We start from the raw sequence: 51,130 nt of genomic DNA on the forward strand, positions 1-51,130 counted from the left end.
GACTTGGGGGGGTGACCCGTCGCACAAATAATGTCCGAGTCCGGTAATGGTTCCGTGACCGTGTCACTTTTTTAAGAAACATTTGACGCAACCTGCTGGGAGCGGGCCGCCAGCCAGTCGCGGCCAGCATGGGCGAACACCGCGCAGAGCACGATGGCGCCGCCGATCATGCTGGCCATCGGTGGGATCTCGGCCAGGAACAGGAAGGCAAACAGGATCGCGAACGGCACTTCCGCCGAGCCGAGCAGGCCGGATTCAGGCGCTGGGATAAGCCGCGCGCCCTCCGTCCACAGGATGGAAGCCAATGCGAAGGAAGCGCCGAACGTGACAAGCAGAACGGCGTCCCTTGCAGAGACAGCCAGGGGATCGCTGACAAACCAGCCGAGTATGAACAACAGGAAGGCCGAAACCGCGCCGGCCCACACCACGGGCGTGTCGCGGAAGGCGCGCACCATGATCATGTAGAGCGCGCTGCCAATCGTCATCAGCAGCGCCAGCCCGTCGCCGAACAGCTTTCCGGTGCCGAATCCCGACCAGACCATCATAGCCACGCCGCATAACGAGACGGCGGCCGCGACCATCGTCTGCAGGCGGAAAGGTTCGCGCATCAGCACCCAGGCCAGCACGGCGGCAATGAAAGGCGACGTCGCATAGATGACCGCGACATTGGCGACGAAAGTGAACTTGAAGGCGGAAATGAAGGCAATGCTGGCCAGCGCGCCCTCCACCGCCAGCAGCCAGCCGCGCCAGCCAAGCCGCAGTGTTTCACGGTTGCCCGAGCGGTGACGGCGCCACAGCACATAGAGGCTGATCAGGATCGAGCCGACAAAGCCGCGCCAGCAGGTGATCGTCAGCGGATCGGCATGGATCGACTTGGTCAGCACACCGGTCAGGCCGAACACGGCAGCCGATGACGACACCAATATTATGCCAAGCGTGCGCTCGGTGGTCTCGGTCGTAGCCGCCATGTCAGTCATGCCGCCAGCCTATCCCGTCATGTCCTGCCATCGTCATGTCAGCAGTGGAGGCCATCCACATCACAACCGCTTGCGGAAATGCTCGCCGCCCACGATCAGCAGGCCGGCGGCGACGATAAGGGCGGCGCCCAGGAAAACCTCGCGGCGCGGCACGTCGCCCCAGATCGCGAAGCCGAGCGCGAACGCCCACAACAGCGAGCTGTATTCGAGTGGGGCGAGGATCGATGCCGGCGTACGTTTCATGCCTTCGAAGAGAAGATATTGCGCCAGGCCGCCGAGCGCGCCGACGCTGGCGAGAAGCAGCAGCTGGGGCAGGTCCGGCGCATGCCACCACAACAGCGCCGGCGCCGCCGAAAACACCAGGAAATAGAAATTGTTGAGAAGGAGCTGGACCATCGAGCGCTCGGCAAGCGCGGTCTTGCGCAGGAGTACGATGGCGATGGCCCATAGGAGAGCCGCCGCCAGCACCAGCAGCACCGGAACGGACAGACCGAGATGGGTGGGGTCGCAAGCGACGAAGACGCCGGCAAAGCCGATCAATACCGCCAGCCAACGCAGCAACGGCACCGTTTCGCCGAGCAAGAACACCGAAAGCACGGTGACGATGATCGGGGCCGCGTAATAGACGGTGGTCAGTTCGGCGAGCTGCAGGCTGCGCGCGGCATTATAATAACAGAGCCAGGCGGCGAGCGTGAAGGCACTGCGCACCAGCATCGGCCGTACGATCGGCGAGCGCACCGTGTCGGCAAACAGCGCCCGCCCGCCGATCACCGCGCAAGCGCCGAGAACGGTGATGCTGCGGAAGAACATGATCTGCCAGACCGTCAGGCCGGTAACCAGCAGCTTGATCGAGGCGTCCTGCGTCGAAAACAGCAAGTAAGCGGCGCCGGTCAAAAGGATTCCGGCGAGAACCCTTTCGCGTGTTTCGAGAATAGCGATATCGGCCATGCGGCGTCGGACTGCTTGCGTGAAGGCGGTTCCTGCCCCTGTCGGCTCCGCTGCCACCAGCTATACGGGAGAAAGCCTGCGCGGCGCTATTCCAGCGCCAGGCTTGCGTTGGGGCAGGGCCAACGCGCTCACTGCGTGGCTTGATAGAGTTCCGAGGCCGCATCCTTCAGCGCCCGCCGGCCGTCCGGGCGCAAGTACATCATGTGCCCACCTTCGACAACATCGAGGCGAATGGGCTTGCTGTCGGCAAGTGAGGGCAGCTGGCTTACCAGATAGCGTGAGGCCAGATAGGGTGTGACCAGGTCGGTATAGCCGTTGACGATCACGACGCCCAGCGACGGGTTGAGCGCCCGCGCCCGCTGCAGATCGTTCATCACACCGGCATAACCCTGCCGCGAGGTGCCGTAATCCCAATTGCGGGTGATCTCCCCGTTGAGCAGCCGATAGCTGACGTCGGTGTGGAAATTCAGCTCGTCGCGGACATAGCCGACGAAAGCCGAAGTCAGCGCCGGCACGCTGCGGTCGAGCACCGGATCGGGGCCTGCAATGCGAGCGCTCTCCGGTGCGATATCGGCCGTGCCGATCATGGCGTCATAGGGACTGAGCACTTTACGTCTGGCGCGGGCAAACTCCCTTGCGAACAACTCGGTCGGGATGCGCGCAAAATTCCGCTGCACGAGATCGAGCGGCAGCCCGGTCATTTCCGCCACACGCTCGCTCGCAACTCGCCCGCCTTCTTCCAGTCCGTTCGCAATCGCAGTGAGATAGTCGCCCAATGCATATCGCTCGACCTCGGCGAGCTTGGCCCGCAGCGCCTCGCCGGTAACGCCGTCGGCACTCAGCCGTGCCGCCGCCAGCGAAGGCAGCTCGAGCGCCCAATGCAGCGGCTCGAACTGGTCGGGCAGCACCAGCATGAATTCCAGCGCCGGCGAGATCAGCACGACGCCGCTCGGGCCGACACCGATGTCTTCCTGCAGGGTCCGTGCCAGCAGCGCCGCCCGGAATCCGCCATAACTTTCCCCGGCAAGGAAGAGCGGCGATCCCGTGCGACCGTTCTGCGCGAGATACAGCCGGATGAAAGCGCCCATCGAACTGGCATCCTGATTGACGCCCCAGAAATCATGCGTGTCCTGGCCCGGTGCCTCACGGCTGTAGCCGGTTCCGACCGGATCGACGAAGACGAGGTCGGTCATGTCGAGCCAACTGTCCGGATTGTCGATCAGCCTTTGCGGCGGGGGCAGGAATTCGCCATCGGCGCCGGTTGCGATTATGCGCGGGCCGAGCGCGCCGATATGCAGATAAGCGGAAGCTGCTCCCGGGCCGCCATTGAACACGAAGGTGATGGGGCGTCTTGGCTCCTTCACCGGGCTCGCTGGCGGCTGCAGCACATAGGCGACATAGAACACCTCCGCCGTGACTTCGCCCTTGCCGGAAAGCAGCGACAGCGTGCCGGCCTTTGCCTGATAGTCGAGCTTGCGTCCGGCCAGCGTGATCGAATGATTAGTAATCTGCGGTGACGGCAGCAGCGACAGCACTCCGCCTGTTGGCACCGGCCGCTCCGCTGTTTCGGCAAGCACAGGCTGCGCAATCGCGGCAACCATCAAAGCGATGAGGGGGATCAGTTTCAGCTTGAGCGGCATGGTGCCTCCGCGAGAACGACTGCCGCATAGGTATGGCTGGGGTGGTCGAAGTCAAAGGAAACGTCGAACTCAGTGGTTCGGCATAGCTGCCGCCGCGTCCGTTCGCGCTCCCTTTGCAAGGCAGGACAGAGGGGGCGCCGTCCCTTCGTCAAGTCGGGGACTTGTACATACCTCGCAAGACAGACAATGCTATCAAGGCGAAAAGACCCTCGAAAGGAATGAAAATGGACGCCACCGCGCTCAAGGCCATGCAGGCACCGCTCAAGGAGGTCTACCGCGACGATGCTTCGCGTGCGCTGATCACGCTGAAGGCCCGGGGCAGCCTCGACGACCAGTCGATCGCTTGCAAGGTGGAAACGGGCAGGGCGCTGGCGATCGCCGGCCTGCATCCGGCAACGGGCGGCTCAGGGCTTGAGCTGTGCTCCGGCGACATGCTGCTCGAAGCCCTGGTGGCCTGCGCCGGGGTAACGCTGAAGGCGGTGGCGACGGCGCTCGAGTTCAAGCTCGGCACCGCCTGGGTGGAAGCCGAAGGCGATCTTGATTTTCGCGGCACGCTGGGTGTCGCCAAGGACGCACCGGTCGGTTTTCGTGCCATCCGGCTCAATTTCAATCTCGACACGGATGAAACGCAGGAGCGTATCGACTCACTGCTGAAACTGACCGAGCGCTATTGCGTGGTATTCCAGACCATCAATCAGAAGCCGGAACTGACGGTGACGGCCCGGCGCTGATGATCTCCCCCTCGAGGGGGGAGATGGCGCCAAGGGCGACAGAGGGTGCCGGTGCGTCCTGACGCGACTTCCTCGTGAATAAAGGAGGCCGGCGCTTCGTGCGCGGCGAGCCTCCTCTGCCTGCCGGCCATCTCCACCTCAAGGCGGAGATTAAGCCTTACTGGGCTGACGGCTGTTCGGCATCGCCCTCGTCGGTGAAGGGCGAGGCGCTCGGCACGCATTGTATGGACCAGCCGGTCGGTGTCGGCTGCTTCTGATACTCGGTGATGGCGGCGGTGCACTGTTCACGCTTGTCGAAGGTGCTGGGCAGCACGACCATGCCACCCTGCGGGCCGGCGATTACCAGATACCAGACCAACGCTGCGGTCGAAGCCATGGGAATTTCCTTGTTCTGCCCAGCTCGGGCGCTTGTGGTGGGAGTCGCTACGATCCTACCAACTCCGCGGAAATGACGAAAGCATGACCGCGGCGCGGCCTTTCCACCTTAAATCACAGCCGCGTGATGATCTGGCGGATTTCTGAACCAGCGTCTTGCGGCCCTAGCTTATTCCGGTTGCTTGTAAGCGACGAAGCGGTTGTGCTTGGCCTGGAAGATCAGCCCGGTCTCCTTCAACTCGGGGCTGGCCAGCGGTACGATGCGCTTGGCGATCTCTGAAGGGTGCGGCAGCGTCTCGGGATCCTCGCCGGGTACGGCCTGGGCCCGCATCGCGGTGCGGGTGGCGCCCGGATCGGCGGCATTGACGCGCAGCGGCAGGCTTTGCGTCTCATGGGCCCACGAGCGCATCATGGTTTCGACCGCGGCCTTGGACGCCGCGTAGGGCGCCCAGAAGGCGCGCGCCGAATGCGCGGCATTGGAAGACAGAATGATGGCCCTGCCGGCATCCGAGAGCCGCAGCAGAGGGTCGACCGAGCGGATCAGCCGCCAAGTCGAGGTCACGTTGATGGTCATCACCTTTTCGAAGGTCTTGGCCTCGACATGGCCGATCGGCGAGATGACACCGAGCACGCCTGCATTGGCGACGAGGATGTCGAGCTTGCCCCAGCGCTCGTGGATGGCGCCGCCCAGCCGGTCGATGCCGGCCATGTCGGCGAGATCAAGCGGCACCAGTGTTGCCTGGCCGCCGCCTGCCTTGATCTGATCGTCGAGCTCTTCCAGTCCGCCAACGGTGCGCGCAACCGCAATCACATGGGCACCGGCGGCCGCCAGTTCCCTGGCGATAAAATAGCCTATGCCGCGCGAGGCGCCGGTGACGACCGCGACGCGGCCGGTAAGGTCGAGGGTCATGCGATGGATTCCGGAAGTCTGGCTGGGCTGATGATGGTCCGGCAATCCTACGACCCGCTCGTCGCCAGCAGCGACAGGGTGCGCACATTGTCGTGGCCTTCGAAGTCGAGCAGGCGGGTCGGATACTGGCCGGTGAAGCAGGCGTCGCAGAATTGCGGCTGCTCATTGTCGCGGCCGGCCTCGCCGACGGCGCGGTAGAGGCCGTCGATCGACAGGAAGCCGAGCGAATCGACGCGGATGAATTCAGCCATTTCCTGCACGGACATGCGCGAAGCCAGAAGCTTCGACTTCTCCGGCGTGTCGACACCGTAGAAGCAGGAGGCGCTGGTCGGCGGCGAGGCGATGCGCATATGCACCTCCTTGGCGCCGGCGTCACGAACCATCTGCACGATCTTTTGGCTGGTGGTGCCGCGCACGATCGAATCGTCGACCAGAACCACGCGTTTGCCCTCGATCATGCGGCGGTTGGCATTATGCTTCAGCTTGACGCCCATGTGGCGGATCGAATCGCCGGGCTGGATGAAGGTGCGGCCGACATAATGATTGCGGATGATGCCGAGTTCGAAGGGTATGCCCGCCGCCTGGCTGAAGCCGATTGCCGCCGGTGTGCCGGAATCCGGCACCGGCACGACAATGTCGGCCTCGACCGGATTTTCCTGCGCCAGTTCGGCGCCGATGCGCTTGCGCACCTCGTAAACGTTGCGGCCTTCGACCGAAGAGTCCGGCCGGGCGAAATAGACGTATTCGAAGATGCAGAAGCGGGTCTTCTGCGGCTCGAACGGAAACAGGCTTTCAATGCCCTTGGAGGTGATGACGACCATCTCGCCGGGTTTCAGGTCGCGCACGAAACGCGCGCCGATAATGTCGAGAGCGCAGGTTTCGGAGGCAAGGATCCAGGCGCCGTCGAGATCGCCCAGCACCAGCGGGCGGATACCGAGTGGATCGCGGCAGCCGATCATCTTCTTGGCTGTCATCGCCACTAGCGAAAAAGCGCCCTCGACCTGCCGTACCGCATCGATGAAGCGCGAGTTGAGATCCCGTTCCTTGCTGGTCGCCACCAGATGCAGGAGCGTCTCGGTGTCGGAAGTGGAAGAGAAGATCGCGCCTTGCTTCTGCAGTGCGCGCTGCACTGTCATGGCGTTGGTCAAATTGCCGTTGTGGGCAACGGCAAAGCCGCCATCGGCGAGTTCGGCGAAGAAGGGCTGGATGTTGCGCATGCCGGCGCCGCCGGTCGTGGCGTAGCGTGTGTGACCAATGGCCCGGTTGCCTTGCAGGCTGTCGATAACGCGTTGCTTGGTGAATGTGTCGCCGATCAGGCCGACATGGCGTTCGACATGGAACTGTGTGCCGTCATAGGAAACGATACCGGCCGCCTCCTGGCCGCGATGCTGCAGCGCATGCAGGCCCAGCGTGACGATGGCCGCCGCGTCTTGCCGGCCGAATATGCCGAACACGCCGCATTCGTCATGGAAATGGTCGTCGGCCTCGGCGGAAAGCACGTCGTCTGCGTCTGCCATCTTAAGCTCCGCTAAAATCGCCATATAAGGCGCTCGCGCGTCGAAAGCAACGCACTGCCTGCAGTCCTTCACATGGTCGCGCGTTCTGGCGCCCCGTTCGGGGTGTCAGTTCGCCGGCGCTGCCGGCGCCGGCTTGGCCGTGTTGTCCGCCGGGCCGGCGTCACTGTCGTCAGGAGCCGGCGCATTGGCGTCGTCACCTGTTGTCGGCGCATCCGCCGCTGGCGCATCCGCCGCCGGTGCATCGGGTGCAGCCGGGGTGTCGGCGCCTGTTTTCGGGCTGAACTTCTTGAGGATTGCGTTTTCGGTGTCGGCTGGCAGCAGGTTCTCGATCTTGGCGCCTATCGATTCCAGCAAGGGCCGCGATTTGGCATCCGTGACCCAGGCTGGAGCCTTGGCGCCGGCCAGCCAGTTGAAGAACAAAAGTGCCACCGCCACCACCAGGATGCCGCGCGCGGCGCCATAGAGGAAGCCAAGTGTCCGGTCGAGCGCGCCGATCCGGGAATCGATGATCCAGTCGGCGAGCTTCATGGTGATGACCGAGACGACGATCAGCGCGATGATGAAGACGACGCCGGCGGAGGCCGCCATGGCGATCTTCTCGTTTTCGATGTAGGGCTTCAGGTAGGGCAGAACCGGTTTGTAGAAGAAGAAAGCCGCCGCCGCTGCCGCCGCCCACGAGACGACCGAAAGGACCTCGCGCGAGAAGCCGCGAACCATGGCGAGCATCGCCGAGACCAGGGTGAAGCCGACGAGAATTCCGTCAAGCAGCGTAATCGGCATGTCTTTCGCCCCACTCCGATCTCTTTTTCACGGCTCGACGAGCCGCGTCACTCTTCATCGTCGGCGCGGCCGCGCCGTGAGCCGGCTATGCGCGCCACGAGGTCGGCAAGCTCGGTGGGTTGGAAAGCGCCGGCCCCGATCCCTCCAGCAAGCTCCTCGCTGCCCAAGGGCAGAACCGCGCTACCAAAACCCAGCTTTTCGGCTTCCTTGAGGCGCTGCTGCGCATGCGCAACCGGCCTCACCGCGCCCGAAAGGCTGATTTCGCCGAAATAGACGCAATCGGCGGGAAGGGCAAGACCGGTGAGCGAGGAAACCAGTGCGGCGGCGACCGCGAGATCGGCCGCCGGCTCGCTGATGCGGTAGCCACCGGCGACGTTGAGATAGACGTCGTGCTGGCCGAAGCGAACGCCGCAATGCGCCTCCAGCACCGCCAGCACCATTGACAGCCGTGCCCCATCCCAGCCGACCACCGCCCGGCGCGGCGTGCCGAGCGAGGACGGCGCGACCAGCGCCTGGATCTCGACCAGAACGGGCCTTGTGCCTTCCATGCCGGCGAAAACGGCCGCACCGGGCGATTTCGCATGCCGCTCGCCAAGGAACAGCTCCGATGGGTTGGAGACTTCGCGCAAGCCCTTGTCCGACATTTCGAAGACGCCGATCTCGTCGGTCGGTCCGAAGCGGTTCTTCACCGTGCGCAGGATGCGGTAGTGGTGGCCGCCTTCGCCCTCGAAATAGAGCACGCCGTCGACCATGTGCTCGACCACGCGCGGGCCCGCGATCTGGCCTTCCTTGGTGACATGGCCGACGAGAACGATCGCGGCACCTGTGGATTTGGCGTAACGGATCATCGCCTGGGCGGCGGCGCGCACCTGGGTAACGGTGCCTGGCGCCGAATCGGCAAGGTCGGTCCAAAGCGTCTGGATCGAATCGAGAATGACCAGGTCCGGGCGCTTGCCGTCCGCGATGGTGGCGAGGATATCCTCGACATTGGTTTCCGCCGCCAGCTCGACTGGCGTGGACGCGACGCCGAGGCGCTGCGCGCGTAGCCTGATCTGCGCGACGGCTTCTTCGCCCGAGACATAGACGATGCGGTGGCCTCTCGAGGCAAGAGCGGCGGCGGCCTGGGTGAGCAGCGTCGACTTGCCGATGCCGGGATCACCGCCGACCAGCAGCGCCGAGCCGCGCACGAAACCGCCACCGGTGGCGCGGTCGAGTTCGCCGATGCCCGAGACGATGCGCGGCGCATCCTCGATATCGCCGGAAAGCGTCGTCAGCACCACCGCGCGGCCCTTGCGGGCATTGCGTGTGTTGGCCGGCCCCGAGCCGATACCGCCGGACGTGCCTTCCTCGACCAGCGTGTTCCACTCGCCGCAGGCATCGCATTTGCCGGCCCAGCGCTGATGCACCGATCCGCAATTCTGGCAGATGAACTGGACGCGCGATTTGGCCATCAGCGTTGCGCCACGGGCCAATCGCTGGCTGACGACGTTCCTGCGCACCCCCCTTGCGGGGGAGATGTCCGGCAGGACAGAGGGGGGTGTGACGGAGCGCGGACGTAAGCCAAGAAGCTACTCGAACCTCTCCGCAATATGATGCTCCTCGGCGAGATCGGAGAAGCGGGTGAATTCACCGTGGAAGGCCAGCGTGACCGTGCCCGTCGGTCCGTGACGCTGCTTGGCGACGATGACCTCGGCCTTGCCGCGCATCTCGTTCATCTCGTTTTCCCACTTGACGTATTCCTCGGTGCCAAGCTTCGGCTCGCGGTTCTTGAGATAGTATTCTTCGCGGTACACGAAGATCACGACGTCGGCGTCCTGCTCGATCGAACCGGATTCGCGTAAGTCCGAGAGCTGCGGGCGCTTGTCGTCGCGGCTTTCGACCTGACGCGACAGCTGTGAGAGCGCGATGATCGGCACGGTCAGCTCTTTTGCCAACGCCTTCAGGCCCGTGGTGATCTCGGTGATTTCCTGGACGCGGTTCTGCGATGCCTTGGCGCTGGATCCTTGCATCAGCTGGATGTAGTCGATGACGATGAGGTCGAGGCCGCGCTGGCGCTTCAGGCGGCGCGCGCGGGCAGACAATTGCGCGATCGAGATACCGCCGGTCTGGTCGATGAAAAGGGGAATCTTCTGCATGGTCTGCGAACAGGCGACCAGTTTTTCGAAATCCATCTCGCTGATTTCGCCGCGGCGGATCTTCGAGGAAGAGATTTCCGTCTGTTCGGAAATGATACGGGTTGCGAGCTGTTCGGACGACATTTCGAGCGAGAAGAACCCGACGACGCCGCCATTGGCCGCCTTGAAGGAGCCGTCGGCCTGTTGTGCAGGCACATAGGCCTCGGCGACGTTGAAGGCGATGTTGGTGGCGAGCGATGTCTTGCCCATGCCCGGACGGCCGGCAAGGACGATCAGGTCGGACGGTTGCAGGCCGCCCATGCGGCGGTCGAGATCGCGCATGCCGGTGGCGAGGCCCGACAGACCGCCGTCGCGCATATAGGCGGCATTCGCCATGTCGACGGCGGTCTTGACCGCGTCGGTGAAACTCTCGAAGCCGCCATCATAGCGTCCGGTTTCGGCCAGTTCGAACAGCCGGCGTTCGGCGTCCTCGATCTGCTCGGAAGGCGACATGTCGACCGGCGCGTCATAAGCGATGTTGACCATGTCCTCGCCGACGGTGATCAACGCGCGGCGCGTCGCCAGATCATAGATGGCGCGGCCATAGTCGGTGGCGTTGACGACGGTGACGGCTTCCACCGCCAGCCGCACGACATATTGCGCCACCGTCATGTCGCCGACCTTCTCGTCGGCCGGCAGAAAGGTCTTCAAGGTAATCGGCGTCGCCACCTTGCCCATGCGGATGAGCTCGGCCGCGATCTCGAAGATCCTGCGGTGCAGGGGCTCGTAGAAATGGCCTGGTTTCAGGAAGTCGGAGACACGGTAGAAGGCATCGTTGTTGACAAGAATCGCGCCAAGCAGCGCCTGCTCGGCCTCGATGTTGTTCGGCGCCTCGCGATAAAGCGGTTGCTCCGCCACACCGAATTTTCGCGCTGCCTCTGCCATGATGCCCCCGATTTCGATCCCGGCCTTTCGATATCAGAACGAGGCGAAACCGTGCTGACCTTTCTGCATCACCGCACGACCAAACAGCTTTGATGCCCGTTGTTCACAGAGACGGCAAACCGTCCACAGGACAGTGTTCCTGTGTCCCGATTCTGGTTGACTCGGCAAGCCGCGATTCTTATGCAAAGCCATGGAACAAAGCAAGAACAATCAGCCGCTTATCTGCTGCCGCGTTCGAGTGCGTCGCCCCAGTCCAGTCGCCTGGCCAGCCTGAACTCTTCACCATCCCGTTTGGTGAAGAGTTTCTCACATGCGCTTCCGTCCGGTTCGCAAAGTTTCAACGACACCTTGCCGGAGCCGGATTTCGGCGGCGCGATGACCCGCGCGGCGTGCGTGGCGGCCGCCTGGCGCGAGGCGGCGACATAGATGAACTTCTCGTCTTCCCACGGCACCTCGGCGTCCTTGGCCAGCCGGTGCAGGCGGGAGCGGGCGACGCGGCGGGAAAAGTGGCACCAGTCGGGCGGGCTGAGCGGGCAGGGTGCCTGGTGCGGACAAGGCGCCAGCAGATGCGCGCCGGCCGCGATCAATTGCGTGCGCACCTTCAGAATTCGCTGCCAGCCCGCCGGCGTGCCCGGTTCGACGATCAGCAATGTGTCTTTCGTGAGCTGCCATAGCCGGTCGACCATTTTGGGCAGGGATGCCGGCACGATCTCGTCCAGAACATAGGCGCATGTGACGAGGTCTGCCGACTCAACGTCTGCAAGGTCGATCGTGACGTCACCGGCCTGCCAGACGGTTCGGGCGGCAATCGCATCGGCGGCGAGCATCTCGCCGGCCTTGCGCACCGCGGCACTTGCTTCCAGCAGCACGGCTTGTTCGAGATCAGGCCAGAGTTCGTTTGTGGCCCAAAGCACCGTACCAGGGCCAGCGCCAACATCGAGCAAGGTTTTTGGCATGAAATCCGGCCGGGCCTCATTCAATGCGTCAAGACTGGCGCGAACCGCGGCGTAGGTCGCCGGAAGCCGCGTCGCCAAGTAGGCGTTGACCGCCATAACTTGCGCCACGTGCAGACGGCCATCGCGCAGTTCGGCCCGGTAGCGGTCCGACAGCGTTTTCGCCGCCTGCTTCAATTCCGGCAGCGGAACCCTTTCCAGGATACGATCGACACCTTGTCGAAGAGCAGCTGGCAGTTCCATCCTATGCCCCTCGCGGTGCGAGCAGGATGATGGAAGCGCCGGCGATGCAGAGCGCGGCACCGGCAAAATCCCAGCGGTCGGGCCGTACGTCTTCCACCAGCCATAGCCAGGCCAACGAGGCAACGATGTAGATCCCGCCATAAGCGGCATAGGCACGGCCCGCGGCATTGGTGTCGACCATCGCCAGAAGCCAGGCGAACAGAAGCAGCGACACGAAACCTGGCGCCAGCCACAGCGGCGACCGTTCCAGCCGCCACCAGGCCCATACCGAAAAACAGCCGGCGATCTCGGCCAGTGCTGCGGCGGCATAGATGAGATAGGTCATGAAAAAGGCCTCGCGACGATTCACGAGGCCTTTTTCAGGGCAGGGGCTGGGAATGGCAAGCGCCGATAGCGAGCGGCGTGCCGATGGTGTGTCTACTCCGCCACCTTGCGGCGGCGGGCTGGCTTGGCGGGCTTCTCGACGGGAGCCGCTTCGCGGTGCCCCATGTCGCGCATTTCCAGCGCCTTTTCGCATTTGGCCATGTAGTCACGGGTCATCGGCAGCGTGTCGTTCTTCTTGGCGATCTGGAACTGGAATATAACCAGGTCTTGCCAGCGGAACGCGGCTTCCGAAGCGGCGAGATAAAATTCCCACATACGGCAGAAACGTTCGTCATAGATCGCCCTGGCCTTGTCGCGGTTGGCGGCGAAGCGCTGGCCCCAGTGCTTCAGCGTATCGGCATAGTGGAGCCGCAGGATCTCGACGTCCGTGACCACGAGGCCGGACTTCTCGATCGCTGGGAGCACTTCCGACATTGCCGGTATGTAGCCGCCCGGGAAAATGTACTTGCGGATGAAGGCGCTGGTCGCCCACGGCACGCCGGAGCGGCCGATCGTGTGCAGAAGCATCACGCCGTCGGGCTTCAGCAACGTTGCCGCCTTGTCGAAAAATGTCCGGAAGTGGTTGACGCCGACATGCTCGAACATGCCGACCGAAACGATGCGGTCGAAGCGTTCATTGATCTCGCGGTAGTCCTTCAGCTCGAAATGGACGTGGTTCTCCAGCCCCTGCGCGTGCGCCCGGTCGGTGGCGACGCCGTGCTGCTCGGTCGACAGCGTGACGCCCTGCACGTCGACGTCGAATGCTTTGGCGAGATAGAGGCCGAGCCCGCCCCAGCCGGAACCGATGTCGAGCACGGTCTGGCCGGCCTTCAGCCTGAGTTTGGCGGCGATATGCCGTTTCTTGGCCGCCTGGGCCTCGTCCAGCGTCATGTCCGGCTGCTCGAAATAGGCGCAGGAGTACTGCATGTCCTCGTCGAGGAAGAGCCGGTAGAGCTCGCCCGAAAGATCGTAGTGGCGCTGCACGTTGCGTCGCGAGCGCGAGGTGGTGTTGATCTGCTGCAGCCGGCGGAAGGCATGGCGCAGGCCCTCGATGGCTTTCGACCAGGTCGCGTCGATGCCGCCGCTGCCCATGTTCTGGAAGGCAATGCGCATCAATCCAAGTACACCGCCCTCGAGAATGTCGAGCTCGCCGTCCATGTAGGATTCAGGCACCGCCAGCATCGGATCGAAAGTGATGGCGCGTTCGGCGTGCCTGGTCTTGATGTGCATGTGCACCGGCTCGCCGCTGCCGTCGCCGAAAATGAACGTCGAGCCTTTGGGCCCGGTTACCTTGAGATTGCCCGAGCGCACCAGGCGGTCGAGAATGCGCTTCAACAGAATATTCATGATCCGATGTCCCCTCACGGTCAGACAGGCTGTCCTATTCTGCATCAATATGTAGGGTTTCGAAAAGTTCCTTTTGGCACAAAAATGCCCGGGCGAGAGGCCCGGGCATTAGTCCAGAATTGACTGGAAAGCGGCAGGGTGGTCTGAGTGCCGGTCCGGCGCCCAGACCGTCCCGTCAGGCGTTGTCTTCGCCGCCGTCGAACTCGGCGTTCGGATCGAAGAAGTTTTCCGGCCGCGCATTGTCGTTGATGTCGTCGCCATAGATGGCTTCGGCGGTGGTCAGCGTCTCGCCCTTGGCCTGGCGCTCGGCCTCGTCGGCCGTGCGGGCGATGTTGAGCGTGATCGTGACTTCTACTTCCGGATGCAGCGCGATCGCCACATTGGTGAGACCGATTGTCTTGATCGGCTGGTTGAGCTGGATCTGGTTGCGGTTGACCGTGAAGCCCTCCGCCGTCAGCAGATCGGCGATGTCGCGCGTCGACACCGAACCGTAGAGCTGACCGGTTTCGCCAGCCGAACGGACCGCGATGAAGCTCTTGCCGTCGAGCTTTTCAGCAACCTGGCTGGCCTCCGACTTGCGCTCGAGATTGCGGGCTTCGAGCTGGGCGCGCTGGCCTTCGAACTTCTTCTTGTTGGCTTCGTTGGCGCGCAGCGCCTTGCCCTGCGGCAACAGGAAATTACGGGCAAAACCGTCCTTGACCTTGACGGTATCGCCCATCTGGCCGAGGCGGGAAACGCGTTCGAGAAGAATGACTTCCATGGTTTTGTTCCTTTGGTTGGACGCCAATCGCCGGGATCGACGCCGAATGTCTGTGGAACAGGTCAGGAAGCTCTGGGCACGACGTGGCGCCCGGTGTCGCTGTCCTGCCTGTTCAGGCAGTTAGGATCTCTTTCGAAATCCAACTCGGGATTTTTGGTTCGGTACCGGTCGCGCCCGTCGCGATCGGCAGGAAAAGCGGGCGATAAAACCGCCCGCCTGGGTAGTGATTAACGGACCACGTAGGGCAGCAGGCCGAGGAAGCGGGCGCGCTTGATCGCCTTGGCGAGCTCGCGCTGCTTCTTCTGGCTGACGGCGGTGATGCGCGACGGCACGATCTTGCCGCGCTCGGAAATGTAGCGCTGCAGGAGACGCACGTCCTTGTAGTCGATCTTGGGCGCGTTGGCGCCGGAGAACGGGCAGGTCTTGCGGCGACGATGGAACGGGCGCCGGGTCGGGATCTGGTTGATGTCGACCATTATTCTGCACCCCCTTCAAAGCCTTCGCGCGGACGGCGCGGACCACGATCGCCACCGCCATCGCGGTCACCACCGAAGCTGCGCGGCGGACGATCGCCACGATCGCGGTCGCCGAACGAACGTGGGCCACGATCGCCACGGTCGCGGTCGCCGAAGCTGCCGCGCTCGGAGCGCTCTTCGCGCTTCTGCATCATGGCCGAAGGACCTTCCTCATGCGCCTCGACCTTGATGGTCAGGAAACGCAGGACGTCCTCGGACAGGCCCATCTGGCGCTCCATCTCGTTGAGTGCAGCCGGCGGGCAGTTCAGATCCATGAGCGTGTAGTATGCCTTTCGGTTCTTATTGACCCGGTAGGTGAGGGACTTCAGTCCCCAGTTCTCGACCCGGCCGACGGACCCGCCATTCGCTGCGATGACGCCCTTGTACTGTTCGACAAGCGCATCGACCTGCTGCTGCGAGAGGTCTTGCCGGGCAAGAAACACATGTTCGTAAAGAGCCATTATGTTTTCGTGCCTTTCTTCGTTTCTCTCCCGGTTCCCGGCGGCAAAAGCCTCTGCAACTTCTCTGACCCGTGAACCCAAGAAGGAACGGGGAAGAAAGGAGCATGACGAGACGGTCGAGAGCGGAGACACGGGAGGCGGAAGCGCTTCTGGCTTCCCACGAAGGCTGATAAACCTCCGGCCCTCCGTTCAGCCCCCAGCTGGGACCGGCAGATTGGCGGCGTCTATACAGCAATCCACTGATAAGGCAAGGGCAAGCGGCGTCCCCGATGTCGCAGGGTACAGGAAAATCAAGCGGCGGCGCCGGTACGGCCTGCCGATTTTTACGACAACCAGCTCTTAACCACAATGTCAGGTTGTGCGGAGTTGAGCCTCGCCATCAACGGTGGATTCATCATGGGAGGCGCAAAAAGCCCGGACAACCCGCGCATAACAAGCGGCAAGCATTTCCCGGGGGTAAGGATGCTTCTCAACAGATTCTGGCGCTCGAGGAGCGGCAATTTCACGCTATTGCTCGGTCTGGGCCTGCCGGCCATCTTGTCAGCCGTGGCCTTCGCGGTCGACGTGTCCACCATCATGCGTGCAAAAAGCAACCTGCAGAATGCGCTCGACGCGGCAAATCTTGCCTCCTCGCATCTGGGCGATCTGGACCTTACCCGCACCGACGCCTTCAACCGTTATTTCCAGGCCAACATTGCCGGACATGGCGAACTCACCAACGCGCAGGCGACGCTGACCGTCGACAGGGGCGTCAATTTCATCAAGACAAAGGCCGTCGCCTCGGCGGACGTCAATCTGAACTTCGCCTTCCTGTTTGGCCGGAACAAGCACATCGTGGTCGAAGCATCGGCCGTCGAATCGAACAACCAGCTCGAGGTCGTTCTGGTGCTGGACAATACCGGCTCGATGGCCGGCGCCAAAATTGCTGCCCTGAAGACAGCGACGGACAATCTGCTCAGATATCTGGAAACGGCACAATCGCCGACGCGCAAGGTCCGCGCGGCGCTGGTTCCGTTCGTCACGGCCGTCAATGTCAATGGCGATGGCTTCGACTCGTCTTGGATCGACATGGACGGCAAGTCATCCACCAATGGGATCAATTTTCCCGTCGTCAATGGCAAGCGTCCCAATCATATGGCGCTGTTCAGACAGCTGATGAAGGATCCGGCCTCGGCCGCCAGGTTGACAGGATGGAAGGACGACAAAGGAATCGACACGGGTTGGAAAGGCTGCGTCGAGGCGCGGCCCGGCCCCCTTAACATCTCCGATACGTCGCCCGACCCGTCTTACGCCGACACTCTGTTCGTGCCGTACTTCGCGCCGGACAGTCCAGGGAACGGCACAAAGCCTTCCGGCAGCTATTCAAACGACGCCAATTACTACAACAACTCTTTTGTCGACGATGTCCCCGACCAGGCCAAGCTTGCTCAGAATGGAGGATTGAACATTCTTGGAATAGATCTGAGCGGCTTGCTTGGAAGCGACGTCAGCCCTTCGAAGAAGGATCTCGAAACAATCGCCAAGTATGTCGCACCGCAGAACACCGCCATCGCCACCGCTGGCACAAACGATCCGAATGCCCTGCAATTGACGGTGGGGCCAAACCGGTCCTGTCCCTCACCGATCGTTCCGTTGACGGAAGATTTTACGAAGCTCCGCAAGGAGGCCGCCAAGATGCTTGCCTGGGCCGGGTCGGGCACCAATGTTGCCGAGGGCCTCGCTTGGGGCCAGCGGGTGTTGTCGCCGTCGGCCCCATACACTGAGGGAACGCCGTGGAAGACGCCTGGGGTAAGCAAAATCGTGATGCTGCTCACCGACGGTGAGAACGTGGTCTATGGCGCCAGCAAAGAGACGACCAAGTCGGATTATACCTCCTATGGTTATCTCGCGGGTTCAGGCTATGGCGCTGCCGGTCGGCTTGGATCGGACAATCAGACGACCGCCGCGCGCAATGTGGACGGATGGACCAAGAGCGTCTGCACGCAGTTGAAAAATCAGGGCGCTGAGATCTACACCATGGTGCTGCAGTCCGACACCGCGGCCAACCGCACGCTTTACAGCGCCTGCGCCTCGGATCCTAGCGACTACTACGCAGTCAACGATCCGAACAAACTGCCAAACGTATTCGAGCAGATCGCCAACAAGTTCTCGAAGCTGCAACTGACCAATTGAACACTCGATCCAACTGCTGAACGGATGGCGCCGGCTCAACTCGTATGGGCGATAACCTTGTCGACCGTCTCGGGGAAGAAGTCCGGCGCCGCGTGGCGCTTGCCGAACATCATATCGTACTGGATCAGCTGGAAATCGCGGATCGCGGGGTCGATCTCCTTCTGACGCGACCAATCGGGCGTGGCTTGGCCGGCCGGTGTCAGCAGCAGGTTGCGGTCGACGACGCGGTAGCGCTCCCGCATCTCGCCCAGGAAGCCGGTGTAGTAGGGATGGGTGACGCCCGCTGCCGTCAGGATATGATAGGGCAGGAATGCCGGGCTCACGGTGCCGAGGTCCTTGATTGGACCGGAGCGGTTCGACCAGACGACCAGCGGTGTCTCGTGATGTTCAAGGGCTGCTTCCGGCGTCGGCTCGTTGCGTGGCGCGACGTTGTCCTTGAGGAACCCGGTCTCGACATAGACCGGCCCCAACGGCGGCAGATGGTCGCCGAAAAAGGCCAGGATCGTTGGCCGCTCGCGCTTCTTGGCCCATTCGATCAGCCGGTCAAGGCCGCGGTCAGCATCGGCCGAACCCTCCGCATAGCTCAGCAGCGAATCGCGCGCCCACTGGCTGATCGGGGCCTGTACCGAGTGAGTCGGGTTATTATAGCGGTTCGGCTCATAGGGGCCGTGGTTCTGCAGGCTGACGGCGAAGAAGAACACCGGATCGTCGCTGGCGTCGGCTTCGCGGATGATCTCGTCCGTCATTGCCGCATCCGATGCCAGCGGTCCGCGCTTTTCCATGGGCGGCAGCGCCTCTTCCGACTTGAAATCGTTGAAACCGAAATCGGCATACACCGCGCCACGGTTCCAGAACCAGTTGGTGCCTGGATGGATGGCACGCGCCCTGTAGCCTTCACTCTTCAGGAAGGTCGCCATCGAAGGCGTCGGCGTGCGCACATATTGCTGGTAGGGGATGCTGCCGGCCGGCAGGAAAGCGTTGGAAAAGCCGGTCAGTGCCTCGAATTCGATGTTGGCGGTCATGCCGCCGAATTCAGGTGAGAACATGGAGCCCGAACGCAATGCCCGCACTGTGGGGATCGGATCCGGCGTGATAGCGACGCCAGGCAGCTTGGTTGGATCCCAGAAGGATTCGCTCATGACGACGATGATGTCGGGCTTGTCGTCGGGCACCGATGCTGTCGTCCGCGGCCGATCGATCGCCGCAATCGCCTTGTCGGAATAGCCGGAGGGTGCCGAGACATGGGCCATCGGCACGTTGAGCGCGAAGGCGAGCGCAAAGCCGTTGGAGGCGTAGTTTTCCTTTTGGTCCCACATGATCGGGATGATCTGCAGCCGATCCCGGGTCCACGAGAAGGTGGCGTAGTCCATGATCGAGACGAAGAAGGCGAGCAGAGGCACCGCCAGCGTCAGCCGGGCAAGGCGGCCTTTGCGGCTGAGGGCCGGAACCTTACGGTGCCACAGCCGCCAGCCGTGGACGAGCAGCGACAGCCCGACGACGATGCCCACGACCATGGCCAGCGCGGTCATCGGCCGTTCGCGCACCAGGAGCGGCAGCAGGGCGAAAATCTGGCGAGCGTAGAGGAAATCCGTCGGATAAAGCGGATCGCCAAGATAGTGCGATTTCTGATGGCCGACAAAGGCCAGCCCCAGGGTCAACGGCGCGACAATCATCAGGCTCTGGTGACTGCGGCCGAGCAAGGCGTCGAGGCCGATCAGGATCAGGGCGAACACGACGATGGTCGTCCAGCCCGGTTTGAGTGGCTGAAGAAAGAAGGAAACAGTGCCGGCAACATCGCCACGCACGATCAGCTCGATGGCGAACACGAGGACGGCGGAGATCAGCACGCTGACCAATCCGTAACGGACGACCGGCCATCTCCGGCCCGGCAAATAACCGGTGGACGGATCGTCTTCCAGGAACTGCGGCGCGGCCTCGCCGGCGCGTTTCGATTTCTTGGCCACCTTAACTTCCCCACCCAGCGACGAACGCGTCACTCGATTGTCATAAAACTGTCACGCCAAGCTAGCGCCTGTATCGGAAATAAGAAGAGCCAGCAAACGAATCGTGAGCAGTTTTCATCAGGAGTGATCGCCAAAAGCCCTTTTAGAACAGGCACTCGGCAGAAGGTTCTGATCTGAGGCCTGTTTGAAGCGGGCTTGACTTGACCGGCCGCCTTGCGCCACAGGCAAGGAAAATTCGTGTTATCAGGCAAGCAGAACAAGTCTTCGGGAGCCCTCGCATGGCCGTTGCATTCACCTTTCCGGGACAAGGCAGCCAGGCTGTCGGCATGGGCAAGGATATCGCTGATGCCTTTCCCGAGGCGCGCAGGACCTTCCAGGAGGTCGATGACGCGCTTGGCGAAAACCTGTCGAAGCTGATCTGGGAAGGTCCGGAAGAGACCTTGACGCTGACCGCCAACGCGCAGCCGGCTTTGATGGCGGTATCGCTGGCTGCGATCAGGGCGCTGGAATCACGCGGTTTCTCGTTGAAGGACAAGGTCACCAATGTCGCCGGCCATTCGCTGGGCGAATATTCGGCGCTTGCCGCCGCCGGCTTCGTTTCCGTCGCCGATGCCGCCCGGCTGCTGCGTATCCGCGGCAATGCCATGCAGGCGGCAGTGCCAGCCGGCGAGGGCGCCATGGCAGCGATCATTGGGCTGGAGCAGGCCGATGTCGAAGCCGCCTGCACCGAGGCCGCGCAAGGGTCCGGCAAGGTCTGCCAGATCGCCAATGACAATGGCGGCGGCCAGTTGGTGATTTCCGGCGCCAAGGCGGCGGTCGAACTGGCGGCGAAACTTTGCACCGAAAAGGGCGCCAAGCGGGCGCTGATGCTGCAGGTCTCGGCTCCCTTCCATTCGGCGCTGATGGCGCCGGCGGCAGAGATCATGCGAGAAGCGCTGGCCGGCGTGACGAAGAATGCACCTTTGGTTCCTGTCGTTTCCAATGTGTCGGTGACAGCGTCGAGCGATCCGGACGAGATCGCGCGGCGCCTCGTCGAGCAGGTGACCGGGCGCGTTCGCTGGCGTGAGACGGTGGAGTGGTTTGGCGCCAACGGCGTCGCCACGCTCTACGAGATTGGTGCCGGCAGGGTGCTTTCGGGCCTGGCGCGGCGTATCAACCGCGACATCGCCACCGCATCGGTCGGTTCCGCGGCTGAAGTCGAGGCAGCATTGGCCGCGCTTGCATAAAGCGCCATTTGGTCCCATCCCTATAGGGGCTGTGCTCTTCTCAACCTGGAGACAAAAATGTTCGAATTGACCGGCCGCAAGGCGCTCGTCACCGGTGCTTCGGGGGGGATCGGCGAGGCGATCGCCAGGGTGCTTCACGCACAAGGCGCCATCGTCGGGCTGCATGGCACGCGCGTCGAGAAGCTGGAGGCGTTGGCCGCCGAACTCGGTGACCGGGTCAAGCTGTTTCCGGCCAACCTGTCGAACCGCGACGAGGTCAAGGCGCTTGGCCAGAAAGCGGAAGCCGACCTCGAAGGCGTCGATATCCTGGTCAACAATGCCGGCATCACCAAGGATGGGCTGTTCGTGCGCATGTCGGACGCCGACTGGGACACGGTGCTCGAAGTCAACCTGACGGCCGTGTTCAGGCTTACCCGCGAACTCACCCACCCGATGATGCGCCGCCGCCACGGCCGCATCATCAACATCACTTCTGTCGTCGGCGTCACCGGCAATCCCGGTCAGACCAATTACTGTGCCTCCAAGGCCGGCATGATCGGCTTTTCCAAATCACTGGCGCAGGAGATCGCCACCCGCAACATCACCGTCAACTGCGTCGCTCCGGGCTTCATCGAATCAGCGATGACAGACAAGCTCAACGACAAGCAGAAGGAAGCGATCATGGCGGCGATCCCGACGCGCCGTATGGGCAACAGCGCCGAAGTGGCCTCCGCTGTCGCCTATCTCGCTTCCAATGAAGCCGCTTACGTCACCGGCCAGACCATTCACGTGAATGGCGGCATGGCGATGATCTGACGAATGCGCCCAGAATCGCGCAGCGGTTTTGGGCAATGACATCCCAGGCCAGCACGCTGTGAAAACAGACCATTTCGGCTTGGACCTTGGCCATTTTTCGTGTAATGCGGCCCGCAACCCGGCGGTTCGGGCAAAAACCGGTCCGTAGCCGTTGCGTTTCCGGCAGGACCATCTTTCAACTTGATTAGCGGCATTCTGCCCGCTAACGAAGACAGACAAACAAAAGACGAGGATGCCCAAATGAGTGACACCGCAGAGCGCGTCAAGAAGATCGTCATCGAGCACCTTGGCGTCGATGCCGACAAAGTGACGGAGCAGGCGAGCTTCATCGATGATCTGGGCGCGGACAGCCTCGATACGGTTGAACTCGTCATGGCGTTCGAAGAAGAATTCGGCGTCGAGATTCCCGACGACGCGGCCGAGACCATTCTGACCGTTGGCGACGCGGTCAAGTATATCGACAAGGCTTCGGCCTGACGCATTCCGCAGTCATCACCGGGGAGGACCTGCGATGAGGCGTGTCGTCGTCACGGGCCTTGGATTGTTGTCGCCTTTCGGCATGGGCTTCGAGCACAGCTGGAAGGAACTTCTGACCGGCCGCAGCGCCGCCAGGCGCATCACCGAGTTCGAGGTGGAAGATCTTGCCTGCAAGATCGCTCACGTCATTCCGCGTGGTGACGGCAGCAATGCCACCTTCAATCCCGAGGCCGTGCTCGAGCCGAAGGAACTGCGCAAGATCGGCGACTTCATCCTGTACGGGATTGCCGCCGCCGACGAGGCGCTGAAGGATTCCGGCTGGCAACCGAAAACCCATGCCGAACAGTGCGCCACCGGCGTCCTGATCGGCTCGGGCATCGGCGGCATCGAGGGTATCGCCGAGAATGCGATAATCCTCAAGGAGCGCGGTCCGCGCCGCATCAGCCCGTTCTTCATCCCGGGTCAGATCATCAATCTCGTCTCCGGCCAGGTTTCGATCCGGCACGGGCTGAAAGGCCCGAACCATTCCGTCGTCACGGCCTGTTCGACCGGTGCGCACGCCATTGGCGATGCGGCTCGGCTGATCATGTGGGGCGATGCCGACATCATGGTCGCGGGCGGCGCCGAAGCGCCGGTGACGCGGCTGTCGATCGCCGGTTTCGCCGCATGCCGGGCGCTGTCGACCGAGCGCAATGATGTCCCGCAGACGGCGTCGCGCCCGTACGACCGCGACCGAGACGGCTTCGTCATGGGCGAGGGCGCCGGTGTTGTCGTGCTGGAAGAGCTTGAGCACGCCAAGGCCCGCGGCGCCAAGATCTACGCTGAGGTGACCGGCTACGGTCTCACCGGCGATGCCTATCATATCACCGCGCCGGCCGAGGACGGCGATGGCGCTTTCCGGTGCATGACCGCGGCATTGAACAGGGCCAAGCTTACGCCCGCCGATGTCGACTACATCAACGCGCATGGCACGTCGACCATGGCCGATACGATCGAACTCGGCGCTGTCGAGCGGCTGGCCGGCAATGCCGCCTCAAAGATTTCGATGTCGTCGACCAAGTCTTCGATCGGCCATCTCCTGGGGGCGGCGGGTGCCGCTGAAGCGATCTTTTCGATCCTCGCTATCAGGGACAATATCGCGCCGGCGACCATCAATCTCGACAACCCCGAGCGCGAAACGGCGATCGACCTGGTGCCCAACAAGCCTCGCTCCCGCCAGATCGACGTAGCATTGTCCAACTCCTTCGGCTTCGGCGGCACCAACGCTTCGCTTGTGTTCCAGCGCTACAATGGCTGACCGTCCGGCTGCCGGACGCCGCTTTGGCGTGCCGTCAATTTTGCCATATTCGCCTCTACTCTGCCGCAGGGGATTCGTTGAGAGATCAAACGGTAGGGCGAAATGAACACAAATCCGGCGGGCAACGGGGAATTGGGGCAGCGGCCCGCTAACACCGGGCCGATCGTACCGAAGACGGCCAGCGAGGCCTTGCGGCCGGAAGCTGGAACGCCGCCGCCGAGGCGCTCGCGCGCTTCGCGCAGCCAGGTCGTCGTGTTCATGAACTTCGTCATCTCTTTGGTGATGTTGATAGTTCTGGCGGCAGGCGCGGCGCTCTACTTCGGCAAGCAGGAATTCACCGAACCCGGCCCCTCGGCCAATGGCGACACCTTCCTCGTCAAGCCGAACACTGGCGTCCAGGACATCGCCGACCAGCTTGAGCGCCGCGGCCTGATCACTGACGCCCGCGTATTCCGTCTTGGGGTGCGCGCCTTTGGTAATGATTCCGCACTCAAGGCCGGCGAATATGCGATCAAGCCCCGGGCATCGATGCGCGACATCATGGAACTGCTGAAGAGCGGCAAGTCGGTGATGTATTCGCTGACCATTCCGGAGGGGCTGACGGTCGAGCAGGCACTGGAGCGCATCGCCGACGAACCCGCCTTGAGCGGCGTCATGCCCGCGGCCATGCCGCCGGAGGGCAGCCTTGCCACCGACACGCTGCGCTTCACGCGTGGCGCGACGCGCCAGCAGATGATCGACAAGCTGCTGGCCGATCAGAAGAAACTGGTCGATGAGGTATGGCAGCGGCGTGCGCCGGACCTGCCGCTGGCCAATGTCCAGGAATTCGTCACGCTGGCTTCGATCGTGGAGAAGGAAACCGGCAGGGGTGACGAGCGTTCGCGCGTTGCCGCCGTCTTCCTGAACCGGCTGGCCAAGGGCATGCGCCTGCAATCCGATCCGACCATCATCTATGGCCTGTTTGGCGGTAAGGGAAAGCCCGCCGACCGCCCGATCTACCAGTCCGACATCCAGAAGCTGACGCCCTACAACACTTATGCGATCAGCGGCCTGCCGCCGACACCGATCGCCAATCCGGGCCGTGCGGCACTTGAGGCCGTCGCCAATCCATCGAAGACCGACGATCTCTATTTCGTCGCCGACGGCACAGGCGGTCACGTTTTTGCCGCGACGCTTGATGAGCACAATGAGAACGTTGCCCGCTATCGCGCGTTGCAGAAGAAGCAGGCCGATGAGGCGGCCAAGGCCGCCTCGGCCGCTGGTACCAGCGGCAACAATGCGGACAAGCCTGCTGGCAGCAGCGGCAAGCCTGCCGACGGCAACGGCAGCGACACCAGCGGTGGCGACAATGGCGATGCCGGCGGCGATGCGGGCGCTGCCCAGTAAGAGTAAGAAAGGCGTTGCCCCCAAGGCGACGGCCTGACATTTGAAGGAACGCCAAGCGTCCGATTTCGAGGCACCCGGGGCGTGATCGTTTTTACGCAGCACTTGCCCTTGTCCGGAAAACCGGTTTCGGGGTGATGCGCCAAGGATATGCAGGCGACATGAATTTGCAGAGCATGACCGGATTTGCCCGCGCCGTCGCCGAGCATGACGGCACCTCCATCGCCTGGGAGGTCAAGTCCGTCAACGGCAAGAGCGTCGAGGTACGGCTGCGACTGCCGCAAGGTTTCGAACGGCTGGAGCCGGCGGTCAGGCAAACGCTGCAGAAGCGTTTCGCCCGCGGCAATTTCCAGGCGACGCTGACCATCGGCCGCGCTGCCGGCGCGCAGGCACAACCCGTCGTCAACGAAGCGTTTCTGAAAGACCTTGCCGGTCTTGCCAAGCGACTGCAGGAGCAGTTTGGTGTTGCCCCCGCGACCGCTGACGGGTTGCTGTCGCTCCGTGGCGTGCTCGACATTCCCGAAACCGTCGAGACTGAAGAGGCGCGCACCGCCCTTGACACCGTCATCATGGCTGCGCTCGACGTGGCGCTGAAAGGCCTGGAACAGGCACGGCACGGTGAGGGCGCTGCACTGGCTCTGCTGCTGTCCGGCCATATCGACCTCATCGAGGTATTGACGCTGCGCGCGGAAGCGGACCCGTCGCGCGATCCGGCGGCGATCCGCGAACGCATCGGCGAACAGGTCAGGCTGTTGATGGACGCGTCCGCGAATCTGGACGCCAGCCGGCTGCACATGGAGGCGGCGTTCCTCGCCACCAAGGCCGATATTCGCGAAGAGATCGACCGGTTGAAAACGCATGTCGCGTCTGGCCGGGCGCTGCTCACGGGAGGCGGCGCGGTCGGTCGCAAGCTCGATTTTCTGGCACAGGAATTTAACCGCGAATCGAATACGCTGTGCTCGAAGTCGAACGCCGCCGCCGTCACCGCGATCGGGCTGGAACTGAAGGCCGTGGTCGACCAGTTTCGTGAACAGGTCCAGAATCTGGAGTAGCCGATGGTTGCCAAGGAACCGATGGTTCCCAGGGATTTGGGGTCCCGCATTCGCCGCCGGGGGCTGATGCTCGTCCTGTCGTCGCCGTCAGGTGCCGGCAAGTCGACAATCGCGCGCAATCTTCTGGAAAGCGATTCCAGCCTCGAACTGTCGGTCTCGGTCACCACCAGGCCGCGCCGCGGCAGCGAGATCGAGGGCGTTCATTACCATTTCCGGACGATGCGCGAGTTCGAGCGGCTGCGCGATTCCGACGCGCTGCTTGAATGGGCCGAAGTGCACGGCAATTGCTATGCGACGCCGCGCGAGCCCGCCGAACTGGCGCTGGCGCAGGGACGTGACATGCTGTTCGACATCGACTGGCAAGGCGCCCAGCAACTCAAGGAAAAGATGCGCGCCGATATCGTCTCGATCTTCATCCTGCCGCCATCGATGAAGGAGTTGAAGTCGCGGCTGAAACGCCGCGCCGAAGACCAGGAAGCAGTGATCGAGACACGTCTGAAGAACGCTCGTACCGAGATCGAGCACTGGAAGGAGTACGATTTCGTAATCGTCAATGACGATCTCGACCGCGCCTTCGCCGAAGTGCGCGGCATCGTTGTAGCCGAGCGGTTGCGGCGGGACCGCCGGCCCGGTCTGTTCGATTTCGTCTCCGGCCTGCTGGACGAGAAGACGGCGTGAACGCCTCTTCCTTCTCGCCGTGAACGGGCAGAAGCAAGCTACCCAGCATTGGTCAGGCGCACGAATTCCTCCACACTGAGTGTTTCGGCGCGTCGGGTCGGATCGATGCTGGCGCGTTCCAGCAAGGCCTCGCCGCCGAGGCTTTTCACGCTCTGCCGCAGCATCTTGCGGCGTTGGCCGAAGGCGGCTTCGGTGACGCGGCCGAGTTTTTTCACATCGGCGGGCAGCGGTGTCGCGCGTGGCTCCAGATGCACCACCGAAGAGGTGACCTTGGGCGGCGGCGTGAATGCCTGGGGCGGCACATCGAAAGCGATCCTGGCCTGCGTGCGCCAGCCCGCCAGCACGCCAAGCCTGCCATAGGCATCGCTGCCAGGCGCGGCGACGATGCGCTGGGCCACCTCGCGCTGGAACATCAGCGTCATCGAGGCGTAGAAGGGCGGCCAGTCCGGGACCGTCAACCATCGGATCAGCAGTTCCGTGCCAATATTATAAGGAAGGTTGGCCACGATCCGCACCGGGCCGCCGTTCCCGGCAGCCGCGGAAGCCAGCGCGGCGAAGTCAGTCTTCAAAGCGTCGCCGGAGATCACCTCCAGCCGGCCGGGATAATGCGCGGAGACTTCCGCAAGGGCGGCCAGGCAGCGTTCGTCGCGCTCGATGGCGACGACCCGGTGGGCGCCGTTGGAAAGCAGCGCTCTTGTCAGTCCTCCAGGTCCCGGGCCAACCTCGATCACCGTGGCATTTGTCAGATCGCCGGCGCTGCGCGCGATCTTGCCGGTCAAGTTGAGGTCGAGCAGGAAGTTCTGGCCGAGCGCCTTTTTCGCCTGCAGCCCGTGGCGCTCGATGACGTCGCGCAGCGGCGGCAGCCCGTCGATGCTCATGCCCGAAGATCCGAAGCTGGAGCGCTCATGCGGCCGCAGCCTCTTTGTCGGTGTCGGCGAGCCTTCTGGCAAGCTTCAGCGCCGCAATCAGGCTGTCGGGCCGTGCAATGCCCTTGCCGGCGATGTCGAAGGCGGTGCCGTGGTCGGGCGATGTGCGGATGAAGGGCAGGCCGAGCGTCACGTTGACCGCTTCGTCGAAGGCCAGTGCCTTGGCAGGGATCAATGCCTGGTCGTGATACATGCACAGCGCCACGTCGTAGCCTGCTCGCGCCCGGATATGGAACAGCGTGTCCGCCGGCAGGGGGCCGAAAGCATCGATGCCTTCGGCGCGCAGGATATCGACCGCCGGGCGCACGATACGCTCATCCTCCAACCCCATGGAGCCGCCTTCACCCGCATGCGGGTTGAGGCCGGCAATGGCGAGCCTCGGACTGGCGATGCCGAAGCGGCTGGCGAGGTCAGCGGCGGTGATGCGCGCGGTCGCGACGATCAACTCGCTGGTCAAAGCCTTCGGCACCTCGGCCAGAGCGATGTGTATGGTGACAGGAACCGTGCGCAGATCGGGGCCGGCCAGCATCATCACCGGCATCACCTCGACGCCGCTATGCCGGGCCGCCAGATAGGCCAGATATTCGGTGTGGCCGGGGAAGCGGAACCCTGCATCGTAGAGCGGCTTCTTGGCGATGGGGCAGGTGACCACAGCCGCGGCCTCGCCGCCAAGGCAGGCAGCGACAGCGCGGTCGATGGCCTCGATGGTGCCGGCTGCGTTGGCCGGATCCGGCAGGCCGGGGGTGTCGATAAAGTGGGCCGCCAGTGGAACGATCGGCAAGGCATGGGCGAAGACCTGCGCCGCTTGCGCGGGAGTTGTCTCGACGATCGGCACCGACACGCCGAGGTGACTTGCGCGCGAGGCGATCAGCGCCGGATCGGCCAGCAGATAAAAGGCCGGCAAGGCAACAGCCTCGCGCGCCAGGAAGGCCGCGACAGCGATTTCAGGGCCGATGCCGGACGGATCGCCGACGCTCAACGCCAGCGCGGTCATCGCGCTGCCCACGTCAGCGCTTGACGATGCGGGCTTTCGCCTTCAGCTCGTCAACATACTTCTTGCTGAGATCCTCGGCGGCCTTGTCGTTGGAGCCTTCGCTCTGGAACACCATCTGGGCAGCCTTGTCGTCGGACACTTCGCGCGAGGAGCAAATGCCAATGAACTCGACGCCGCGTTCGGTCTCTCGCGTGACGGTGGCGCCGCCGACCTTCGTCGCCTTGATCTGCTCGGCCCAGTCGGCCGGCAGTTGCGGTGCCAGCACCCGGCCCAGGTCGCGGACGGTGACGTCGATCAGGCCCTTGGCAAACTCGCGCGTCGTGTTGCAGCCATTGAAACGGGCACGCATGGCGTCGGCCTCGCGCTTGCGCTTGGCCAGCGTTGCGCTGCGTTCGGCGGCCGGCACGACGAAGATGACCTGCTGCAGCATGTACTCGGTAGCGCTTGGCTTGGCCCCACCCTTGTCGAGCATGCGCCTGACGGCATCTTGCTCGGTCACGCTGCCGCCTTCGCCGGAACGGTAACGCGCGCTCAAGGCCTGGCTCCAGGCCATCTGGGCGCGGATGAATTCCTTGAAATGGTCCTTGCCGACGCCGGACTTTTCCATGACGCCGTCAAGCTGGCTGATCTGCATCTTGTTGTTGGCGGCGAAGCGCTGATAGGCAGCCTGCACCTGGGCGTCGCCGATGCGGATACCAAGCCGCCTGGCCTCGGCCAAGCGCAGCGTCTGGTCGATCATTTCCTGCGCGGCGTCGCCCTTCTTGTGCTGCAGCTTCAGGAAGGCGGCACGATGCGCGATATCGCCGCTGGTGACGGGTATGTCGTTGACGACGTATTTGATCTCGCTGGCGAAAGCCGGCGGCGTCATGACGGTCATTGACACGGATGTCGCCGCCACAAGCAACGCGAACCCTGCTGAAAAGAGGTATTTCCTCATCATTGGCATCCCAATTCTATCCCGGTTCCGCCCAATTTCGTCCTCTTCCGGGTGCGCGAATCCGTGCCAGCCCTATGCGGCGAAACGATGTCGCCGACTACTGGATGGCGTCGACTGCGTTGGTTGACGAGCCGAAGTCGCCGAGGGTGCGGAACGACAGGTTGAAGCCGATGCTCTGCGTCACCTCTCTGGTGTGAAGGTCGCGCGACTGCGCGTACGTCATCAGGTAGGTGAAGCAGGAATCGTTGTAGGCGAAGCCGACCCCGTCCTTGACCAGCAGGCCTTCCTGCAGGTCGTAGGTTCCTGTCCCGAACACGCGCCAGCTCTGTGCAAGATGCGTGGACGCACCGAGCGTGACCTCGTGACGGTCGGTCGTGAAACCATAGAGCGGCTGAGCCTGGATGAACGCATATTTGGCGCTCAATGACACCGGCAGGCCCGAATAGGCAGCCTTGACCTCGGCGCGGCGAATTTCGAAGGACTGTTCGTCGAAGCGGCCGCTGACCGAGGCCGCGAACCCGTTCGGGCTGTTGATGCCAAAGAGGCCGACATAGTCGGACTTGGTATTCTGAAGGCCCGAATAGGCGCCGACATTGACCAGATCGGGAGCGGCGAAGGAGTTCTCGCCGCCAAGCTGATAGGATTGGCCGAAAATGGCATTGGTGCCCCAGCCATTGATATAGGAGCCGGAATAGCGCACGCCGACATTGGCGCGCGAACCGCCTTCCACACGGTCGTAACCAGAGAACTTGTCGCGTTCGAACAGGGTGGTTGCGTCGAACACCATGCTCTGGGCGTCTTCGTTCGGGACGGAGAGGCCGCCGACATATTGTTCGTTCGGCCGCATAAACACCTGCGCCATCGGCTCGAAGACATGGCTGGATCCGCTGGCCATGGAAAACAGCACCGGCCAACGCATCTCGAGGCCGGCGGTTGCCATGAAGCGGGCAAAGGACGAGCGCATGTCGTCCTGCTCACCCAAATTCGTCGCCATGTGGTTGATCGCGGCAAGCGAGCCCGATGAGGCGTTGAGATAGTCGACGTCGCCCTGCAGCGCCAGCAACGGCGTCAGCACCAGTCCCCCGTCAGTGACGAATGACCGCTTCCACTCGGTCTCGGCGGTCAGACGCCCGGACTCGCCTTCGATGCCGCGCACGCGTTGTGTACCCGAAGCGGGCACGTAAGGTTTAAAGTAGGCCTCATCGAGATCGTCGCGGCGGACGACCCGCGTGTTGACATTGAACGACAGCTGGCCGCCGGCGACCGCAACATCGGGGATGTAGGCATAGTCGAGCGACGGCAGCACCCAGGGCTGCTGGCCGCTGCGCGCAGCGGGATTGCTGTTTAGAGTATTTTCCTGGACGTCGAAATGCATGGCGCGCACGTCGAAATAGTTACGGCCATTGAGGCCCGTCAGGTAAACCGATGACTGGTGAACGGCGGCGTTGTATTTGTCGATATTGTAGGTGCTGGCGAAGTTCTTGTCTGTCTGCAGCAGCACATCCCAGCCGAAATTCCAGCGTTCGTTGATCGCGAACTGTCCCTGCGTGCCCATCATGCCGCGAAACTTGTTCGGATCGCCAGCTGCACCCGAACTGACATTGCGGCCGGCGCTGTCGATGAAGGCGTCGGGATTCCGCTGCTGAATGCCGGCGATCTTCAAACTGTATTCGCCATTGTTGAAGCGCTGGCGCCACTCGGCCTCTCCAAGGAAGCCCTGCTTGGTGTAGCCGCTTCCCGTCACCGTCAGGTCGTATGTCGGCGAAAGGGCGAAATAATAGGGGATCTTGACGCTATACCCCAGGTGGCTGTTGTAATTGACGCTTGGGATCAGGAACCCGCTCTTGCGCTTCACCGTCGGGTCGGCGATCTCGAACGCCGGCAGGTAGGCGAGCGGAAAGCCGAAGAATTCGAAATTCGCGTTCTCGAAACGAACCGTCTTCTTCTCGCCGTTCCAGATGATCTTCCTGGCCTTCACGCGCCAGGTCGGCGCCTTGTCGGGCTTGTCCTCGCAGGGCTCGCAGGCGGTGTAGACGCCATTGTGGAAGGTGGTCAGCACGCCACCCATGCGCTCGGCGCTCTCGGCGGCGAAATAGGCCTTGTCGACGGTTTCAACGCGAAGCGCGTTGACGAAACCATCGGCGAAATCATCGGTGATGTCGATATGCTGTGAATTGATCTTGGTGCCGTCGCTGTTGACGATTTCGACATTACCGCTGGCAACCATCCGCTTGGTGTTGCGGTTGTAGACGACCTTCTGGGCGACAAGGCGGTTGCCGCCATAGTCGATCTGCACGCCGCCGATAGCGGTCACGGTCTGGTTGTCGTTGTTGTACTCCAGCGTGTCGGCCGCCAGCAGCATCTGCGAGCCGGACGGAACCTTGGTCGCCATGTTGCCGACATCCTGCGCGAACGAAGGCAACGGCACGCCGCAGGCAAGCAGGCACGCCAAGGCGCTCGCCGCATAGAGGCGCGCCAAATTGGCCTGCCTGTTGCTGGGCAAAAACGCCTCCCTCACTAGCCGTCTTCCTTGTATAGCAGGAAAGTCACCCCGAAGAACATAGCTACTACAACCGGCACCCAGGCGGCTATCGCCGTCGGCACGAACCCCGCCACGCCGAATGCCTTCACCAGCACCGAAACGACATAAAGCAGAAACCCGGCAACGACGCCACCCAGAATCATCGTCGCCGATTGCCCCATCCTCGCAAATCGCATTGAAACTGTTGCCGCAATCAGCGTCATGGCGACGAGGAGGAACGGCAACGCCACCAGCGAATCAAACTGCATGGCAAAGGCATTTGCCTTGAGGCCGAAGGAACGGGCAACCTCGATTTTTCCAGGCAGGTCGTAGAAGGGAATGGTTTCCGGGCGCGCCAGTCGCTCCTGCACGAATTCCGGCTTGAGATTGGTCGGTACACGATCGCTCGCCGCAAGCTGGATCGTGCCGTTCCTGAAGGTCTTCACATCCTGCAAATCCCAATAGCCGTCGCGCAGGTAAGCACGCGCGGCGTCCTTGCGCTCGACGATGTTGCCTTGCGGGTCGAGGATGAAAAAGACGGCGTCGGCCATCTCCAAGCCTTGGTTGAGGATGGCCCGCGCACCGATAATGGTGTCACCGGAACTGGTTTTCTGGCGGATCCAGGGGGCGGCATCTGCGGAAACCGTGTTTGATTTGCCGGAGCGCAGCTGGGTCTCGATCTGCTCGGACCAGGAGAAGGCATGCGCGGCAAGCGGGTTGATGAGCCCGACCGACACGATGCCGAACAGCAGCGCTCCGATGCAGCACGGCAAAAGGAATTGCCAGGCGGAAACGCCGGCGGACCGCGCGATGACCAGCTCGTAGCGCCGGTTGAGCGAAACCAGCGTCGCCATGGCCGAGAACAGGCCGACAAACGGTACCGTCTGCAGCATGATCATCGGCATCCGAAGGCCCGAAATGGCCATCGCCGTCCCATAGGTGAAGCCGGGCAGGCCGGTGGTGCGGCCGGACAGCTCGGTGAAATCGATCAGGAACACCAGCGCCAGCAGGCCGATGAAGAACCAGATCGTGATCGCCACGTAGCGGAAGAAGAAATAACGGCCAAGCGTCCAGCCCATCAGCCGACCCCTTGACCTGAAGTGTCGCGCCTGGACAAACGCAGTTTGAGGGCGTTCCAGCCATCACCGATACGGCTGGCCAGGTTCGTCACCCAATCGGCCCAGGCCACCGGCAGTTCCATGGTCCGGTTGGATACTATGAACCAGATCGCCACGGCGGAAGCCACAATGGGCACGCCATAGACCATATAGGCGTATTGCGGAATTTCGTCTGCCTTGCTGGCGGCAAAAAAGCCAAGCCAGCGCACGAACAAGGATATCGCGATGGCCGTGATCAAGGGATTGACACGGGCCTCGCGATGCGAGCGCGCGTCCCCGGCGACCGCAAGCGCGATCAGGGCAAAGACCATGGAATAGGTCCATTCCGAAAACCGCTGGTCGATCTCGGCCCGGTATTCCTGCGGGTTTTGCTGAAAATTCTTGTCGTTGGGGCTTGGATTGAGCAGATATTGGGTGGTCTGGTCCTTCGGCAGGAGCGTCACCTGGCTGGCCGCCGACATGAACGCCGACATGTCGAAGGCATAGGACGTGAACCGGATGACCGACAGGTCGCCGGTCAGCGTTTTGCGGTGGATGACGCCGTCATTCATCATCAGCACCTTTTCGCCGCCGCGTTCGACGATGCTGCCGGTCTTGGCGTAGTAGACGAGATTGACGCCTTCCTCACGCGAATCGGCGACGAAGATTCCGCCCAGACGATTGTCGGGAAGCCGCTCGCCAATCTGCAGGAACAGCCCGTCCTCGATCTTTCGGAACGTGCCCTCCTGGATGATCAGTGACAACAGATCCGCGCGTGACTCCGCCACCAGGGCGCGATTTTTCTGCCGCGCATAGGGGTCTATGCCATTGTCGACCGCAAAGGAAAAAACGCTGGCCGCAAGGGCGAGAAGCATGATTGGCCGCACGATCGTCCAGCGTGAGGCACCCGAGGCGTTGACAACGGCGAGCTCGGAATCCGAATTCATGACGCTAAGTGTCTGGGCGACCGCCACCACCAGCGCGAAAGGCACGACGATCGGGATGATCGAGGGAAGGATGAGGGCCGCGACCTCGAAGAAGGTCAGCGACGACTGGCCGCTGTCGGTGACCAGATCGATCTTGGCCAGCACCTGCGTCGTCCACACAATGGCCAGCGTCCAGACCAGCGCCGCCAAGAAGACCACGAAAGCGCGGCGCATGATGTAGCGTTCAATGACCTTCATGAAGGCTTTACTCGATTTTCTCGAACGGCATCATGCCACCACATTAAGGGTAGCTGTCCGGCGACGCCCGCACAACTGGCTCCGTTGGGCTGCATCAGGCAGGCGATCCGGTTCCCGTCCCACGTCGCGTGCCGCAGTGGACCGGAGTGTCGGCGGGAATGGATAAGAAAGGGCGAACATCGATGGTTAACAACAAGTTGCGGCTAAAAGCGGGGCCGTGCCGCGACGAATCGCCATCGATTCCGTGTGTCATATGGGTAGCCATTTTGGCAAAGTCTTGCCAAATGCCGGAAAACGACCAAATGTCGCGGATCGCTTCAAACCGCTTCGCGCAATCTTACGCAATCCCCGAAAGCAGGACATGATGAACCCGAGACCGTCGATCGCCTTTGCAAAATTCGCCGCGCCTCAGGCGGCGGCGAACAGGAAGGGCACGGTCTTCGTGCTGTCGGCGGATGACGGTGGCCTGAGTGATGCAGCCAAGGCCTACGATCCCGGCAAGACGCTGGAACGCGCTTTCCCGGTCGCCGAGTTTAACGGGAAGTTCGCCGGCGTCGTCGAAATGCTGGCGCCGGAAGGAACATCGCTCGACAGGCTGGTCGCGATCGGCGCCGGCAAGACGTCGGGGCTTGACGAATATGCATGGTTGAAGCTCGGTGGCACCATTGCGGCGTCCCTGCGCAAGGCAACCGATGTGGCGGTGGTGCTGGACCTGATCGGGGCCTCGCCCAATGGCAAGGATGCCGCCGCCCTGGCGGCGGGTATTCTCCTGCGCAGCTATTCCTTCGACAAGTACAAGACCAGAAAGGACAAGGACGACGCAAAGTCCGATCCGAAGAAGCCGATCAAGGTCACCATCCACACCGCCGACCCGGCGGGCGCCAAGAAGGCGTTCATGGATGCCGAGGCCGTGATCGATGGCGTGCTTCTGGCGCGCGACCTTGTCAACGAACCGGCCAACGTGCTGGGGCCCGTCGAGTTCGCCGCCCGCGCCAAGGAACTCGAGGCGATCGGCGTCAAGGTCGAGATCCTGACCGAGAAGGAGATGAAGAAGCTCGGCATGGGCTCGCTGCTCGGTGTTGCGCAGGGCTCCCCCCGCGGCGCCCGAATGGCCGTCATGCAGTGGAACGGCGGCAAGCCCAAGGACAACCCCGTCGCCTTCGTCGGCAAGGGCGTCACCTTCGACACCGGCGGCAATTCGATGAAACCGGCGTCGGGCATGGAGGACATGAAGGGCGACATGGGTGGTGCCGCGGCCGTAACAGGGCTGATGCATGCCTTGGCCGCGCGCAAGGCAAAGGCCAATGTCGTCGGCATTATCGGGCTGGTGGAAAATGCCGTCGACGGCCATGCCCAGCGCCCCGGCGACATCGTCACCTCGATGTCTGGACAGACCATCGAGGTGCTCAATACCGACGCGGAGGGACGGCTGGTTCTGGCCGATGCGCTCTGGTACTGCAACGACCGCTTCCAGCCGAAGGTCATGGTCAATCTGGCGACGCTGACGGGTGCCATCATGGTCGCGCTCGGTCAGAATTATGCCGGCCTGTTCTCCAACAATGACCAACTGTCGGAGAGGCTGGTGGCAGCGGGACAGTCGACGCAAGAGCGCCTGTGGCGCATGCCGCTGGGCGCCGAATACGACAAGCTGATCGATTCCAAGAACGCCGACATGAAGAACATCGGCGGCCGCTATGGTGGTGCCATCATCGCCGCGCAGTTCCTGCAGCGCTTCGTCAAGGACACGGCCTGGGCGCATCTCGACATCGCCGGCACGGCGATGGGTTCGCCGTCGAACGAGATCAACCAGTCCTGGGGTTCAGGCTTCGGCGTGCGGCTGCTCGATCGGCTGGTGCGTGATCACTACGAGAGCTGACCTCGATCCATGGCCGAGGTGCTGTTCTATCATCTGACCGAATCGACGCTGGAGGATGCGCTGCCAGGTCTGCTGGAGCGCAGCGTCGATCGTGGCTGGCGCGCCGTGGTGCAGACCGGCACCGAGGAACGGCGCGACGCGCTAGACCAGTATCTGTGGACATTTCGCGACGATTCCTTCCTCGCCCATGCCACCGATCGCGAAGCCTATCCCGCCGAGCAGCCGATCCTGTTGACCACCGGCGAAGCCAATCCGAACGCGGCGCAGATACGCTTCCTGGTCGACGGTGCCACGCCGCCGGATCTCGACGGCTACGAGCGCGCCGTGTTCCTGTTCGACGGCCATGATGCCGCCCAGGTCGAGGCAGCGCGGGGGCACTGGAAAGTGATGAAGGGCGCCGGCCACGCCGTGACTTATTGGCAGCAGACGCCCGACCGCCGCTGGGAGCGCAAGGCGTAGGCCTTGGCGCGTCATCGGGTTCATGCAGAGGCAGCCGATGGCCCGCCTCTGCATGTCGCCGGTGGACTTACTGCCCAGCCATTTCCTTCTTGAATGTGTCGAAATCGATCTGCATGCCATTGAAGATGGTGCTCCAGTGGCGGGTCAGCGCCGCCATCGCCACGGCTTCCTGGATTTCCTCATCGGTGGCGCCGGCGCGCTTGGCATCCTGCGTGTCCGACCAGATGCAATAGTTACACGGAATCTGCGCCGCCACTGCCAGCGAAATCAGCGACTTGACCTTTGGCGGCAGTGCCGTCTTGTCGCTAAGTTCGATGGCCTTGACCTCGGCCCAGGCACCGGGCAGACCGGCTTTTGGAAACTGTTTCACAAAGCTTGGCACACCGCCCATGGTCGATTGGATGTCCTTGATGGTTGCATCATATTCATCGGCATGGGCCGGCGCTGCTCCGAGCGACAGAACGCAGGCTGCGGCGGTGAAAAGGAACGCACGGCGGATGGAAGATTGCACGGATTCGGCGATGCGACGGTTCGACATGGTTTTCTCCTCTGGCCTTTGCTAGCCTTACGATGTAAGGTGAGCGGAAGATGAACCTTACAGTGTAAGCTGTCAAGCGACGCCATGGACTCAGAGATCAAAAAAAAGCGAACCCGCGGTCGGCTGTCCCGCGAGATGATCGAGGACGCCGCCTTCGAGGTGATCGAGCGGGAGGGTTTCGCTGGCTTTTCGACGCGCAAACTGGCGGCGGCGCTCGGCTGTGAGGCGATGAGCATCTATCACCACTTTCCGTCCATGACGCATCTGTTCGAGGCGATGGTCGACAGGCTGGTCGGCCCGCTGGAGATGCCGGATCCCGGCTTGCCGTGGCGTCAACGGATGCGCATGGCCATATTGGATTATCGCCGGATCGGTCGCGAGCATCCGGCCTTCGCGACGTATTTCCTGACCTACCGCATGAATTCGCCCACTTGCCTTGCCTATCTTGACGGCGTCATCGGGCTGTTCAAGGACGGCGGCTTCGACCAGGAGGCGACTGCGAGGCTGTTCCGCGCGGTTGGCTATTATCTGACCGGCGCGGTGCTCGACGAAACAGCCGGGTACGCCAAGGGCCCATCGGCCGCCACCCCCGTCAGCAACGAGGAGCTTGGACGTAATTTTCCAAATGTCGCCGCCGCCGGCCGTTACTTTGGCAAGGCGGAGTTCGACAAGACGTTCGAGCTTGGGCTCGATATGCTGCTGGATGAAATGGAACGCCTGCGTGACGGCGCCAAGGCAAGCCGGTTATCCGGCGAGATCTGACCAGGTGACTGTCTCCATGCGCTTTCTGTTTGTCCTGATCTTGATGGCCGGTATCGGCATCGGCCTCATCTATCCCTGGGCGATGACCAATTTTTCCGGCCGCGAGATCGGCGCCTGGCGGGTCTCCTTACGTTTCGGTGGCGGCCGGCCGGAAAATCCGAACTCGCAACCGCCGCCGCCACGCTGGGGCAGGGGAACCGCATGAATTACCGCCACGCCTATCATGCCGGCAATTTCGCTGACGTCATCAAGCATGTCGTGCTGACGCGTCTGCTCGAATATCTAAAGCAGAAGGACAAGGCGTTTCGCGTCATCGACACCCATGCCGGCATCGGCCGCTACGACCTGTCGTCATCCGAAGCGCAAAAGACAGGCGAGTGGCAGGGCGGCATCGGCCGGCTGATCGACGCCTCGTTCGATGCCAAGGTGGCGGCGCTGTTGGCGCCTTATCTCGGCATGGTGCGGTCGCTCAATCCCGAGGGCGGTGTGAAGAAGTATCCGGGTTCGCCGCTGCTCGCACGCAATCTCCTGCGCAAGCAGGATCGATTGTCGGCGATCGAGCTGCACCCGAAAGACGCGGTGAAGCTGAAGGCGGAATTCGCCGACGATTTCCAGACCCGGGTGATGGAACTCGATGGCTGGCTGGCGCTGGGCGCGCATCTGCCGCCGAAGGAGAAACGCGGGCTGGTGCTCGTCGATCCGCCTTTCGAGGAAGAGGGCGAGTTCGGCCGCCTCGTCGACGGGCTGGTCAAGGCGCATAGGCGCTGGCCTGGCGGCATCTATGCGCTGTGGTATCCGATCAAGGACCGCAAGGCGATCATCGCCTTCAGGAAAGCGCTGAAGCAATCCGGCATTCCGAAAATCCTCGACGTAGAATTCGAGATCAGGCCAGCCTCGTCGCAACCCAGCCTCGACGGCAGCGGCATGGTGGTGGTCAATCCGCCCTTCACGCTGGAAGGCGAATTGCGAACCGTGCTGCCGGCACTGCACAGATTGCTCGCCGTCGAAAAGCCGGCGCACTGGTCGCTGGAATGGCTGATTGGCGAGCAGGCTTGATGAAACCGGGGCGGGCTTCGCAACGGTCGGCGCGTTGACCTATCGGTGCTTGTAACGGCCGTTTTGCGCTCTAGCTCTTTGGTGAATTTGCCGTTGTTGACGGAATTAGAGGCGCCGATTCTGGAAACCATTGTTTCGGCAACCGCTTGACCGCCGCCAAGCGAATCCGCACAGTGTAAGCAATTGACCTTGAGAGGCTGCCATGACTCGCTTCGCCAAATCCGTTGTTGCCGCTCTGCTTGCCCTTTGCACCCCGCTGTCGGCGCCTCTCGGCGTAACGCAGGCAGTTCACGCCGCCGATCTTATAGGCGTCTATTCCGAAGACGACGGCAGCGTCTGTGGTGAGTCATGGGTGCTGAGCAAGATCACTGACCGGTTCTCCTATCAGGTGCATCACGTGCCGCATCTGCCCGACGTCGCGATCACCGATTTTCACAACATTCACCAGCACCGATATCAGCTGGCGAGCGAGCAATGGCCGATCGGCCGTCACTATTGCCGGGCAACCGTCAGTCTGTCGGACGGCCGTGACCGGTCGATCTTCTATCTGATCGAAGAAGGCCAGGGCTTTGCCTCGATCGGCGACAACGTCGAATTCTGCGTCTCGGGCTTTGACCGCTGGATGGTCTACAACGGCCGCTGCCGCGTCCTGCGCTGAACGCGTCTCTTCCTCCGATGCTTTTCGCGCCTGCGACCTCAAGGTTGCAGGCGTTTTTCTGCGTTGATATAAGGTGCGATCGCAGGCGCCGGGTTAATCGCACGGCAGGTCATGATCGGCGCCCGCGTTGCATGGTCGCCGCACGCTGAGAGTGTCGCTCGATCGCAGTGCTACTTCCTGCGTTGCGTCGCCTGGGCCTGATCGATGATCTTGCGAAGAAAGGCTATGTGACTGCGAAAGGCCCGCCGCCCAACCGTCGTTGCCTTGACCCGGGTCTGCGGCCGCCGCCCGACGAAGAGCTTTTCAATCTCGACATAGCCTGCCTTCGCCAGCGTATCGAGGTGCGCGCCGAGATTTCCGTCGGTGGTTTCGATCATCGCCTTCAGCCGCGTGAATTCCAGCGCCTCGCGCCTTTCCAGCGTGTTCAGGACAGCCATGATCCTGAGCCGTGTACTCTGGTGGATGATGTCGTCGGCGCTCATCTGTGGGCTCCAATGAAGCAAGCCTTTGAGCTTCCCATATAGCTCCGCGATCTCGGGGACAGCGGTTGCGGGACCGACATCGAACACGCTTACTTCTGCAGAATACTCTACCATGCAGAGCTATCTGTCAATTTGTCGACTGGCGATGGAACGACACTTGACAAGGTGATCGCCAGATCGGTCGTCGCATTGCGTTCGTGAGCTGCATCGATCGTCCATCCACAAAAGAAGAAAGCTCCGAGGAGGCTGCAGCTCATGATATTCGTGGCGAAGATCAATGCGCGAAACTGCTTGCTAGTCTTCGGAGCTTCACGGCGGGCTCGGTCCCGCGGCGCTTTGAGAATGTCGGTGTCAAATTGCTGGCGATATCCGAAGATCACGCCGCAATTTTGCGATGATGAGTGCGATCGTGTGTCGATCGCAACCAAAATTTAAGCTGAGAGAATCATACCATTGCTTCGCTGGCTAGCGAGCCGCGAGTCAGATATGCATTGCGCGCCGGGGTCATTCACGGCCATCGGCATAACGTGAAGGGGCATGACATGGCTAAGCAGTCATCTAAAGCGCCGGCATCCAAGACACCGGCAAGGAAAGCACCCGCAAAAGCAGTCGCGGCGAAGGCCGCAACGGCAGTGAAGAAAGCAGCGCCTGCCGCCAAGCCGAAGGCAGCCGCGGCCAAGGCTCCGGCAAAGAAACCCGCAGCCGCGGCGAAGGCTGCTGTGAAGCCGGCGGCGAAGAAAGCAGCGCCTGCGAAGGCAGCGGCAAAGCCTGCAACGAAGGCGGCGGCAAAGCCGGCAGCGAAGGCCGCGGCAAAGCCGGCGGCGAAAGCAGCGCCAGCGAAGAAACCGGCAGTGGCGAAGGCGACGGCAAAGCCCGCAGCCAAGAAGGTGGCACCCGCCAAGGCGGCGGCAAAGCCGGCCGCGAAGGCTGCGGCAAAGCCGGCCGCGAAAGCAGCCGCCGCCGCGACCAAGCCGGCTGTGAAGAAAGCCGCCGCGCCGAAGGCCAAGGCAGCGCCTGCCAAGGCGAAAGCTCCGGCCAAGAAGTAGACCGAGCCGTTGGGGCGTCGCAAGTCTTTCGGACACGGCAAGGACGCTCTGACGCTCTGGATCGAAGCATATTCGGCAGTTGGTTCAGCCCTTGGGCTGAACGTCGGGAAGGGACCGAGGGGCAAGCAAAGCGAGGCGCCGTTTGGCTGCCTCGCTCGCCCGATTCAATTGTCTTGTCGCAGCGGTCGGCGGACGTCCCGGGGGCCAATGCCTGGATCCGTGAAGCGTGAAATGCGGTTTTGAAATCCCGTCAGCCTGCTCGTCATCGCTTGCTCGCGTTTCCAGCGTACCGGTCTGTAGGCTTGTCGTGATGTCGGGTCGGAAGCCGCAACCGGTTTCTGGCAGCTGTTTTTTACGCTCTGGCGGTTGATCACGAGTGCCCGTCCAGTCAACACTGGACGCCTGCAAACAGGAAACCGATCATGCCGAAGCTGCTCTACGCCTCCTCCTCTCCTTATAGCTCTAAGGTAAGGATGGCCGCGGCCTATGCCGGAATCGCCATTGAGCATGTGCCGGTCAAGACCGAGGACAGGCCAGCCGAATTGATCGGTGCCAATCCACTCGGCAAGATTCCGGTGCTGGTGCTCGACGACGGCCGTTCGATTCATGACAGTCGTGCCATCACCCAGCACCTCAACCGGATTTCGAGGAACGCGCTGTTTCCGCGCAATCCCGACAAGCGGCTGGAGGCGGAAGTGCTGGAGGCGCTGGCCGACGGCATCTGCGATTGCGCGCTGTCGATGGTCTATGAGCGCCGCACCCGGCCTGAAGAAATGGTCTATCAGCCCTGGCTCGACCGCCAATGGGCGAAGATCAGCACCGCACTCGATCTGCTCAACGCCAATCCGCCTAAACTGCCGAAGAAGATCACCGCCGGCCAGATCGCGTTGCGCGCCTGCCTTGGCTATCTCGCGCTGCGCTTCGCCGGCAAATGGGAAAAGGGCCGCAGCCGGCTGACGCGTTGGGCGGCGCGTTTCGACGAGAAGTTTCCGGAACTGAAGCCCCTCATTCCGGCGTGAGGCCGCCGCCATAAAAAAAGCCGGGCGCGAGGCCCGGCTTTTTCGTGTCGTGGCTTGAACGACTTAGAACTTCATACCGACGCCGAAGGTGACGCGGTTGTCGGTCGCCTTGACCTTGCCGATACCACCACCGAAGTCCTTGCTGCCGAAGTCCGTGTAGCGGTACTCGACACGGCCGAACACATTGTCGGTCAGCTTGATGTCGGTGCCGAGACCGGCGGTCCAGCCGATCATGGTGGCGGTGTCGCTGGTGGTGAGAACGGAGTCTTCCACCTTCAGGCTTCTGCCGGCGAGACCGCCGGTGCCGTAGAGCAGGATTTCCGGGGTCACCGCGTAGCCGAGACGGGCACGCAGCGAGCCTTCGAAGCCGCCCTTCGAGTGGATGCCGTTGTCGTCGCCCTTGACGCCGTTGTAACCGAGCTCGGCTTCACCGCCATAGACGAAGTTCTCCTGCTGCCACTGATAGCCGCCGAAGACGCTACCGACGAAACCCTTGGTATCGGTCGAAACGCCGAAATCCTTCTCCTTGGTACGGCCGCTGAAGCCATAGCCAACATTGATACCGGCATAGGGGCCGGCCCACGAAGCGACAGGAAGTTCGGCAACCGGAGCGGGTGCCGGCGGCTCTTCCCGGACGACGTCCGCGGCATAGGCGGTACCACCGAGGGCAAAGAGCCCGAGCGCAACAGCCAGCGGCCGTGCGAATTTAAGATTGGCTTGCATTCTTCTTTACTCCTTAAGCCACAGGACACAGGCTTGTTTCTCACGATCGCCATCGACCCGCCCGGGGGGTGAAACGGATCTGGCGTTCGTCGGTTCCAAATGTCGTGTCAAAATGCGGCTGAACCGAACCTGAACTTGGGTCATTACCCGGCACGAATGAGGCAGAAACTTGACGTTGCATCTTCGCAACAGCGAAATGTCAGCAATCGGAGGGTCTTACGCTGCACACGGCTTGGTACAAGGAGTCCAGCGTCCTATATTCGGCTCTGGCTGGCTTTCGTCGAGAAGCATTCGAGAGCCCATCCAGCCGTTTCGCCACAATGCTGCCCCAGGTGCGAACGCCATTTAACAGATGACAGGCCATATTTTGCCGGCACCGTCTTTTCGTGCCGAAACCGAGGATTGACACACGATGAGCAATGCCACCGCGGCACTGGTGACCGGCGGGGCGAAGCGGATCGGCAAGGCGATCGTTGAAGATCTCGCTGGCCATGGCTTTGCGGTCGCCATCCATTCCAATCGCTCGCATGATGAGGCGGATGCATTGGCGGCGCGGATTAACCAGGCAGGCGGCAGGGCCGTGGCGGTCGGCGCCGATCTGACCGACATGGCCGATGTGGCCGGCCTGATCGGCCAGGCTCAGTCAGCGCTCGGGCCGATCTCGCTTCTGGTCAACAATGCTTCCCTCTTCGTCGATGATTCGGTCGAGGATTTTGACTGGCAGTCCTGGGACCGCCATTTCGCCATCCATGTCAAAGCGCCGGCGCTGTTGGCGCAGAGCTTCGTCCGGTCCTTGCCGGAGGGACAGGAAGGGCTGATCGTCAACATCATCGACCAGCGCGTCTGGCGGCCGACACCGCGCTACTTCTCTTATGCGCTTTCGAAATCGGCGCTGTGGACGCAGACCGAGATGTTGGCCCAGGCGCTCGGTCCGCGAATCCGTGTTAATGCGATCGGTCCAGGCCCGACGCTCAAGAATCAGCGTCAGAATGATTCTGATTTTGACGCACAGGTCGCTGGCCTGATTCTGAAGCGCGGCCCGGAATTGCCGGAATTCGGCGCCACCATTCGCTATCTCTGGGAGGCGCGCTCAGTTACCGGCCAGATGATCGCGCTCGATGGCGGACAGCATCTTGCATGGCAGACGCCCGATGTGACAGGCATGACGGAATGAGTCCTCTGGATCATAAGAACAAGGCGCGCGGTGGCGCCGATGACCTTCCTCCCGAAATCGACATCGAGGACGAGGCGCTCGAGGAGATCGTCGAACCGGCCGGCCCGGATGTTGCCTTCACGGCCATCGACTGGACACCGCATGCCGGCGATACCGAGGGCCGGGTCGGCGCCGAGGTCATCCAGACCCTGGTCAAGCGGCTGCCCAATGCGCCCGGTGTCTATCGCATGATGAATGCCGCTGGCGACGTGCTCTATGTCGGCAAGGCGCGCAGCTTGAAGAAACGCGTCACCAACTACGCGCAAGGGCGCTTCCACACCGCCCGAATCGGCCGCATGGTACGCGAGACCGCGACGATGGAGTTCGTCGTCACCCGCACCGAGATCGAAGCGCTGCTGCTTGAAGCCAATCTTATCAAGCGATTGCGGCCGCGTTTCAATGTGCTGATGCGGGACGACAAGTCGTTCCCCTATATTCTTCTGACCGGTGATCATGTGTCGCCCGGAATCTACAAGCATCGCGGGGCGCGGTCGCGAAAAGGCGACTATTTCGGTCCGTTTGCTTCGGCCGGTGCCGTCGGCCGCACCATCAATTCGCTGCAGCGCGCCTTCCTGCTGCGCAGCTGCACCAACTCCTTCTACGAGAACCGCACGCGACCTTGCCTGCTCTACCAGATCAAGCGTTGCGCCGGCCCGTGCACGGGCGAAATCTCGCATGAGGGCTATGCCGAGTTGGTCGCCGAGGCAAAGGACTTTCTCTCGGGCCGCAGCCAGAAGGTGAAGACCGAGATTTCGACCGCGATGCAGCAGGCATCGCAAGACCTCGATTTCGAGCGCGCCGCCATCTATCGCGACCGGCTGGCCGCACTGTCACATGTGCAGAGCCATCAGGGCATCAACCCGGCGACCGTCGATGAGGCCGATGTCTTCGCCATTCATCAGGAAGGGGGGCAGACCTGCATCCAGGTGTTCTTCTTCCGCACCGGACAGAACTGGGGCAACCGCGCCTATTTCCCCAAGGCCGATCCCGCGCTGGAGGGATCAGAAGTGCTGGGCTCGTTCCTGGCGCAGTTTTATGATGACAAGCCGACGCCGCGCGCCATTCTGCTGTCGCACGGTGTCGAGGACCAGGAACTGCTGGCGGAGGCGCTCTCCACCCGCGCCGGCCGCAAGGTGGCCATCTCGGTGCCGCAGCGCGGCGAGAAAAAGGACCTGACCGACAACGCCTTGCAGAATGCGCGTGAGGCGCTTGGCCGCCGGCTGGCCGAAACCTCGACGCAAGGCCGGCTGCTTGCCGGTTTCGCCGAGACGTTCGGCCTGGCCAAGCCGCCCGTGCGCATCGAAGTCTATGACAATTCGCACATCATGGGCACCAACGCCGTTGGCGCCATGGTCGTCGCCGGGCCGGAAGGTTTTGTGAAAAACCAGTACCGGAAATTCAACATCCGCTCGACCGAGATCACGCCGGGCGACGATTTCGGCATGATGCGCGAGGTGATGGAGCGGCGCTTTTCGCGGCTGCTCAAGGAACATGGTGATGCCGTGGCCGACAATGCGGCTGCCGACGAAGCGGACGACGACGTCGAGGAGGATATCTCCGGCAGCTTCCCGGCCTGGCCCGACGTCATCCTGATCGACGGCGGCCAGGGCCAGATGACGGCGGTGCGCAAGATCCTCTCGGATCTAGGCATAGAAGACCGCGTCATGGCCATCGGCATCGCCAAGGGACAGGACCGCGACGCCGGCCGCGAGCGCTTCTTCGTCAAGGGCAGGGATTCGTTCTCGCTGCCGGTTCGCGACCCCGTGCTTTATTTCGTCCAGCGGCTGCGCGACGAGGTCCACCGCTTCGCCATCGGCTCGCACCGGGCCCGACGCAAAAAGGAAATGGTCAAGAGCCCGCTCGACGAGATCTCTGGCATCGGCCCCGGCCGCAAGCGCGCCCTTCTGCTGCATTTCGGCACCGCAAAGGCGGTCAGCCGCGCGGCAATCGAGGATCTGAGGAAGGTCGACGGCATTTCCGAGCAGGTGGCGAAACTGGTCTATAATCACTTCCATGAGAGCTGATGCATGTCACCCGAATGTGCATGGTTGTTTTGGCACAGCGACATGTATGAAGGGGAAGAACGCACGTCTTTCCGAAATGAAGTGTGGTTTTAGGACAGCGTGTGAGGTTTCCCGTTATTTTCGGCTGGCCAATCGATTTTGGCCTGTTGACCCCCCACATTCGCATCTGATTTGAGTACGCAGGCAGAAAGAGTCCTTGAAGACATGGCCCAGCGCGCGTTCAACCTGCCTAACATACTGACCTACGCCCGCATTATCGCGGTGCCGCTGGTCGTGCTGTGTTTTTTTCTCGAAGGCCATCTGAAATCCAGCGACTTCGCCCGCTGGTCGGCACTGATCATTTTCCTGCTGGCATCGGTCACAGATTATTTCGACGGCTATTTTGCGCGCGCCTGGCAGCAGACCTCCAACATCGGCAAGATGCTCGATCCAATCGCCGACAAACTGCTGGTCGCCACGTGCCTTTTGCTGCTGGCGGCGGATACCGATCGTCATGCCGGCATCGCCGGCTGGTCGCTGTGGGCGGCAATCATCATCCTGTGTCGCGAGATCCTGGTTTCCGGCCTGCGCGAATATCTGGCGGCGCTCAAGGTCTCGGTGCCGGTGACGCAGCTTGCCAAATGGAAGACCACCATCCAGATGGTCGCGATCGCCTTCCTGCTGGCCGGCCCGGCCGGCGACAAGATCTTCCCGCTGACCACGCAGACCGGCCTAGTGCTGCTGTGGATCGCGGCACTCGTTACGCTCTACACCGGCTACGACTATTTCCGCGCCGGCCTCAAGCACATCATGGACGAATGAGATGACGACCCGCCTCATCTATTTCGCCTGGGTTCGCGAGCGGATCGGCACATCGGAGGAAGATGTCGAATTGCCCGTCGGCATTGAGACGGTCGCCGACCTCTTGCGCTGGCTGCAATCGCGCGGCGAGGGCTATGAGCATGCGCTGCAATATCCCGACGTGATCCGTGTTGCCATCAACCAGGAACATGTCGACCACCACGAGAAGATATCCGGCGCGCGCGAGATCGCCCTGTTCCCGCCAATGACGGGAGGCTGACGCTCATGTCGGCCGTTCTGGCGCCGACCGTGCGCATCCAGCGCCAGGATTTCGACGTCGCCGCCGAGATCGCCGGGCTCACGCAAGGCCGCGCCGACATTGGTGCCGTGGTCACCTTTTCCGGCCTCTGCCGGGACGAGCAGGGCGCGCTCGCGGCGCTTGAACTGGAGCACTATCCCGGCATGGCGGAGGCCGAGATCGGCCGCATCGCCACCGAGGCGGTTCAGCGCTGGCCGCTGCAGGGCCTCACGGTCATCCACCGCCATGGCAAGATCGCGCCGGGTGAGAATATCGTGCTCGTGGTGGCCGCCTCGGCGCACCGCCAGGCCGCGTTCGAAGCGGCGAACTTCCTGATGGACTATCTGAAATCGCGTGCTCCCTTCTGGAAGAAGGAGCATCGTGTTGACGGTTCGGAGGGTGGCTGGGTCGAGGCCAAGGAAACCGACGTCAAGGCGGCACAGCGCTGGAAATCATCAGAATAAAATTCCGCCGCAGCCATGCATTGACCGCAATCCTTTGGCCAATTCAACGACCGTTGGTCGGCCCGGGCATCGGCAGCCCGGAGCATTGGCAGCCCGTAGCAAGGGAGATGGTCATGCTGGACAGGCTCGCGGAGTTCTTCGTCTTCGGCTTTGTGCCGCTGGTCGTCGGCATCCTGGCGGTGCCTGAACTCTCCTTGGCCGCCGAAAAGGCGGTGAGGGGCGAGGTGGTCTATCGCGAGCGCATCGCCTTGCCGCCCAGTGCCGTGCTCTCCGTCCAGCTTGCCGATGTCTCGCTGGCCGACGCGCCGGCCAGGATCATCGGCGAACAGAAGATCAAGCCTGCCGGTCAGGTGCCGATCAGCTTCGAGATCAAATTCGACCCTTCCGTCATCCGGTCACAGATGACGTACGCCCTGCAGGCCCGCATCACCGTCGACGGCAGGCTGATGTTCATTTCCGATGTGCGCCACCAGCTCGATCCGCTGACCGACGCGCCCCAGACCATCATGCTCAAGATGGTCGCGCCGAGTGGCGAGCCGGCGGCTTCCGTCTTTGATCAGCTCTGGGTGGTGGACTATGTCGACGGCGTCGGCGCCATCACCGCGCCGCAGGTGACGTTCAAGGTCAGCGAGGCCGGCAAGGCCGGCGGCAGCGGCCCGTGCAACAACTATTTCGCCACGGCGAAGGTCGATGGCCAGGCAATCGCGATCAGCGGCATCGGGTCGACCTACAAGGCCTGCGCGCCCGAGGTGATGGCCGAGGAAAAGGCGTTGTTCGATGCCTTGGCCAAGGCGGCGTCATACAGGGTCGATGCCGGAAAACTCGCCATTGCCGACAAGGACGGTCGCGAAATTCTGCGCTTCAGCGCTGCAAGCTGAATTCTCACCTTGCCCCAGTACGAACTCATATAAGGCGCGCCGGGGAGCTTGGGACGACATCCTTATACGATAAAAGGCCGGCATTTGGCCGGCCTTTTATCATGATTTGCGATATGGGCTGTCGGCTCAGCCGACGATTTCGGTGTCCGAGAACCAGTACTTGATCTCCTGCGCGGCGGTTTCCGGCGCGTCGGAGCCGTGCACCGAATTCTCGCCGATCGACAGCGCATGCACCTTGCGGATGGTGCCTTCGGCGGCGTTGGCCGGATTGGTGGCACCCATCACTTCGCGGTTCTTGGCAATGGCATTCTCGCCCTCCAGAACCTGGACGATCGTCGGCGCCGACGACATGAACTCGACCAGTTCGCCGAAGAACGGACGGTCCTTGTGGACGGCATAAAAACCTTCCGCCTCACGGCGGCTCATCCACACCCGGCGCGACGCGATGACGCGCAGGCCGGCGTCCTCGAGCATCTTGGTGATGGCGCCGGTGAGGTTGCGCCGCGTTGCGTCCGGCTTGATCATCGAGAAGGTGCGTTCGAGCGCCATGGGTCGTCCTTGTCTGGAGAATGGAATGGAGAGTGGCGGGCTCTATACAAGCCGCCCGGCCCATTGCCAAGGGGTGAGGCCAAAGGGAAGAGGCATGGTCCGCGAAACGGACGGAAAGCCGATTGCCTGGCTTTCCGAATAACGAATGGTGTTTGAAAGGTCCGGTGGACCTTTCAAAGGACTTGAACGCCCGAGGGGCAGGGAGCGACAGCGAAGGGCAGCCATGCGGCGGGTTGAATGTCGGATCGATGCCGACGAACTGCGCGGCAAGTTGAGACCAAATGGCTGTAATATCAGGCTTTGCTTGCTATAGTCGCGTCTCGGCGCCGCGCTGAAGTCGGCCCGAATGGAGACACTATGACCATGGCAGACGATCGTCAGGAGCGCATTCGCAACCGAGCCCATGAGATCTGGCAGGAAGAGGGGCAACCGGCCGGCCAGCACGAACGCCACTGGCATCAGGCGACAGCCGACATCGACCGGGAGGATGCTACGGGAACGTCGTCGGCAGCCAAGAAGGCAACTGGCGCTGTCAAGGCAAAAGCCGCGTCCAAGGAGGCGAAGGCCCCCAAGAAGACCAGCAAGCCAAAAAAGGCAGCCAAGTAGGCCTGGCTGTCTCCGCTGCCGGCTCTTTGACGGCGGAGTGACCGCGCTTGCCTTGCGGCAGGTCGGGCGTCAGGCCGCTGCGGCGACCTTTCGCCCGAGCCCGCCATGCAGGTCGAGGCAGCGGTCGAACCATTGTGCCACCACGTCGCCGTCGTCGAGCAGCTGATAGGGCGTCGCGATACGCGCCCATTGCAGCGCGCCGAAGACGATATAATCGGCAAACAGCGGCGAGGCACCGCCGATGAATGGCTGGTGGCTCAGCACCGAGCGCAACGGCTCCAGCGAAGCCCTGAAAGTGCCGAGCCCGGCTTCGCGCGCAGCCTTCACCTCTTCCAGTTTCTTGCCCAGGCGCTGTTCCCGGCTTTGCCGGAAATACGCGCCATTCGTCTCGTCCTGCATGGCATGCAGATCCACGATCGCCGCGGTGGTCACATAGGGGTGGATGGTCGATTGCGACCAGCGTTCGATGAACCGCGCCATCGCCTTGCCGCCATCGCCGCCAAAAAGCGTGGGACGATCCGGATAAGCCTCCTCGAGATAGAGCGCGATAGCGAAGGAATCGATGACGACCTTGTTGCCGTCGCGGATCACCGGAAGGGTTTTCGAAACGCCGCCTTCGATGGTGGGCACCTCGAGAAAACGCGTCGGCGCGGTCGCGATATCGAGCCCCTTATGGGCCAGCGCCATCGTAGCCTTCCAGCAATGCGGACTGAACGGACGGTTCTCGTCGCGCCCGACGAGATCATAAAGCAGAATGGTCATTGGCGTCGGCCCCTTTGCGGTCTAGGTATCGCCCCGATGCCCGAAACGCGGCGGCGGGAGAAGAGATGAAACAGCACTTCATGATGTTTGCGGCGTACAATCAATGGGCCAATGGCCGCATCTATGATGCCGCCGCCGATCTCGATGAAGAAGAATTCAATCGCCATGTCGGCGCCTTCTTCGGCTCGCTGATGGGCACGCTCAACCATCTGCTCGCCGCCGATCGGATCTGGATGAAGCGCTTCACCGGCGAAGGCGATGCGCCGACGGCGCTGGATGCAATACTGCACCGGGCCTTGCCCAAGCTGCGGTCGGCGCGCGAGGCAGAGGACCGGCGGATCATCGACTGGCTCGGCGGCTTGGGCGACAAGGCGCTCTCGGGCCGCTTCACCTATATGACCGTATCGGACATGCGCACCGTCTCGCAACGCCTGGCGCCAGCGTTGGCTCATGTCTTCAACCACCAGACCCATCATCGCGGCCAGGCGCATATGATCCTGACGGTTCTCGGCCGCCCTTCCGTGCCGCTCGACCTGGCGTATTTCCAGCGGACTGAAGAGGGAAGGGCCTTCGCCTGATCTAAGGCTTGTTGAGATTCGGGATTCCACTTTGGGCTTGATCGTGATTCAAGCTTCGGATGGAACGATTCGTGCTG

54 protein-coding genes and 1 pseudogene are annotated in these 51,130 nt (G+C 62.4%); 26 read left to right on the forward strand and 29 right to left on the reverse strand.

Annotated elements, in window-relative coordinates; all coding sequences use genetic code 11:
- Nucleotides 1–71: 71 nt before the first annotated feature.
- The 3 genes from FJ930_RS27255 to FJ930_RS27265 form a co-directional block, all read right to left on the reverse strand.
- On the reverse strand, nucleotides 72–977 hold the full coding sequence (locus FJ930_RS27255) for a DMT family transporter (RefSeq protein ID WP_141840853.1): 906 nt from the start codon (nucleotides 975–977) through the stop codon (nucleotides 72–74).
- 60 nt (nucleotides 978–1,037) lie between these two features.
- Nucleotides 1,038–1,925, reverse strand: coding sequence for a DMT family transporter (locus FJ930_RS27260; protein WP_141840854.1), 888 nt, complete (start codon nucleotides 1,923–1,925; stop codon nucleotides 1,038–1,040).
- 128 nt (nucleotides 1,926–2,053) lie between these two features.
- Nucleotides 2,054–3,565, reverse strand: a complete 1,512-nt coding sequence (locus FJ930_RS27265; protein ID WP_141840855.1) for a peptidase S10 — start codon at nucleotides 3,563–3,565, stop codon at nucleotides 2,054–2,056.
- A gap of 224 nt (nucleotides 3,566–3,789) precedes the next feature.
- Here FJ930_RS27265 and FJ930_RS27270 point away from each other — a divergent pair, with 224 nt between their 5' ends.
- Nucleotides 3,790–4,296, forward strand: a complete 507-nt coding sequence (locus FJ930_RS27270; protein WP_140737931.1) for an OsmC family protein — start codon at nucleotides 3,790–3,792, stop codon at nucleotides 4,294–4,296.
- Between the two features lie 157 nt (nucleotides 4,297–4,453).
- On the opposite strand, the gene FJ930_RS27275 is transcribed toward FJ930_RS27270, so the two are convergent.
- The 12 genes from FJ930_RS27275 to rpsF all read right to left on the reverse strand — a co-directional run bounded on the left by FJ930_RS27275 (nucleotide 4,454) and on the right by rpsF (nucleotide 15,579).
- The gene (locus FJ930_RS27275; protein ID WP_140610848.1) at nucleotides 4,454–4,672 is read right to left on the reverse strand and encodes a hypothetical protein; all 219 of its coding nucleotides are present in this window, start codon (nucleotides 4,670–4,672) and stop codon (nucleotides 4,454–4,456) included.
- 168 nt (nucleotides 4,673–4,840) lie between these two features.
- Complete coding sequence (locus tag FJ930_RS27280) at nucleotides 4,841–5,581, reverse strand: SDR family NAD(P)-dependent oxidoreductase (protein WP_140737934.1); 741 nt, start codon at nucleotides 5,579–5,581, stop codon at nucleotides 4,841–4,843.
- A gap of 47 nt (nucleotides 5,582–5,628) precedes the next feature.
- The gene (gene purF / locus FJ930_RS27285; protein WP_141840856.1) at nucleotides 5,629–7,098 is read right to left on the reverse strand and encodes an amidophosphoribosyltransferase; all 1,470 of its coding nucleotides are present in this window, start codon (nucleotides 7,096–7,098) and stop codon (nucleotides 5,629–5,631) included.
- Nucleotides 7,099–7,203: 105 nt separating this feature from the next.
- Complete coding sequence (locus FJ930_RS27290) at nucleotides 7,204–7,878, reverse strand: CvpA family protein (protein WP_141840857.1); 675 nt, start codon at nucleotides 7,876–7,878, stop codon at nucleotides 7,204–7,206.
- Nucleotides 7,879–7,925: 47 nt separating this feature from the next.
- A complete protein-coding gene (gene radA / locus FJ930_RS27295) occupies nucleotides 7,926–9,329 on the reverse strand; it encodes a DNA repair protein RadA (protein ID WP_140737942.1) in 1,404 nt (467 codons plus the stop codon).
- Between the two features lie 117 nt (nucleotides 9,330–9,446).
- Nucleotides 9,447–10,937: a replicative DNA helicase gene (locus FJ930_RS27300; protein WP_140737945.1), complete on the reverse strand. Its 1,491-nt coding sequence runs from the start codon at nucleotides 10,935–10,937 to the stop codon at nucleotides 9,447–9,449.
- 218 nt (nucleotides 10,938–11,155) lie between these two features.
- Nucleotides 11,156–12,133: a small ribosomal subunit Rsm22 family protein gene (locus FJ930_RS27305; protein WP_141840883.1), complete on the reverse strand. Its 978-nt coding sequence runs from the start codon at nucleotides 12,131–12,133 to the stop codon at nucleotides 11,156–11,158.
- Nucleotide 12,134: 1 nt separating this feature from the next.
- Entirely contained in the window at nucleotides 12,135–12,458 is a 324-nt protein-coding gene (locus tag FJ930_RS27310) for a YnfA family protein (RefSeq protein ID WP_141840858.1), read from the reverse strand.
- 92 nt (nucleotides 12,459–12,550) lie between these two features.
- Nucleotides 12,551–13,843 carry a cyclopropane-fatty-acyl-phospholipid synthase family protein gene (locus FJ930_RS27315; protein WP_141840859.1) on the reverse strand — a complete coding sequence of 431 codons (1,293 nt, stop codon included), beginning with the start codon at nucleotides 13,841–13,843 and terminating at the stop codon, nucleotides 12,551–12,553.
- Between the two features lie 175 nt (nucleotides 13,844–14,018).
- Nucleotides 14,019–14,603, reverse strand: a complete 585-nt coding sequence (gene rplI / locus FJ930_RS27320) for a 50S ribosomal protein L9 (protein WP_056563263.1) — start codon at nucleotides 14,601–14,603, stop codon at nucleotides 14,019–14,021.
- Nucleotides 14,604–14,830: 227 nt separating this feature from the next.
- Nucleotides 14,831–15,079 (reverse strand): 30S ribosomal protein S18, encoded by a 249-nt coding sequence (rpsR, locus tag FJ930_RS27325; RefSeq protein ID WP_006203718.1) that lies wholly within the window; start codon nucleotides 15,077–15,079, stop codon nucleotides 14,831–14,833.
- The gene (gene rpsF, locus FJ930_RS27330) at nucleotides 15,079–15,579 is read right to left on the reverse strand and encodes a 30S ribosomal protein S6 (RefSeq protein ID WP_140737957.1); all 501 of its coding nucleotides are present in this window, start codon (nucleotides 15,577–15,579) and stop codon (nucleotides 15,079–15,081) included. The genes rpsR and rpsF overlap by 1 nt, the downstream gene beginning before the upstream one ends.
- Before the next feature lie 462 nt (nucleotides 15,580–16,041).
- Between rpsF and FJ930_RS30610 the strand changes: the two are divergent.
- Nucleotides 16,042–16,146 (forward strand): annotated as a pseudogene (locus tag FJ930_RS30610) (hypothetical protein); the annotation flags it as partial.
- Here FJ930_RS30610 and FJ930_RS30615 read toward each other — a convergent pair.
- Entirely contained in the window at nucleotides 16,120–16,410 is a 291-nt protein-coding gene (locus FJ930_RS30615) for a hypothetical protein (RefSeq protein ID WP_246677051.1), read from the reverse strand. The pseudogene FJ930_RS30610 and the gene FJ930_RS30615 overlap by 27 nt on opposite strands.
- A gap of 3 nt (nucleotides 16,411–16,413) precedes the next feature.
- On the opposite strand from FJ930_RS30615, the gene FJ930_RS27335 reads away from it, so the two are divergent.
- A complete protein-coding gene (locus FJ930_RS27335; RefSeq protein ID WP_246677052.1) occupies nucleotides 16,414–17,751 on the forward strand; it encodes a hypothetical protein in 1,338 nt (445 codons plus the stop codon).
- 35 nt (nucleotides 17,752–17,786) lie between these two features.
- Here the strand turns inward: FJ930_RS27335 and FJ930_RS27340 are convergent, their stop codons facing one another.
- The gene (locus FJ930_RS27340) at nucleotides 17,787–19,715 is read right to left on the reverse strand and encodes an LTA synthase family protein (RefSeq protein ID WP_141840861.1); all 1,929 of its coding nucleotides are present in this window, start codon (nucleotides 19,713–19,715) and stop codon (nucleotides 17,787–17,789) included.
- A 278-nt stretch (nucleotides 19,716–19,993) separates the two neighbouring features.
- On the opposite strand from FJ930_RS27340, the gene fabD reads away from it, so the two are divergent.
- The 4 genes from fabD to fabF all read left to right on the forward strand — a co-directional run bounded on the left by fabD (nucleotide 19,994) and on the right by fabF (nucleotide 23,510).
- Nucleotides 19,994–20,941 carry an ACP S-malonyltransferase gene (gene fabD, locus FJ930_RS27345; protein ID WP_141840862.1) on the forward strand — a complete coding sequence of 316 codons (948 nt, stop codon included), beginning with the start codon at nucleotides 19,994–19,996 and terminating at the stop codon, nucleotides 20,939–20,941.
- 57 nt (nucleotides 20,942–20,998) lie between these two features.
- Nucleotides 20,999–21,736 carry a 3-oxoacyl-[acyl-carrier-protein] reductase gene (gene fabG, locus FJ930_RS27350; protein WP_141840863.1) on the forward strand — a complete coding sequence of 246 codons (738 nt, stop codon included), beginning with the start codon at nucleotides 20,999–21,001 and terminating at the stop codon, nucleotides 21,734–21,736.
- A gap of 240 nt (nucleotides 21,737–21,976) precedes the next feature.
- On the forward strand, nucleotides 21,977–22,213 hold the full coding sequence (locus FJ930_RS27355; RefSeq protein ID WP_006203723.1) for an acyl carrier protein: 237 nt from the start codon (nucleotides 21,977–21,979) through the stop codon (nucleotides 22,211–22,213).
- Between the two features lie 34 nt (nucleotides 22,214–22,247).
- Nucleotides 22,248–23,510 carry a beta-ketoacyl-ACP synthase II gene (gene fabF, locus FJ930_RS27360; RefSeq protein ID WP_141840864.1) on the forward strand — a complete coding sequence of 421 codons (1,263 nt, stop codon included), beginning with the start codon at nucleotides 22,248–22,250 and terminating at the stop codon, nucleotides 23,508–23,510.
- Here the strand turns inward: fabF and FJ930_RS30620 are convergent.
- Nucleotides 23,498–23,770 carry a hypothetical protein gene (locus FJ930_RS30620; RefSeq protein ID WP_246677048.1) on the reverse strand — a complete coding sequence of 91 codons (273 nt, stop codon included), beginning with the start codon at nucleotides 23,768–23,770 and terminating at the stop codon, nucleotides 23,498–23,500. The two genes, fabF and FJ930_RS30620, sit on opposite strands and share 13 nt — an antisense overlap.
- Here FJ930_RS30620 and mltG point away from each other — a divergent pair.
- From mltG to gmk, 3 genes are all read left to right on the forward strand, one after another.
- The gene (gene mltG, locus FJ930_RS27365) at nucleotides 23,769–24,896 is read left to right on the forward strand and encodes an endolytic transglycosylase MltG (RefSeq protein WP_246677049.1); all 1,128 of its coding nucleotides are present in this window, start codon (nucleotides 23,769–23,771) and stop codon (nucleotides 24,894–24,896) included. The genes FJ930_RS30620 and mltG overlap by 2 nt on opposite strands.
- Nucleotides 24,897–25,054: 158 nt before the next feature.
- Nucleotides 25,055–25,945 (forward strand): YicC/YloC family endoribonuclease, encoded by an 891-nt coding sequence (locus FJ930_RS27370; protein ID WP_141840865.1) that lies wholly within the window; start codon nucleotides 25,055–25,057, stop codon nucleotides 25,943–25,945.
- Between the two features lie 21 nt (nucleotides 25,946–25,966).
- Entirely contained in the window at nucleotides 25,967–26,623 is a 657-nt protein-coding gene (gene gmk, locus FJ930_RS27375) for a guanylate kinase (RefSeq protein ID WP_140696411.1), read from the forward strand.
- Between the two features lie 38 nt (nucleotides 26,624–26,661).
- Here gmk and rsmA read toward each other — a convergent pair whose 3' ends face one another.
- The 6 genes from rsmA to lptF all read right to left on the reverse strand — a co-directional run bounded on the left by rsmA (nucleotide 26,662) and on the right by lptF (nucleotide 34,282).
- Nucleotides 26,662–27,501, reverse strand: coding sequence for a 16S rRNA (adenine(1518)-N(6)/adenine(1519)-N(6))-dimethyltransferase RsmA (gene rsmA / locus FJ930_RS27380; protein WP_141840866.1), 840 nt, complete (start codon nucleotides 27,499–27,501; stop codon nucleotides 26,662–26,664).
- Between the two features lie 25 nt (nucleotides 27,502–27,526).
- Nucleotides 27,527–28,543, reverse strand: coding sequence for a 4-hydroxythreonine-4-phosphate dehydrogenase PdxA (gene pdxA / locus FJ930_RS27385; RefSeq protein WP_181763479.1), 1,017 nt, complete (start codon nucleotides 28,541–28,543; stop codon nucleotides 27,527–27,529).
- A 13-nt stretch (nucleotides 28,544–28,556) separates the two neighbouring features.
- Entirely contained in the window at nucleotides 28,557–29,489 is a 933-nt protein-coding gene (locus tag FJ930_RS27390) for a peptidylprolyl isomerase (protein ID WP_181763480.1), read from the reverse strand.
- 88 nt (nucleotides 29,490–29,577) lie between these two features.
- The gene (locus tag FJ930_RS27395; protein ID WP_181763481.1) at nucleotides 29,578–31,998 is read right to left on the reverse strand and encodes an LPS-assembly protein LptD; all 2,421 of its coding nucleotides are present in this window, start codon (nucleotides 31,996–31,998) and stop codon (nucleotides 29,578–29,580) included.
- A complete protein-coding gene (gene lptG, locus FJ930_RS27400) occupies nucleotides 31,998–33,083 on the reverse strand; it encodes an LPS export ABC transporter permease LptG (RefSeq protein ID WP_181763483.1) in 1,086 nt (361 codons plus the stop codon). Before lptG ends, FJ930_RS27395 begins: the two co-directional genes overlap by 1 nt.
- Complete coding sequence (gene lptF, locus FJ930_RS27405; RefSeq protein ID WP_141840870.1) at nucleotides 33,080–34,282, reverse strand: LPS export ABC transporter permease LptF; 1,203 nt, start codon at nucleotides 34,280–34,282, stop codon at nucleotides 33,080–33,082. Before lptF ends, lptG begins: the two co-directional genes overlap by 4 nt.
- A gap of 364 nt (nucleotides 34,283–34,646) precedes the next feature.
- Between lptF and FJ930_RS27410 the strand changes: the two genes are divergently transcribed.
- Entirely contained in the window at nucleotides 34,647–36,158 is a 1,512-nt protein-coding gene (locus FJ930_RS27410; RefSeq protein WP_141840885.1) for a leucyl aminopeptidase, read from the forward strand.
- Nucleotides 36,159–36,167: 9 nt separating this feature from the next.
- On the forward strand, nucleotides 36,168–36,617 hold the full coding sequence (locus tag FJ930_RS27415; RefSeq protein WP_141840871.1) for a DNA polymerase III subunit chi: 450 nt from the start codon (nucleotides 36,168–36,170) through the stop codon (nucleotides 36,615–36,617).
- Between the two features lie 67 nt (nucleotides 36,618–36,684).
- Here the strand turns inward: FJ930_RS27415 and FJ930_RS27420 are convergent, their stop codons facing one another.
- Nucleotides 36,685–37,155: a carboxymuconolactone decarboxylase family protein gene (locus FJ930_RS27420; protein WP_140737994.1), complete on the reverse strand. Its 471-nt coding sequence runs from the start codon at nucleotides 37,153–37,155 to the stop codon at nucleotides 36,685–36,687.
- A 135-nt stretch (nucleotides 37,156–37,290) separates the two neighbouring features.
- Between FJ930_RS27420 and FJ930_RS27425 the strand changes: the two genes are divergently transcribed.
- The 4 genes from FJ930_RS27425 (at nucleotide 37,291) to FJ930_RS27440 (ending at nucleotide 39,631) form a co-directional block, all read left to right on the forward strand.
- A complete protein-coding gene (locus FJ930_RS27425; RefSeq protein WP_246677050.1) occupies nucleotides 37,291–37,917 on the forward strand; it encodes a TetR/AcrR family transcriptional regulator in 627 nt (208 codons plus the stop codon).
- A gap of 16 nt (nucleotides 37,918–37,933) precedes the next feature.
- On the forward strand, nucleotides 37,934–38,122 hold the full coding sequence (locus tag FJ930_RS27430; RefSeq protein ID WP_141840873.1) for a hypothetical protein: 189 nt from the start codon (nucleotides 37,934–37,936) through the stop codon (nucleotides 38,120–38,122).
- The gene (locus FJ930_RS27435) at nucleotides 38,119–38,973 is read left to right on the forward strand and encodes a 23S rRNA (adenine(2030)-N(6))-methyltransferase RlmJ (RefSeq protein WP_140738003.1); all 855 of its coding nucleotides are present in this window, start codon (nucleotides 38,119–38,121) and stop codon (nucleotides 38,971–38,973) included. Before FJ930_RS27430 ends, FJ930_RS27435 begins: the two co-directional genes overlap by 4 nt.
- 202 nt (nucleotides 38,974–39,175) lie before the next feature.
- Nucleotides 39,176–39,631: a hypothetical protein gene (locus FJ930_RS27440; protein WP_140738006.1), complete on the forward strand. Its 456-nt coding sequence runs from the start codon at nucleotides 39,176–39,178 to the stop codon at nucleotides 39,629–39,631.
- Between the two features lie 170 nt (nucleotides 39,632–39,801).
- Here FJ930_RS27440 and FJ930_RS27445 read toward each other — a convergent pair whose 3' ends face one another.
- Complete coding sequence (locus FJ930_RS27445) at nucleotides 39,802–40,113, reverse strand: transcriptional regulator (RefSeq protein WP_141840874.1); 312 nt, start codon at nucleotides 40,111–40,113, stop codon at nucleotides 39,802–39,804.
- A gap of 632 nt (nucleotides 40,114–40,745) precedes the next feature.
- Between FJ930_RS27445 and FJ930_RS27450 the strand changes: the two genes are divergently transcribed.
- Nucleotides 40,746–41,159 (forward strand): hypothetical protein, encoded by a 414-nt coding sequence (locus tag FJ930_RS27450; RefSeq protein WP_181763482.1) that lies wholly within the window; start codon nucleotides 40,746–40,748, stop codon nucleotides 41,157–41,159.
- Nucleotides 41,160–41,581: 422 nt separating this feature from the next.
- Nucleotides 41,582–42,178 (forward strand): glutathione S-transferase family protein, encoded by a 597-nt coding sequence (locus FJ930_RS27455; protein WP_141840875.1) that lies wholly within the window; start codon nucleotides 41,582–41,584, stop codon nucleotides 42,176–42,178.
- 63 nt (nucleotides 42,179–42,241) lie between these two features.
- On the opposite strand, the gene FJ930_RS27460 is transcribed toward FJ930_RS27455, so the two are convergent.
- Nucleotides 42,242–42,901, reverse strand: coding sequence for an outer membrane protein (locus tag FJ930_RS27460; protein ID WP_140738021.1), 660 nt, complete (start codon nucleotides 42,899–42,901; stop codon nucleotides 42,242–42,244).
- A gap of 412 nt (nucleotides 42,902–43,313) precedes the next feature.
- On the opposite strand from FJ930_RS27460, the gene FJ930_RS27465 reads away from it, so the two are divergent.
- From FJ930_RS27465 to FJ930_RS27490, 6 genes are all read left to right on the forward strand, one after another.
- A complete protein-coding gene (locus FJ930_RS27465) occupies nucleotides 43,314–44,075 on the forward strand; it encodes an SDR family oxidoreductase (RefSeq protein ID WP_141840876.1) in 762 nt (253 codons plus the stop codon).
- Nucleotides 44,072–46,138, forward strand: coding sequence for an excinuclease ABC subunit UvrC (uvrC, locus tag FJ930_RS27470; RefSeq protein ID WP_141840877.1), 2,067 nt, complete (start codon nucleotides 44,072–44,074; stop codon nucleotides 46,136–46,138). Before FJ930_RS27465 ends, uvrC begins: the two co-directional genes overlap by 4 nt.
- Nucleotides 46,139–46,342: 204 nt before the next feature.
- On the forward strand, nucleotides 46,343–46,939 hold the full coding sequence (pgsA, locus tag FJ930_RS27475; protein ID WP_027026303.1) for a CDP-diacylglycerol--glycerol-3-phosphate 3-phosphatidyltransferase: 597 nt from the start codon (nucleotides 46,343–46,345) through the stop codon (nucleotides 46,937–46,939).
- Nucleotide 46,940: 1 nt separating this feature from the next.
- Nucleotides 46,941–47,198, forward strand: coding sequence for a molybdopterin converting factor subunit 1 (gene moaD / locus FJ930_RS27480; RefSeq protein ID WP_140610815.1), 258 nt, complete (start codon nucleotides 46,941–46,943; stop codon nucleotides 47,196–47,198).
- Nucleotides 47,199–47,203: 5 nt separating this feature from the next.
- Entirely contained in the window at nucleotides 47,204–47,680 is a 477-nt protein-coding gene (locus tag FJ930_RS27485; RefSeq protein ID WP_141840878.1) for a molybdenum cofactor biosynthesis protein MoaE, read from the forward strand.
- 113 nt (nucleotides 47,681–47,793) lie between these two features.
- The gene (locus FJ930_RS27490; protein ID WP_141840879.1) at nucleotides 47,794–48,558 is read left to right on the forward strand and encodes a YbaY family lipoprotein; all 765 of its coding nucleotides are present in this window, start codon (nucleotides 47,794–47,796) and stop codon (nucleotides 48,556–48,558) included.
- 126 nt (nucleotides 48,559–48,684) lie between these two features.
- Here FJ930_RS27490 and ndk read toward each other — a convergent pair whose 3' ends face one another.
- Nucleotides 48,685–49,107 carry a nucleoside-diphosphate kinase gene (ndk, locus tag FJ930_RS27495; protein ID WP_008875017.1) on the reverse strand — a complete coding sequence of 141 codons (423 nt, stop codon included), beginning with the start codon at nucleotides 49,105–49,107 and terminating at the stop codon, nucleotides 48,685–48,687.
- A 357-nt stretch (nucleotides 49,108–49,464) separates the two neighbouring features.
- Between ndk and FJ930_RS27500 the strand changes: the two genes are divergently transcribed.
- The gene (locus tag FJ930_RS27500; protein ID WP_141840880.1) at nucleotides 49,465–49,713 is read left to right on the forward strand and encodes a DUF2934 domain-containing protein; all 249 of its coding nucleotides are present in this window, start codon (nucleotides 49,465–49,467) and stop codon (nucleotides 49,711–49,713) included.
- A gap of 69 nt (nucleotides 49,714–49,782) precedes the next feature.
- Here FJ930_RS27500 and FJ930_RS27505 read toward each other — a convergent pair whose 3' ends face one another.
- The gene (locus tag FJ930_RS27505) at nucleotides 49,783–50,475 is read right to left on the reverse strand and encodes a glutathione S-transferase family protein (RefSeq protein WP_141840881.1); all 693 of its coding nucleotides are present in this window, start codon (nucleotides 50,473–50,475) and stop codon (nucleotides 49,783–49,785) included.
- Between the two features lie 65 nt (nucleotides 50,476–50,540).
- On the opposite strand from FJ930_RS27505, the gene FJ930_RS27510 reads away from it, so the two are divergent.
- Nucleotides 50,541–51,053 (forward strand): DinB family protein, encoded by a 513-nt coding sequence (locus FJ930_RS27510; RefSeq protein ID WP_141840882.1) that lies wholly within the window; start codon nucleotides 50,541–50,543, stop codon nucleotides 51,051–51,053.
- Nucleotides 51,054–51,130: the final 77 nt, after the last annotated feature.

The organism is Mesorhizobium sp. B2-4-15 (assembly GCF_006658505.1).
In the GTDB taxonomy this organism is placed as follows: Bacteria; Pseudomonadota; Alphaproteobacteria; order Rhizobiales; family Rhizobiaceae; genus Mesorhizobium.

Coding starts and splice junctions, on each gene's coding strand:
- fabG (WP_141840863.1), top strand. CDS start 20,999: ATGTTCGAATTGACCGGCCGCAAGGCGCTCGTCACCGGTGCTTCGGGG.
- fabD (WP_141840862.1), top strand. CDS start 19,994: ATGGCCGTTGCATTCACCTTTCCGGGACAAGGCAGCCAGGCTGTCGGC.
- FJ930_RS27415 (WP_141840871.1), top strand. CDS start 36,168: ATGGCCGAGGTGCTGTTCTATCATCTGACCGAATCGACGCTGGAGGAT.
- FJ930_RS27410 (WP_141840885.1), top strand. CDS start 34,647: ATGAACCCGAGACCGTCGATCGCCTTTGCAAAATTCGCCGCGCCTCAG.
- FJ930_RS27460 (WP_140738021.1), bottom strand. CDS start 42,901: ATGCAAGCCAATCTTAAATTCGCACGGCCGCTGGCTGTTGCGCTCGGG.
- FJ930_RS27310 (WP_141840858.1), bottom strand. CDS start 12,458: ATGACCTATCTCATCTATGCCGCCGCAGCACTGGCCGAGATCGCCGGC.
- FJ930_RS27270 (WP_140737931.1), top strand. CDS start 3,790: ATGGACGCCACCGCGCTCAAGGCCATGCAGGCACCGCTCAAGGAGGTC.
- fabF (WP_141840864.1), top strand. CDS start 22,248: ATGAGGCGTGTCGTCGTCACGGGCCTTGGATTGTTGTCGCCTTTCGGC.
- ndk (WP_008875017.1), bottom strand. CDS start 49,107: ATGGCGCTCGAACGCACCTTCTCGATGATCAAGCCGGACGCAACGCGG.
- FJ930_RS27465 (WP_141840876.1), top strand. CDS start 43,314: ATGAGCAATGCCACCGCGGCACTGGTGACCGGCGGGGCGAAGCGGATC.
- FJ930_RS27315 (WP_141840859.1), bottom strand. CDS start 13,843: ATGAATATTCTGTTGAAGCGCATTCTCGACCGCCTGGTGCGCTCGGGC.
- purF (WP_141840856.1), bottom strand. CDS start 7,098: ATGGCAGACGCAGACGACGTGCTTTCCGCCGAGGCCGACGACCATTTC.
- FJ930_RS27455 (WP_141840875.1), top strand. CDS start 41,582: ATGCCGAAGCTGCTCTACGCCTCCTCCTCTCCTTATAGCTCTAAGGTA.
- FJ930_RS27435 (WP_140738003.1), top strand. CDS start 38,119: ATGAATTACCGCCACGCCTATCATGCCGGCAATTTCGCTGACGTCATC.
- FJ930_RS27290 (WP_141840857.1), bottom strand. CDS start 7,878: ATGCCGATTACGCTGCTTGACGGAATTCTCGTCGGCTTCACCCTGGTC.
- FJ930_RS27425 (WP_246677050.1), top strand. CDS start 37,291: ATGATCGAGGACGCCGCCTTCGAGGTGATCGAGCGGGAGGGTTTCGCT.
- pdxA (WP_181763479.1), bottom strand. CDS start 28,543: ATGACCGCGCTGGCGTTGAGCGTCGGCGATCCGTCCGGCATCGGCCCT.
- FJ930_RS27370 (WP_141840865.1), top strand. CDS start 25,055: ATGAATTTGCAGAGCATGACCGGATTTGCCCGCGCCGTCGCCGAGCAT.
- gmk (WP_140696411.1), top strand. CDS start 25,967: ATGGTTCCCAGGGATTTGGGGTCCCGCATTCGCCGCCGGGGGCTGATG.
- FJ930_RS27420 (WP_140737994.1), bottom strand. CDS start 37,155: ATGTCGAACCGTCGCATCGCCGAATCCGTGCAATCTTCCATCCGCCGT.
- FJ930_RS27510 (WP_141840882.1), top strand. CDS start 50,541: ATGAAACAGCACTTCATGATGTTTGCGGCGTACAATCAATGGGCCAAT.
- FJ930_RS27445 (WP_141840874.1), bottom strand. CDS start 40,113: ATGAGCGCCGACGACATCATCCACCAGAGTACACGGCTCAGGATCATG.
- moaD (WP_140610815.1), top strand. CDS start 46,941: ATGACGACCCGCCTCATCTATTTCGCCTGGGTTCGCGAGCGGATCGGC.
- rpsR (WP_006203718.1), bottom strand. CDS start 15,079: ATGGTCGACATCAACCAGATCCCGACCCGGCGCCCGTTCCATCGTCGC.
- lptF (WP_141840870.1), bottom strand. CDS start 34,282: ATGAAGGTCATTGAACGCTACATCATGCGCCGCGCTTTCGTGGTCTTC.
- rpsF (WP_140737957.1), bottom strand. CDS start 15,579: ATGGCTCTTTACGAACATGTGTTTCTTGCCCGGCAAGACCTCTCGCAG.
- FJ930_RS27440 (WP_140738006.1), top strand. CDS start 39,176: ATGACTCGCTTCGCCAAATCCGTTGTTGCCGCTCTGCTTGCCCTTTGC.
- FJ930_RS27280 (WP_140737934.1), bottom strand. CDS start 5,581: ATGACCCTCGACCTTACCGGCCGCGTCGCGGTCGTCACCGGCGCCTCG.
- FJ930_RS27490 (WP_141840879.1), top strand. CDS start 47,794: ATGCTGGACAGGCTCGCGGAGTTCTTCGTCTTCGGCTTTGTGCCGCTG.
- FJ930_RS27355 (WP_006203723.1), top strand. CDS start 21,977: ATGAGTGACACCGCAGAGCGCGTCAAGAAGATCGTCATCGAGCACCTT.
- FJ930_RS27265 (WP_141840855.1), bottom strand. CDS start 3,565: ATGCCGCTCAAGCTGAAACTGATCCCCCTCATCGCTTTGATGGTTGCC.
- FJ930_RS30620 (WP_246677048.1), bottom strand. CDS start 23,770: ATGAACACGACGACCTGGCTGCGCGAAGCGCGCGAGCGCCTCGGCGGC.
- FJ930_RS27485 (WP_141840878.1), top strand. CDS start 47,204: ATGTCGGCCGTTCTGGCGCCGACCGTGCGCATCCAGCGCCAGGATTTC.
- mltG (WP_246677049.1), top strand. CDS start 23,769: ATGAACTTCGTCATCTCTTTGGTGATGTTGATAGTTCTGGCGGCAGGC.
- rplI (WP_056563263.1), bottom strand. CDS start 14,603: ATGGAAGTCATTCTTCTCGAACGCGTTTCCCGCCTCGGCCAGATGGGC.
- FJ930_RS27260 (WP_141840854.1), bottom strand. CDS start 1,925: ATGGCCGATATCGCTATTCTCGAAACACGCGAAAGGGTTCTCGCCGGA.
- FJ930_RS27430 (WP_141840873.1), top strand. CDS start 37,934: ATGCGCTTTCTGTTTGTCCTGATCTTGATGGCCGGTATCGGCATCGGC.
- FJ930_RS27390 (WP_181763480.1), bottom strand. CDS start 29,489: ATGCCAATGATGAGGAAATACCTCTTTTCAGCAGGGTTCGCGTTGCTT.
- uvrC (WP_141840877.1), top strand. CDS start 44,072: ATGAGTCCTCTGGATCATAAGAACAAGGCGCGCGGTGGCGCCGATGAC.
- FJ930_RS27255 (WP_141840853.1), bottom strand. CDS start 977: ATGACTGACATGGCGGCTACGACCGAGACCACCGAGCGCACGCTTGGC.
- radA (WP_140737942.1), bottom strand. CDS start 9,329: ATGGCCAAATCGCGCGTCCAGTTCATCTGCCAGAATTGCGGATCGGTG.
- FJ930_RS27500 (WP_141840880.1), top strand. CDS start 49,465: ATGACCATGGCAGACGATCGTCAGGAGCGCATTCGCAACCGAGCCCAT.
- FJ930_RS27300 (WP_140737945.1), bottom strand. CDS start 10,937: ATGGCAGAGGCAGCGCGAAAATTCGGTGTGGCGGAGCAACCGCTTTAT.
- FJ930_RS27305 (WP_141840883.1), bottom strand. CDS start 12,133: ATGGAACTGCCAGCTGCTCTTCGACAAGGTGTCGATCGTATCCTGGAA.
- rsmA (WP_141840866.1), bottom strand. CDS start 27,501: ATGAGCATCGACGGGCTGCCGCCGCTGCGCGACGTCATCGAGCGCCAC.
- pgsA (WP_027026303.1), top strand. CDS start 46,343: ATGGCCCAGCGCGCGTTCAACCTGCCTAACATACTGACCTACGCCCGC.
- FJ930_RS27505 (WP_141840881.1), bottom strand. CDS start 50,475: ATGACCATTCTGCTTTATGATCTCGTCGGGCGCGACGAGAACCGTCCG.
- FJ930_RS27275 (WP_140610848.1), bottom strand. CDS start 4,672: ATGGCTTCGACCGCAGCGTTGGTCTGGTATCTGGTAATCGCCGGCCCG.